Genomic DNA, 57020 nt, shown 5'->3' on the forward strand with positions numbered 1-57020 from the left:
ATTTTCAGTCGTGTTAATACCTCCCCGAGTTTTTAACAAAATGATGTTAGGTTTTTAGACAGTCTGACGGTCACTTGTATGTGGTCGGGCGGGATTTCGAAAAGAAATCCTGTCAGACCCGCAGGAAAGTGGGACGAGGTCTGACTTGTCAGACCGCTAAAACCCCCGCCTGCCATATACAAATTGTTAGCAGCTGCTTTTATTGTTTTGGCATAAAGGCATCAAGATACATTGTCAAAGTTTTAAATTGACTTTCATCCAATGGTTCTTTTTGTTTATTAATAGCTTTTACAGCTCTATACCTAGTATAAACTCCAACGCTGCTAGAAATTTTCCTTATTTTATCTTCTAAACTTTCCAAAGTTTTTGATAAAAACTCTGGCTTTATAAATTCAATTATACTTTGTGTTTGCTTATTTATATCCTCCGTGTCATGTGGAAATTCATTTTTTAAAGAGTTTGAATAGTTTGATAGCATATCAATTATCTTAAAAAATTCATTTTCTCCAAAAAGCTTATACGCTGCAATTGGGTCTACTGATGATAAGTCTTCAAGAGACTTTTTATAATTCGCGTCTAATTCTATTATTCTTTCTGCTGTTTCTTTTTCTCTCAGGTTGCCAATTAGATGTTGGTATAAAGCCGCTAAATACCTTTTTGAATTTTCATCTTGTTCATCTTTTGGAAGTCGTTCCGAAATCTTTCCAGTCACAATGTCAATAAACGGTTTGATATCCAATTGCTTCAAAGTGAAATATAGTTCCAGTAAATAGAAAAGGACTTTCTTTTTTATTTTTTTGTCTTCCTTTCTTCCTCTTAAGAGTTGACTGATTTCATTTAAAAGCCATCCAAATCCAATGCTCAGAATAGCCGTAATGTAAGTCCAAATACCTTGTTCCATTTATTCGTTGTGTGTATTTAAAGTTGCTGCTAACGGTGGTGGTATGAGGTCGTGGCGGTCAGACGAGAGTCTGAGTGTCCGACCGAAACTGAGGTTGGGACGAGATTCGACTTGTCGAATCCGCACAAACCCAGCCATGCCTTATACCACGTGTTAGCAACAGATTTTTTCAAAATATGATTTCATTATATCCTTTACAAAACTTTGCATTTGTATTGTTTTAATATTTAGATGTTTTGTTTCTGTTATTCCATCATGAACAAATTTTGACCTTAAGTCATAGGCTTTGCTAAAGAAGTCAGAAGCTTTAAATCCATTATATTTTTTGTCGTTGTCAATTAAATTATCTACAAGATTCTTTCCACTTCTCTTTATTGATACCTTTTTCAACGAGTTTAAAGAGCCGTCAATTGATTTCTTTTCATCTGGATTTATTTTTAATTTGTTTATTCTTTTAATATAAGAGTCCAATGAGTTTTGTAATCTTTTTGATACTTTGGGTTGTTCGATTAGTGCTTCCAACGCTGACATTTGAAGAATAAATCGACCAGTTTGATTTACAATGGTTAGATAATTAGATGAATTGTATATTTCGATTGCGCGCAAAAGCTTTTCATGGTTTTGATATTTTAAGCCAACATATTTGTTTAGTAGGCTTTCGAATGTTTTAATATTAATGTTTCCATGCAATGTTAATGGATTCATTCTCATAAACTTTGTTCCAGAAGGAACAACTTTAACGCCAATATAATCTTCTTCAATTTTAATTTTTGCTTCTGAACTCAAACTTTCAAGGAAAGACTTTGAAATTCCAAATGATTTTAGCTTTGGATTAATTAGTATGCCAATATCCGATTCTAAACACAAAAGATACAATGCGTCGATTATTTTTTGAACTATTTTATTGTCAATTTGAAAATCAAAATCTTTTGATTTAAATGTGTACGTACGATAAATTGATTCTTCTGAGGTTTCCACATTAAAAATGAGAGAACCTTGTTCAAGTTCTAAAACTAGTTCTTGGTCATTATCCAATTTGAATGAATAATGTTTTGGAATTACAAATCTTATTCTCAGAAAATCCATTTATTCAAATTTGTTGCTAACGGTTGGTACATGTTATCGGGGCGGATTTCGGAGAGCGTTCCTGTCCGCCAGCTGGCGGACATAGAACTGCGAAACGAGAATCCACAGTTGGCGTATCACCGAACCCGCCCTGCAATATGTACCGTGTTAGCTACTGTTTTTTATTCAATTTTTGTTTTGGTTTTATTGATTCCATAAGTTCTTGCTTTTCATACGGCATTCTCATTGTTCTACGATTACTAATAAAACCGTAATCTGTCCACATTAATTCCGCTCCATCTTCAATGTCCTCATAGATTGGTAGTAAATCTCCAATTCCAACAAAAATCCATTCCATTTCAATTTTGTCCGCATTGGTGAATTTGTACTCACTTTCTTTTCCAAGTTTAACTGCTTTGTCAAAAGCTTTTTCTGGAGAATTAGCTTTAATTAAATGGTGATTCCCCCATGTTATAACTCTCCTTAAATCTTGTTTTTCGTCTCTTTCGACAGGTTCACATTTCTCGATAATCTCAACGATATACCAGTTTTTATTTTCGTTCGATATTTTCTCCTGTGATTTCATTTTTTCAAAATTGTAGCTAACTAGTTTATATGTGTAATAAAGTTATCTTATATCGCAACGTAAGCAGTGATATGTGTAACTTCTTTATCTTATATCTCAAGGTCATCAAATGGATTTTTAATGTTTTGTAAACTGCGGCGACTTACATGGGTGTATATCTCCGTTGTTGTAGATGACTTGTGTCCCAAGAGCTCTTGGATATACCTTAAGTCTGTTCCATTCTCTAACAAGTGCGTTGCGAAACTGTGTCGTAAGCAATGAATAGTGTACGGTCTGTTGATTCGGGCCTTTTTCATTGCCTTTTCAAAAACTTTCTGCAAACTGGAAGCTGTTAACGGTGTTCCTGCAAATTGCCCCTCAATCAGGTATTGTTCGGGTTTATGGGTATGGTAATATTCTTTAATTTTGTTTATTATTCTGTCGCTTAAAGGTACAATGCGGTCTTTGTTACCCTTCGAGTTGATTACAGATAGTATCTTCCTTTTCGAATCAAGATGTTCCAACTTTAGGTTGACTAACTCTCCTCTCCTCAGGCCACATGAATAGATCATCATCATGGCCATTTTATGTTTAGGATTAGTAATTGCATGAAAAAATCGCTCCAAATCTGGCTTGTTAAATACTTTCGGTAGCGGCTTCGCTTTCATCGGACGCTCAATGTTCTCAAGCTGCAATTGCTGGCAGTAATGTCTCTCATAGAATAATTTTAAGGCGCTTACAGTTTGGTTCTGAAAGGTCGGGCTCAGTCCGTGTTTCATGATAAATTCGTTATTGAAACTGGTAATGTCTTCATTACTGATCATTTCCGGTGCCTTGGATGCGTAAAATCCAAAAAAGATTTCAAGCTGATGGATGTAGGTTTTAATACTATTTTCGGAATATCGTTTCTGTTCCATCCATTTTTTAAACGATTGGATTTTTTCGTGTACATCATCGGTCAATTGCGCTTTAATGGCTTTTAGGTTATAGCGCGGTCTGTTAGGCACTGATTCTTTACTTATCAGGATATTTCTCTCTTTCTTTAACCCTCCGTAGTCCACCCAGGCCTCCCCCCGAAAAGCTTCAAAAAATGTATGCAAATCAAACGCAACTTCTGGTATATACCAACTTTTCAGTGTTTTACTCCATCGTATTCCTTCGAATTGTTTCAACCTTTCATGAATTTCATGCTGATAATCAAAGCGAATCAAAACCACTGGCTGGTCTCGATGTGAAGAGTAACTTAGATGTATTTTGTTATTCTGGGGCATTAAATCGTTTTCAAAATCGAACGTAAGTTAATAAACGTATTTCAATTATTGTTAATTTAAGTAAAGCTGTTTTACAAAAAAGAAATCCCCGAGGATTTTCCCCGGGGATCTGACACCCTAATTTGATTTATAATTATTTAATGAAATTGTGTGAATCTTAAAGCTTGGTTAAGCTAACATTCATAGTCGTTAGTTCACCTTCGTTTACATAAACCGTCAGGCTTTGTTCGTTGTAGCCTTCTTTTTGCAAATGGGCAAGGTAGGTGCCGGTATCCATGTCTTTTATATTGAAACCTCCCTTTTCAGCAGTTTGTTTAATAACCGAAGCAACTTCTTCACTTGCTTCTGCTTTGCTTAGGTTTCCATCTTTCCAGAAGGTGACCGTTACACCTGGTATCGGTTCCCCGGTTTGCGAATTAAGCACTTTTGCGCGCAAGCTTAATTTACCGGCACCGTAATCAATAATTTTACGTGCAGATCTGTATCCCGCATAAAAAATAGCTTCGCTTAAGCGTATGATTTCTACAACTGCATCCATATTGCCAATCGCTTCATTCCCCTCGGCAAATAACTCCGACAATTCGCGTGTTGCCTGGGTCTTGCTTACTTGCTCCACGCGTGGTTGTGCCATAATAAGCTTGTAAGCATCAATTGCCTGTTGAAGGGCTGTTTGCGTTTCTTCACTAATCTGGTATTCACTAAGCGATGCCAGGTTGCTTTGAGCTCGATCGTAAATAAGTTGACAAGTATCTGCCAAAATCGTATCAGGCAACTGTTTAAGTTCCCATTCCGAAAAGCTAATCTCTTTCAATAACTTCGTATTCTTCGTTAATTTGGCGTAGGCACTTAACTTGCGCGAACTGTCAGCTGCCAGTTGGGATAGCTGGTCGCGTATTTCAATTTTCGAAAGTGTTGTCCCGGTAATGTCCGTTGCCTGCTTTTCCGAAACTGCATGAATCTGTGTGCAGGTTGTTTTTAGAAGATCGAAATTCGAACTAAAAGCGGGTAAAGAACTCGTGACTGTTGTATCTTTTTCACAATAATCTACAACTGACAAAAACATACTAAATCGGTTTTCTTGTTTTCGATTCATAATGATATTTTTTTGTAAATAGGGTGACATATGAAATTAGGAACCAAATTAGGTCAATAAAACATAAAAGACAAGGTGTTTATCAGATTTATTTCTTTAGACGAGTGTAATTTACTGTTTGTATCCCTGTGTTTTTCTTATAAGTAGAACTAAATTGCATGTTTTATTGTGTTTTTAGAAGTCAACCATATGTCTGTCTGAAGCCTCGTGTGACAGATCCGTAGGTGTGCGATGCTGTTATGTATATGTCAAATAGAATTCCGGATGTGTCATTTTCGAATCCGAACGTGCAGGATTGATATCCGCTTAGGTTATATTCCATTCCGTAAAAATCAGATGAAAACCCGATGAAGCCGGAAACGCTTCCGAGCCTGTCAGAAGCGATTAGGTATCAGTCAGGCGATATTACGCAGCAATCAAGCAGTGTTCCGTGTCTGTCAAATGAGAATCCGTACAGGTCAGATGCTATTCCGTTGTTACCAGATAGCTCAACCTTGCTGCAAAACGATTTTCTTTAGTTGCCAAATCGGTAAATCAACGAAAGCTGTTGAGATTGGTCAATGTCGCTTCCATCAACCAGGTGAAACGAAAGATTGAATTTTCCCTGTAAATGGTCAGTGTTCAGGAATTTCCAGTACAAATCGGTGCGAATGTAGCTGTCCAGATCATAAAAACGATCGCCATTGGTAATATGATGGCCTTGTCCCTGATGCCAGGTAGTTCGCAACGCAAAATTTTTGATTTCTCCGTAAAGTTCACCAACAAAGCTCCATGCTTTTAAATAGCCATCCGTAACGCTGCGTTCCCTGAACAGCGAACCCAGTGTACCAGCTTTTACATACGCTTTCTCGATAGGAATGAGCTTCGTTAAATCGGTGCCAAGGTAAAAAGCCATGGCTGCATTGTCCTGAATATGCACCTCTGGGCCATGTTCGAGCGCGTGGGCATAATGATACATGATTAGGTAGTTCTCAAAAAACAAAGGTTCAACGTCCATCCGTCCCAGGAAACCGGCAAAAAATGATTCCCGCACAGTTTCTGTTTGTCGTCCGGTCCAGTCAACAAAACCAGCCTGATAGCCCCAGTCCCACGAATATTTTCCGTACATCCCTTCAATGTTTGGGCGGTAATACTGAATGGTGTCAGTAAGCATCGATAAAGGAAAGTTGAGGATTTCCATGCGTGGAAAAGCCCCAAAGTAAAAATCTGTTTTCGTATCTGTAAAATGATAATAAGCCGTTAGTTGAGGTTTGTTGTAATCCAACTCACTTCCAAATTCAAACAAATGGCTTATTCCAATTCGGAACTGGTGATTTCCATCCAGGGTCGTTCCGAATTCCATACTCGTACGTTCCCCTAAAATGGTTTGCGAGTTTGCGTATCCACTCGAAAATTCCCGGTTATCGCCAATGCCCTGAAACAACACATCGTATTCCAACTTCTGTGAAAATGAAATCAAACTTACAAAAAGCAATAGGGAGAGTAGTATGTAACGCATGTCGTGGTTTTTAGAATACTCAAAAATAGAAAAAAAGCTGGAAGCGTGAGGTAAATTGTCATTTCAATAAACGAGATACCCAAAAAACGATATTTAGGATTAACAACCGTCCTCCCTTCTCCGTTCTCCATCCTCCTAGTTCCCTTCTCCCCAAATCCCTCAGTCCTTCAATCCCTCAGTCCCTCAATCCTTAGTCGCTAGTCGCAAAGAATATACATATCCTTCTTCGGGTTAATACACAGCACTGGCAGATCCCCAGACTTTTTGATAATCTTCGTTTCCGGCAGGCCGATCATCAAATCAATTAGGCTAATGTTTTTGCTGGAAGGAATGATCAACAGGTTTGAATGATTTTGAACGCTTTTATTCAGTGCTTCCCAAGGCAAGCGAAAACTGCCATTGTTTGCTTGTTCAAATGTTACATCCAGATGCAATTTATACAAAAGCTTTTCGATAAACTTCAGGTTCTTTTTGGTCTTTTTCTGATTGTCGGAATCTTTATCGTTCGCGCCCAGCACAACAACCGACGATTTATTGAAACGTCCAAAATAAGAGGCCCAAAGCGAGGTGTCTTTCATTACTTTTCGGAAATCAACGGGAAGCAAAACCTGGTTGTATTGCAAGTATTCCGCGGTATCGGCTTTTACAAACAAAAACGGAATTGGGCTCGATTGCAATGCCTTTATCTTGTGCTTCAGCTTTTCATCGGTAAGAACAAGCAAGATTGCATCGTATTGCTCCGCCACTCGTTCAATGGTATCTTCCAGCTCTCCCTTTAAGGTCAGACTGGAAATCGTCATTCCCGGCAGGTCTTTTTTTAGTTTTCGAATGATCATGGTTAAGCTTTTCTGAACGGCAAGCTTTTCATTCCGATCTTTCTTCCCTAAGGCATGAAAAAGGCAAAGTTCCTTTTTAAAGATGTCTGCCATTCTTGCTCCATGCACAATTCCAATGTTCATCGATTGCGAAAAATCGCAATAGACCATGATCCGTTGTTCCGATTGATTGTTCATTCTGCTCCCAAAACTATTGATTTTTTTAGGAAGTAAAAATTGCGAGTTGTTTTATAATACCTCTAGGGAATGAAAAATATCAGGTGTCTTTGAGAATGGATTCCCTACATTTGAATATCAATAATTGAAAAGGAATGCTAAATAGAGAAATGATCAGTCCCCGAAGTATTGCAGTTATTGGGGCATCCAATAATATTTCGAAACCGGGAGGCAAGCTTCTCAAAAACCTCATTGATAATAATTTTAAAGGTGACTTGTATGTAGTCAACCCGAAATCAACAGAGGTGCAGGGAGTATCGGCTTTCCCTTCGGTTGATGATTTGCCAGCGGTTGAATTAGCAGTGCTGGCCATCCCGGCAGCTGCTTGTCCTTCGGTGGTTGAAATCCTATGTAAGGATAAAACAGTCAAAGCGGTGATTATCATTTCAGCCGGATTTAGTGAAGAAAGTGATGAAGGGAAGAAGCTGGAAGAGCAAATTGTTGCAACTGTTAATAAGTACGGAGCTTCCCTGATCGGCCCTAATTGTATTGGCGTATTGTCTCCCTGGCATGCCAGTGTGTTTACCACGCCTGTTCCAAAGCTCGATCCTCGTGGGTGTGATTTTATTTCCGGCTCGGGGGCTACTGCAGTTTTTATCATGGAGTCCGGAATTCCCAAAGGCCTGCACTTTGCCAGCGTTTTTTCCGTTGGTAATTCTGCTCAAATAGGAGTGGAAGAGGTGCTGGAGTATTTAGATGAAAACTTCGATCCCAAGCATAGCACAAAAGTAAAGTTGTTGTATCTCGAAAGCATTCACAATCCGGATAAATTATTGAAACATGCTTCCTCCCTGATTCGAAAAGGCTGTAAGATTGCAGCGATCAAGGCGGGTTCAAGTGATGCCGGAAGTCGGGCTGCTACTTCCCATACCGGGGCAATGGCTAGTTCCGACCTTGCAGTGGAGGCGCTTTTTCGTAAGGCAGGAATTGTTCGCTGCTACGGTCGCGAAGAGTTAACTACTGTGGCAAGTGTTTTTATGTGTAAAAAGATGAAGGGAAAGCGAATGGCCATCATTACCCATGCCGGTGGGCCTGCCGTTATGCTCACGGATGCATTGGAGGCTGGTGGCTTGCGAATTCCGCACATCGAAGATTCTCCAAAGAAACAGGCGTTGAAAGAGAAGTTGTTTCCCGGTTCATCCGTTGAGAATCCAATCGACTTTCTGGCTACCGGCAATGCTGAGCAGATGGGGGCAATAATTGATGCCTGTGAAAATGATTTTAATGAAGTGGATGGAATGGCAGTTATTTATGGTAGTCCGGGCTTATTCCCTGTGCGGGATGTGTACCAGGTGCTGGACAAAAAGATGCATACCTGCAAAAAACCCATCTACCCAATCTTGCCGTCGGTCATCAATGTTAAATCTGATTTGGCTTATTTCCTTTCTGAAGGAAATGTAAATTTTCCGGATGAAGTTTTATTGGGCAAAGCATTGACGAAGGTGTATCGAACTCCACGGCCTCATGACGATGGTGTTTTCCTCGATGGAGTGGATATTCCTGAAATACGACGAATTATTGATCATGCAAAGGATGGCTATCAACCTCCTGAGATTATCCATCGGTTATTCGATGCTGCCGGAATTCCAAGAGTGAACGAGCAGGTGGCTACGAGTTTGGAAGAAGCTGTCGAAATTGCCGGCGATATTGGTTTTCCATTGGTGATGAAAGTAATTGGTCCTGTGCACAAAACCGATGTTGGTGGGGTTGTTCTGAATATACGTGACATAGATACGGTGAAACATCAATTCAATCGTTTGATGAAAATACCCCATACCCATTCCGTTTTAATGGCCGAAATGGCTTCCGGAATTGAACTGTTTGTTGGTGCAAAATATGAAGATCGTTTCGGGCATGTCATTCTTTGCGGAATGGGTGGTGTTTTGGTGGAGCTTGTAAAAGATGTTACCTCGGGCTTGGCGCCGCTGGGAATGTGTGAGGCTTCATCAATGATTAAGAACCTGAAGTCATACAAAATCATTAAAGGGTATCGGGGGCAGGAGGGAGTTGATCAGCGTAAGTTTGCTGAAATCATTGTTCGACTTTCCAGTTTGCTTCGTTTTGCAGTCGAAATCAAAGAGATGGATATTAATCCGTTATTGGGGAAAGGTGATAGGATTTTAGCAGTGGATGCCCGAATTCGCATAGAAAAGTAGGTGAGCTTTTGGTTGAAATACCGAACTAGTCGTTTTTCTTTAAAAGGCATTCATTATTTGATGTTGTCTCTAGTTGTTTTTGCCTTACGATTCGATGCCATCTTTTTATGTTTATCAGTTAATTTTCAAGGTTTACAAGCAAATCCGCCTTTTTTTATTGATCCCGAAATCAAAACAAAATCTTAGAGAAAAAGAGAAGTTCCGAGTGTTCGAGGAAATCACTCTTTTGAACTTAGGTTTTGTGAAGATAATGGGGAAAATAAAAATCAGCCTTGAATTTTCTGCTTCGTCTTTGCTTCAAGGCAAAGATGAAGGCTTCCGGCAGGAGAAAAAACGCTGTTTAATAACTGTCGATCTTGATGAATTCCACAATGATCTATGAAATGGTATGTTTCCCTCACTTTTTAAAGTGTGATCAACTCATTGATCAACTCTCACAGCTAAAAATAAAGAAACCCCGGATTGGCTGATCCGAGGCTCTTTCATTTTAGTTTAGATAACTATTCTTGGATTAGAATTGGTTCTATTCTTCTTCTTGCTCAGCAGCATATGCAGCAAGCAATTCGTCTTGTACTTCCTGAGGCACTTTTTCGTACTTGTCAAACTTCATACTGAAAATTCCACGTCCTTGAGTTAAGGAACTTAAAGAAGTAATATATTTATTCATTTCTTTTAATGGAACCTTGGCGCTGATTTTTTCATAGCCTTTTTCACTTCCCATTCCCATAATCAGGGCACGACGTCCTTGAAGATCACTCATTACATCACCCATGCGGTCACTTTGCACAAGTACTTCTAAATCGTAAACCGGTTCAAGAATTTTAGGACCAGCGTTTTTAAAGGCCATCGAGAATGCGTTACGACCAGCCAGTTTAAAAGAAATTTCATTGGAGTCAACGGGGTGCATTTTTCCATCGTAAACATAAACCCTGATATCACGGGCATATGAACCGGTTAATGGGCCTTCGTTCATTTTCTCCATAATTCCTTTCAGGATTGCAGGAAGGAAGCGTGCATCAATAGAACCACCAACAATACAGTTGTGGAAAATTAATTTACCGCCCCAGTCCAATTGGTGCTCTTCTGTATTTCTTACAGAAATTTTTTGCTCTTTGCCATTCATGTTGAACATGTTCTTTTCAGGAACGCCTTCAACATAAGGCTCAATAATCATATGAACTTCACCAAACTGACCCGATCCGCCTGATTGCTTTTTGTGGCGATAGTCAGCCTGAGCAGATTTGGTGATGGTTTCACGATATGGGATTTTAGGATCTTTGAATTCAATGTCGATTTTGAAAACATTGGTGTAATACCATTTTAATGTGTTGATGTGGTATTCTCCCTGGCAATGAACCAACATTTGCTTCAATTCTTTCGAATATTCTACGATGTATGTTGGATCTTCATCGTGAAGCTTTTGGAACATTTCACCTACTTTTTCTTCGTCAGATTCGTTAACAGCTTTTAATGCGACTGTGTGACGAGAGCTGGGGAATTTAATTTCAGCAAATTTATATCCGGCTGTTTTTTCACTCAAGGTGTTATTAACATTGACATCTTTCATCTTCACGGTGGCACCAATGTCACCGGCAATCATTTCTGATACTTTTGTTCTGGTCTTACCTGCAGAGACAAAAATTTGAGAGATGCGTTCTTTGTTACCTGTTTTAGCGATGATTAAATCCTGACCTTCTTTTACGGTTCCACTCATCACTTTAAAATAAGTGATTTCTCCAACGTGTTGCTCAATAGTGGTTTTAAACACAATGATGGAAGTAGCTGCTTTTTCACTTTTGTCAACAACCTTTCCATTAATTTCAGGAACTTCCACTGCTTCAGCAGGAGATGGAGTGATATTGCTAATGAATTCCATGAGTCGGCCAACACCTTTATTGTGTTTTGAATCGGCACAGAAAACAGGGAATAAGCTTCGATCTATCATACCCAGTTTAATTCCCTGGCGCATTTCATCCTCGCTTAATGATCCTTTGTCGAAATATAATTCCATTAAAGCCTCATCATTTTCAGCGGCCATTTCTACCAACTCGTTGTGTAGTTCATCGGCACGGTCCTTTTCATCTTCAGGGATATCCAGGATTTCAGGTTTTCCACCATCAGCAGGATATTTGTATAGTTTCATCTTCAATACATCGATGATTGAGTCGAAACCGGGGCCACTATTTACAGGATATTGAACGACAGTTACTTTATTGCCAAAAATGCTTTTTGCTTGGTCAACAGTTTGGTCAAAATTCACATTCTCATGATCCAGTTGGTTCATTAACAAGATCATTGGTTTTCCGGCTTGCTCGGTATATCTGCATACCGCTTCGGTACCTGCTTCAATGCCATGAGGGGTGTTTACAGTTACAACAGCACTTCCTACAACATGCAATGCAGAAATAACACTTCCACGGAAATCGTCCATTCCCGGAGTATCAATGATATTAATTTTTTTGTCGTTGCATTCGGTGTAAAGCACAGAGGAGAAAACGGAGTTGCCATAGTCGTGCTCAATAGGTTGGTAGTCTGAAACGGTGTTTTTGGAAGTTACTTCACCTCTTCTGTTTATCACTCCACCCTCAAACAGCATGGCTTCTGCGAGGGTGGTCTTCCCACTGCCGGCATTACCAATTAAAGCAATGTTCCGGATTTGATCAGTTTTATAGACTTTCATCTCGTTAGTTTATTTATTGGTTAAAATATCGGTTAAATACATCGGTTTTTACGATGGAGGACATCAAAATTAGTAATAATTTATTAACAAACAACGAAGCGCTATTTGAGGAAATATGTTATTAAAATGTTTTTGAAATTAGTCTTTATTGCAGGAATTTATTTTTTGTTTATGGAGAATGATATTTTACAAGTGAAACAGATTGTCTGCGTTAATTAACGGGCGATTGTGAATAAATAATCAACCATCCTTTCATTTGTACAATGATTTCACCTATTTTTATGAGGTAAATAAGCGATATGCCTCGTTTCCCTCATTACAAACAGCCCGATGCGATGGATTGCGGACCTACTTGTCTGCGGATGATTGCAAAATTCTACGGGCGTAATTTTAACCTGAATTTTCTTCGGGAACAATCACATATTTCTCGTGAAGGAGTTTCTCTGTTGGGCATCAGTGATGCGGCTGAGGCAATTGGCATGCGCAGCTTGGGAACTAAGGTTAGCTACGAGCAATTGGAGAAAGATGTTCCTAAGCCCTGCATTGTACATTGGGATCAGAATCACTTTGTGGTTGTTTATCACATTGCAAAGGGGAAGGTGTATGTTGCAGACCCTGCTTTTGGGTTGGTTCGTTATGATGAAGCTGAATTTAAAAAGCACTGGCTGGCAACGGTAGCTAAAGGAGAACAAAAAGGTATTTGTTTGCTGTTGCAGCCTACTCCTGAGTTTTATGAACAGGAAGATGATAAAACAGATAGGTCGGGATTCAACTTTTTGCTAAGATATGTTCGCCCACATCGAAAGCTTGTGGGACAATTAATGCTTGGATTTTTAGCTGCAAGCATCATTCAGTTGATTTTTCCATTCCTTACTCAAAGTATTGTTGATGTTGGAATCAATAATCAGGATTTAGGATTCATTTACCTGGTGTTAATCGCTCAGCTGGTTTTATTTATTGGTGGAACGACGATTCATTTTATTCGATCATGGATTTTGTTGCACATTTCAACTCGAATCAATATTTCTATTATTTCGGATTTTCTCATTAAGTTAATGAAATTGCCAATTGGCTTTTTCGATACTAAAATGACAGGGGATTTGATGCAACGAATTCAGGACCATCGTCGAATTGAACGTTTTCTGACCACTCAAACATTAAATATTCTTTTCTCATTTTTCAGTTTAATTGTATTTGGAATTGTACTTGCATTGTATAGCTGGAAAATTTTATTTGTGTTTTTACTGGGATCGGTTGCGTATATAATTTGGGTTTTTCTTTTTATGAAACGGCGTCGTCAGCTCGATTATAAGAAGTTTGCCCAGTTGTCCGATAATCAAAGTATGTTGATTCAGCTGATTACGGGTATGCAGGAAATTAAGCTGAATAACTACGAAAAGCAAAAGCGTTGGGAGTGGGAGCGTATTCAGGCTCGGTTGTTCCGGGTGAATGTTCAGAATTTGGCGGTTGACCAATATCAGCAGGCAGGTTCTGTTTTTATTAATGAAACAAAGAATATCATTATTATAGTGATAGCTGCTATGGCTGTGTTGAATGGTGATATGACCCTGGGTATGATGATTGCTGTTCAGTATATAATTGGGCAGTTGAATGCACCGCTGACTGAGATGATTAATTTTATGCATCTTGCTCAGGATGCAAAAATCAGTTTGGAGCGTTTGGGTGAAATTCATAAACAGGACGACGAAGAGAAAAAGACGGGCCCTAAATTGACGAGCTTACCTGTCGATAAATCGATTTATATTAAGGAATTGGTTTTTCAGTATGAAGGTCCTCACTCACCAAAAGTTTTAAACAATATTGAATTGACGATTCCCGAGAAAAAGTTGACCGCTATTGTTGGAACTTCGGGAAGTGGAAAAACTACCTTGGTTAAGTTGATTCTGGGGTTTTATCCCCCGGTTAGCGGGAAGATAAAAGTTGGCGATAGTGATCTGCAAAATTTCTCACAAGCGTGGTGGCGAACGAAAGTTGGAGCCGTAATGCAAGATGGGTTTATATTTTCAGATCCTATTGTAAATAATATTGTTGTTGGAGATGAGAATGTGAACAAAGATAAGTTGCTATTTGCTGTTAAAACTGCCAATATTCAGGATTTTATCGAAAGCCTTCCTTTGGGGTATAATACCAAAATAGGACAGGAAGGGCATGGATTAAGTCAGGGACAAAAGCAACGAATATTAATTGCCAGGGTTATTTATAAAAATCCCGATTATTTGTTCTTTGATGAGGCTACAAATGCGCTGGATGCAAACAATGAAAAAGTAATCATGGAAAACCTGGATAAGGTTTATGAGGGAAAAACAGTTGTAGTTGTTGCACACCGTTTGAGTACAGTTAAGAATGCTGATCAGATTGTAGTTTTGGAAAAAGGAGAGATTGTTGAGTTAGGGACTCATGAAGAATTGACAAAAAAGAAAGGTGCGTATTATAATTTAGTGAAGAATCAATTGGAGCTAGGTGGATAATTGATTCAATGATAAATGTCGAAATACAATTTAAATTAGTTAATCATTAATAATAAATTGAAAGTTGCCAGACAAAAGCGAACATATTGAAATAAGAAGTGACGAGGTTCAGGAGATTATCGGGAAATCACCTTCATGGTTATTGAGGAGTGGTTTAACTTTGATTCTCGCTTTTGTGTTGCTACTAATAGCGGCGGGGTGGCTTTTTAAATATCCAGATATCATCCGTGCGAAAATAGTGGTGCTTTCTGAAAATCCACCAGCACACATTGTTGCGCGAACCACTGGTAAGATTGATCAGTTGTTTGTGTCAGATAAAGATACGGTGGAGCGTGATCAGCTGATTGCTATTCTGGAGAATACGGCAAATCATGAAGACATGATTCAGCTGGAGGAAGATTTGAATGAGCTTGATCGTTTCTTCATTACTTTTGATACAACTTATTATAAGGAATTGAGCCTTGATTATAGTTTGGGTGATATTCAGGCAGACTTCTCTTCTTTTTTGCGCCTATATAATAATTATATAAGTTTCATTCGATTAAATTTCTACCCGCAAAAAATAGAATCGCTTAAGGAGCAGGTTCGTATGCAACGGATTTATTACGATCGGCTTTGGTCTCAAAGAAAAATTGTTGAGAATGAGTATGCAATTGCCCAGGAACAGTTCAAAAGGGATTCCGGTTTGTATGTGAGAGATGTAATCTCGTTAGTTGATTTTAAAAACGCCAAAGCTGCTTTGCTTCAGAAAAAATACTCTTTTAATGAGACTCGGACAAATCTGGCCAAGACCGAAAAAGATCGGATTGAAATGGAGCAGCAGGTGATTGGAACTGAAAAGGAATTCGAAGACCAAAAGCGAAAGCTTCAAACTGAATTGATCGAATCATTGAATGTCCTGAAAAGTCGATTGGATTATTGGGATAAGGCATTTGTATTAAAAACTCCGATTCAAGGTCAGGTTACCTTTACTACTTTTTGGAGCAAAAATCAGCAGGTAAAATCTGGGGATATCGTTTTTACTGTAGTTCCGGATAGTGATAGCAAAATAATTGGTAGGGTGACTCTTCCGCTGCGCGGAGCTGGTAAAGTAGAGCCGGGGCAGCGTGTGAATATACGATTTGATAACTTTCCGTATATGGAATATGGGATGGTTCGGGGGACTGTAAAGTCGATTTCATTGGTGCCATCCAATGATAATTATATTGCTGAGATTGATATTCCTCAGGACCTGAAAACAAATTATAATATTCCCTTAACATTTAGTCAGGAGATGAAGGGGGAGGTTGATATTGTGACCGAAGATCTTCGGTTGATTCAGCGTTTCTTCAATCCTATTAAATCCATCTTTAAGGATAAGGTTCTGAATTAAATGATTCTATATTGGCTTTTCTGCTGAAAAAAACAAAAAAACACACTTATTTATTCGCAAACTTATTTGAAAATTAGTACTTTTGCCCACCGTTTTTGGAGTGTTGTACCCAAAACGATTCTGTAAAGTATTGTTTTTTATAGTAATAAGGATATCTTTGCAGGCTGATTTTGAAGAAGTTTAATTGATAATAAAAATAGTTGTATGCCAACGATTCAACAGTTAGTAAGAAAAGGACGTACAGTACAGGTTGAGAAGAGCAAATCACGTGCCCTGGATGCATGTCCTCAAAGACGTGGTGTTTGTGTGCGTGTTTATACCACAACACCTAAAAAACCTAACTCTGCAATGCGTAAAGTAGCAAGGGTAAGGTTGACAAATGGAAAAGAAGTGAATGCTTACATTCCAGGTGAAGGTCATAACCTTCAGGAACACTCAATTGTGCTAGTGCGCGGTGGTAGGGTTAAAGACTTACCAGGTGTGCGTTATCACTTGATTCGTGGAGCACTGGATACCGCAGGGGTAGAAGGTCGCACACAAAGACGTTCTAAATACGGAACTAAAAGGCCGAAGAATTAAACGACATATGATCGTTTAGTGGTTTGGTTGAGTAAAGGAGGTCCAGAGTGGACAACTTGAAGCTCAAATCATTAACAACCAATTTGAATAACACTAAAAAAGAATAAAATGAGGAAATCGAAACCGAAGAAGAGGATCATTTTACCTGATCCAAAATTTAACGACGTTCTTGTTACAAGATTTGTAAACGACTTAATGAGAGACGGAAAAAAAACCGTTGCTTTCCAAATATTTTACGATGCCCTTGAAATCGTTGGCAATCGTATGAAAAACGAAGAAATCTCACCTTTAGATATCTGGAAGAAATCATTAGAGAATATCACTCCCGCTGTTGAGGTGAAAAGCCGCCGTGTAGGTGGTGCTACTTTCCAAGTTCCAATGGAGATTCGTGCGGAACGAAAAACTGCAATCTCAATCAAAAACCTTATACTATTTGCTCGTAAACGTTCGGGTAAATCTATGGCAGACAAACTGGCTGCAGAAATTCAGGCTGCGTTTAATGGTGAAGGTGGCGCCTTCAAGAAAAAAGAAGATACGCACCGTATGGCTGAAGCAAACCGTGCTTTTGCTCATTTCAGGTTTTAATATTGGTTTATTTTAGTTTAATAAGGATTAGATTATTGGTTTTATAACATGGCAAAGAAAGATCTCAGATATACACGAAATATTGGCATCATGGCTCACATTGATGCTGGTAAGACTACGGTGTCGGAAAGGATTCTGTTTTATACAGGATTGACTCACCGTATTGGAGAGGTGCATGACGGTGCAGCTACCATGGACTGGATGGAGCAAGAGCAGGAGAGGGGTATTACCATTACTTCTGCAGCAACTACCACTTTTTGGAAGCATGGAGATAAAGAACACAAAATTAACATCATTGATACTCCCGGACACGTTGACTTTACAGTTGAAGTAGAACGCTCTTTAAGAGTGTTAGATGGTACTGTAGCACTTTTTTGTGCTGTTGGTGGTGTTGAAGCTCAGTCTGAAACTGTATGGCGTCAGGCAGAAAAATATGGTGTCCCTCGTATTGGTTTCGTTAATAAAATGGACCGACAGGGAGCTGATTTCTTTAACGTTGTAAGAGAGGTTAGAGAAAAATTAGGAGCAAATCCAGTTCCAATTCAAATTCCAATTGGTGCAGAAGCTGCATTTGAAGGAGTTATTGACCTGATTGAAATGAAAGCCGTTAGATGGCATGAAGATCAGGAAATGGGAACTAAATATACCCTTGAAGATATTCCTGCCGAATTGGCTGAGCAAGCTGAAGAATATCGCGGACAATTAGTTGAAGCTATTGCCGAGCTGGATGATGAATTATTGGAACGCTACTTTGAGGATCCGGAGTCGATTACCGTAGCCGAAATGAACGCAGTAATTCGCAGAGCAACCATTGAGGGCGTAATTATTCCGATGATGTGTGGTTCTGCATTCAAAAATAAAGGTGTTCAGCGTTTGTTGGATGCTGTTTGTGAATATTTACCTAGTCCACTTGATAAAGGTGATTTGGTTGGTGTAAATCCACAAACTGATGCGGAAGTAATTCGTCATGCAGATGATGAAGAGCCTTTAGCTGCATTGGCATTTAAAATTGCAACTGACCCATTCGTTGGTCGTTTGTGTTTTGTGCGTGTTTATTCTGGTAAATTAGAAGCTGGATCTACCGTTTATAATTCTCGTACCGGGAAAAAAGAACGTATCTCACGCTTGTACCAGATGCACTCCAATAAACAAAATCCAAAAGATGTAATTGAAGCTGGTGATATTTGCGCTGCTGTAGGATTCAAAGATATCCGCACAGGAGATACTTTGTCGGATGCAAAACATCCAATTACATTGGAAAGTATGGACTTCCCCGTACCTGTAATTGGTATTGCTGTTGAACCAAAGACACAAAAAGATATTGATAAGCTTGGTATGGGGCTGGCTAAATTGGCTGAAGAAGATCCAACATTCCAGGTAAACACTGATGAAGAATCTGGTCAAACGATTATTCGTGGTATGGGTGAGCTTCACCTTGAAATTATCATTGATCGTTTGAAACGTGAATTCAAAGTTGAATGTAATCAGGGTAAACCTCAGGTTGCATATAAAGAAGCGATCAGTCAGGAAGTTGAATTGCGTGAAGTATTCAAAAAACAATCTGGTGGTCGTGGTAAATTTGCTGACATTATCGTAAAAGTTGGTCCTGCCGAAGCTGGCAAAGAAGGATTAACGTTTATTGATAGTGTAAAAGGAGGTCGAATTCCAAGAGAATACATTCCTTCTGTACAAAAAGGTTTTGAAACTGCAATGTTGAATGGTCCGTTGGCTGGATTCCAGCTTGACAGCCTTCAGGTTGAGTTGTTGGATGGTTCATTCCACCCTGTTGACTCTGACCAGTTGTCGTTCGAAATTTGTGGTCGTCAGGCATTCAAAAGCGCAGCTTCAAAAGCAGGTCCAAAATTGTTGGAACCTATAATGAAAGCTGAGATTGTTACACCTGAGGAATATATGGGTGATATTATTGGTGACTTGAACCGTCGTCGCGGCCAGGTTAGTGGAATGGAAGATAAAGCAGGAGCCAGAGTTATTAAGGCAACTGTTCCATTGGCTGAAATTTTTGGCTATGTGACAACACTTAGAACACTTTCTTCGGGACGTGCAACTTCATCAATGGAGTTCTCTCACTTCGAGGAAGTACCAAAACAATTGGCTGTGAAAGTACTTGAGGAAATGCAAGGAAAAGTAGAATTATTGTAATATAATTATTTAATCTCACTATGAGTCAAAAGATCAGAATTAAGCTGAAATCGTATGATCACAACTTGGTAGACAAGTCGGCTGAAAAGATCGTTAAGACTGTTAAAACAACAGGTGCAGTAGTAAGTGGTCCTATTCCACTTCCTACTCACAAACGTGTTTTCACTGTTTTGAGATCAACTTTCGTGAACAAGAAATCACGTGAGCAATTTCAGTTGTCTTCATACAAACGTTTGATTGACATTTACAGCTCTACGGCTAAAACAATTGACGCCTTAATGAAGCTTGAATTACCAAGTGGCGTTGAAGTAGAAATTAAAGTGTGATAACCTGTAAAAACAAAGTAAAATGACAGGATTAATCGGTAAAAAAATCGGAATGACATCCGTATTCAGTGTTGAGGGGAAAAATATCCCATGCACTGTGATTGAAGCCGGACCTTGTGTTGTTACACAAGTGAAGACGGTAGAAACCGATGGCTATAACGCGCTGCAAATTGGTTTTTCTGATAAAAAAGAAAAACACACAACAAAAGCAGAATTTGGACATTTCCAGAAAGCTGGAACTGAGCCAAAGCGTAAAGTTATCGAGATTCGTGATTTTGAAGGAGAGTACAAGCCTGGTGATACTATTACTGTGGATGCAATCAACGCTGAAAGTTGGGTTGACATTACTGGAGTAACAAAAGGTAAAGGCTTTCAGGGCGTTGTTAAACGTTACAACTTCGCAGGTGTTGGTGACAGCACTCACGGTCAGCACAATCGTTTGAGAGCACCAGGTTCGCTTGGAGCATCATCTTACCCTTCCCGAGTATTTAAAGGTATGCGTATGGCCGGCCGCAAAGGTGGCGATAACAAAACTGTTCAGAACCTTAAAGTTTTGAAAGTTATTCCTGAAACAAACCTATTAGTTGTAAAAGGATCAGTTCCTGGTGCGAAAGGATCATATGTAATTATTTATCAGTAATGGAAGTACAAGTATTAAATACAACAGGAAAAGAAACCGGAAGATCAGTTGATTTAAACGAACAGATTTTCGGTATTGAGCCTAACGACCATGCCATTTACCTGGATGTAAAACAGTATTTGGCTAACAAGCGTCAAGGAACTCATGCAGCAAAAGAGCGCGCAGATATTGTTGGAAGTACTAAGAAGATTAAAAAGCAAAAAGGTACTGGTACAGCAAGAGCTGGTAGCATTAAGTCTCCAATCTTCCGTGGTGGTGGCCGTGTATTCGGACCTCGTCCAAGAAATTACGGGTTTAAGCTGAACAAAAAAGTAAAAGCTTTAGCTCGTAAATCTGCTTTGACTTATAAAGCACAAGCAAGTGATATTTTGGTTCTCGAGGACTTCAGTATGGAAGCCCCTAAGACAAAGGAAATGGTGGCAATTAGTAATAATCTGAAAATTACTGATAAAAAGTCACTTTTCGTTTTACCGGACGAAAATAAAAATATATATTTGTCCTCCAGAAATTTACAGGGCATATCTATTATAACTGCTTCTGAATTAAATACTTACCAAATCATGAACGCGAAAAAGGTTGTCTTCTTCGAGAGTTCTGTTGGTAAAATTGAGGAACAATTTAAGCAATAAAGGGGGTAAAAAATGAATGTTTTAGTAAAACCCATAGTAACGGAAAAGATGACGGAGCAGGGAGAAAGCCTGAACCGTTATGGCTTTGTCGTGAAAAGAGATGCCGATAAAGAAGAAATCAAGAAAGCAGTTGAAGGCTTATATAATGTAAGCGTAGCTTCTGTAAATACTATGGTATATGGTGGTAAGAGAAAGAGCCGCTTTACCAAGTCAGGAGTTATTAATGGAAAATCATCTGCTTTTAAGAAAGCAATAATAACATTGGTTGAAGGTGATTCAATCGATTTTTATAGTAATATATAATAAATAAAAATGGCAGTAAGAAAATTAAAACCAGTTACACCGGGTCAGAGGCACAAAATCATTGGTGCTTTTGATACAATTACTGCATCTACACCTGAAAAGTCATTGTTGAAGCCCATGTCCAAAACTGGCGGTAGAAACAGCCAGGGACGCATGACAATGAGGTATATAGGTGGGGGGCACAAGAAGAGATATCGTGTGATCGACTTCAAACGCGAGAAAGACGGTATCCCTGCACGTGTTGAGTCTATTCAGTACGATCCAAACCGTACAGCCCGCATTGCACTGTTGGTATATGCCGATGGTGAAAAACGTTACATGCTTGCTCCTAACGGACTGCAAGCTGGACAAAACGTTTTGAGCGGTACAGGGATCGCACCTGAAGTAGGAAACTCGCTTCCACTTGGTGAAATACCTCTTGGTACATTGGTACACAACATAGAACTTCGCCCTGGACAGGGTGGTGTGATGGCACGTAGTGCCGGTACTTATGCGCAATTGACCTCTAGAGAAGGTAAGTATGCTATCGTGAAATTACCTTCCGGCGAATCCAGAATGGTACTCATTTCTTGTAGAGCTACCGTTGGTACTGTTGGAAATACTGAACACAACTTGGAAAGATCAGGTAAAGCTGGTCGTTCACGTTGGTTGGGAAGAAGACCACGCGTACGTGGTGTTGTAATGAATCCGGTTGATCACCCAATGGGTGGTGGAGAAGGCCGTTCTTCAGGAGGACACCCTCGTTCACGCAAAGGCTTGTTAGCTAAAGGTTACAAAACCCGTGCTAAGAAGAAAGCTTCCAATAAGTACATTGTAGAAAAACGCAAGAAATAATAAAAGGAGAAGAATATGAGTCGTTCATTAAAAAAAGGTCCTTTCATTGCATACAAGCTTGAGAAAAAAGTATTGACAATGAATGAAGCAGGTAAAAAGTCTGTGATTAAGACTTGGGCTAGGGCATCAGTAATCTCTCCTGACTTTGTAGGGCATACCATCGCTGTTCATAACGGGAATAAATTCATTCCAGTATATGTAACCGAAAACATGGTTGGCCATAAACTCGGTGAATTTGCACCTACAAGAACATTCAGGGGACATGCCGGAAATAAAAAATAGGCATGAGTTTCTCATTAACTTTTAAATGAATTCACGATGGGTGCTAGAAAAAGAAATAGAGCCAACGAACTAAAAGAAGCTAAAAAGACACAATATTTTGCAGTATTGAAAGACTGCCCAACTTCACCACGTAAAATGAGGCTTGTAGCTGATATGGTACGCGGAATGGAAGTTAACAGGGCTTTAGATGTCTTGAAATTCTCGCCAAAAGAAGCTTCTCGTAAAGTCGAAAAACTTTTGTTGTCAGCTATTGCCAACTGGCAAGCTAAAAACGAAGGTGTTCGCCTGGAAGAAAGTAATTTGTACGTAAAAACGATTGCAGTCGATTCAGGACGTATTTTAAAACGTCTGCGTCCAGCTCCACAAGGGCGTGCGCACAGAATCCGCAAACGTTCCAACCACGTAACTATTTACGTGGATAGTAGAAATGTTGATAACGATAACGAATAAATAGTAATACATGGGACAAAAAGTTAATCCAATCGCTAATCGTTTAGGAATCATCAGAGGATGGGATTCCAACTGGTTCGGTGGAAACGACTATGGTGACAAGCTGGTAGAAGATACCAAGATCCGTGAATACTTGAATGCCCGTTTGGCAAAAGCAAGTATTTCAAGGATTATCATTGAAAGAACATTGAAGCTTATTACCATTACCGTTCACACGTCACGTCCAGGTATTATTATTGGTAAAGGTGGTCAGGAAGTTGATAAGTTGAAAGAAGAATTGAAGAAGATCACCAACAAAGAAGTTCAGATTAATATCTTTGAGATAAAACGTCCAGAACTTGATGCTCGTATCGTTGCCAATAATGTTGCACGTCAAATTGAAGGAAAAATTGCTTATCGTCGTGCTACGAAAATGGCAATTGCCTCTACTATGAGAATGGGTGCGCAAGGAATTAAAATTCAGGTTTCCGGTCGTTTGAACGGAGCTGAAATGGCGCGCTCTGAAATGTATAAAGACGGTCGTACTCCTTTGCACACGCTGAGAGCTGATATTGATTATGCCTTAGCAGAAGCTTTAACAAAAACCGGTTTAATCGGTGTTAAGGTTTGGATTTGTAAAGGTGAAGTATACGGAAAACGCGACCTTTCTCCTAATGTAGGCCAAAAATCCAATCAGGGTGGTGGCCCACGTGGTGGTGGAAGAAGTGGCGGTTTCAGAAAGAAAAGAAAATAATTCGAAAACCTTTTAATTAAAAAAGGATGTTACAGCCGAAAAAGACAAAATTTAGAAGAGTACAAAAAGGACGAATGAAGGGGAATGCCCAACGCGGTAATCAACTTGCATTCGGTTCTTTCGGTATAAAGTCGTTGCAGGAAGCATGGATAACCGGTCGCCAAATTGAAGCGGCGAGGGTTGCGGTTACTCGTTATATGCAACGTCAGGGTCAAATTTGGATCCGAATATTCCCCGATAAACCAATTACCAAAAAACCAGCTGAAGTAAGGATGGGTAAAGGTAAAGGTTCTCCTGAAGCATTTGTAGCTCCGGTTTCACCAGGTCGTATTTTGATCGAAGCCGACGGTGTACCTTTCGAAATGGCTAAAGAAGCCCTTCGATTAGCGGCTCAGAAACTGCCGGTAACTACAAAGTTTGTTGTCAGACGTGATTATGTTGAATCTATTAAAGAAGACTAACGATGAAGACATCTGAAATCAAAGAATTAACAAGCAAGGAAATCCAGGAAAGAATTCAACTGGAAAATGAAACCTTGGTACGTCTGAATATGAACCATGCAGTTTCTCCTTTGGACAACCCTATGAAAATTAAGGAAGTCCGGAAGAATATTGCGCGCCTTAAGACAGAAATACGTCAGAGGGAATTGAATCAAAATCAGAATTAATTTGTAGTAATGGAAGCAAGAAATCTGAGAAAAGAGCGCGTCGGGGTTGTGGTAAGCGACAAAATGGAAAAAAGCATTGTTGTTGCTGTTAAACGAAAAGAAAAACATCCGATTTACGGAAAATTCGTTAACAAGACAACCAAGTTGTACGCCCACGATGAGACAAACACCTGCAACATTGGTGATACTGTAAAGATCATGGAAACAAGACCTTTAAGTAAAAACAAATGTTGGAGATTAGTTGAAATTATTGAAAGAGCTAAGTAATCATGATACAACAGGAATCAAGATGTTCAGTAGCCGATAACAGTGGCGCAAAAGAAGTTCTTTGTATCCGTGTTCTAGGCGGAACAAAGAAACGCTATGCATCACTGGGCGATACTGTGGTAGTAACTGTAAAGAGTGCTATCCCAAGTAGTGACATGAAAAAGGGAACCGTTTCAAAAGCAATTGTTGTTCGCACAAAAAAAGAAGTACGTCGTCAGGATGGATCTTATATCCGCTTCGATGATAATGCTGTTGTTTTGTTGAACAATACTGGTGAAATGCGCGGAACCCGTATTTTCGGCCCTGTTGCAAGGGAGCTTCGTGATAAGAACATGAAGATTATTTCTCTTGCACCTGAAGTACTTTAATGCATAAATCAAACAAAATGCAGAAAAAATTACATATCAAAAAAGGTGACACTGTTATTGTTGTTGCTGGTAACGATAAAGGCCGGCAAGGCAAAGTCCTTGAAGTAATCAGGGACAAAAGCAGAGCCATTGTGGAGGGTGTTAATATGATAAAAAAACATACCAAACCAAACGCGGAAAATCCGCAAGGTGGTATTGTTGAAAAGGAAGCACCAATCCATATTTCCAACCTAATGCAAGCGGATCCAAAAACTGGAGAACGCACTCGCATTGGAAGGAAGCTCGATAGCAACGGTAAATTAGTGCGTTATTCTAAAAAATCTGGAGAGGAGATTAAGTAATGGCTTACGAACCAACACTTAAAAAGAAATACTCGGACGAAATCGTTCCTACATTAAAAAAGGAATTCGATTATAAATCTGTTATGCAGGTACCGAGATTAAAGAAGATTGTCCTTAACCAAGGAGTTGGAGCTGCAATCGCTGACAAGAAAATCATTGAAGTCGCAACTGAAGAGATGACAATGATCGCCGGCCAAAAGGCAGTCCAAACCAAATCGAAAAAGGATATTTCGAACTTTAAACTGAGGAAAAAAATGCCAATTGGGGTACGTGTTACATTGCGCCGCGAGCGCATGTATGAATTCCTTGAGCGTCTAATCAACATCTCGTTGCCACGTATTCGTGACTTCAGGGGTATTGAAGGTAAAATGGACGGACAAGGAAATTACACATTAGGTATTCCAGAGCAGATCATTTTCCCAGAGATCAACATTGATCAGGTTAACCGTATTAACGGTATGAACATTACTTTTGTAACTTCTGCTGATTCTGACGAAGAAGGCTTTGCCTTATTGAAAGAATTAGGTTTACCTTTTAAAAACGTAAAAAAGAACTAAGTTATGGCTAAAGAATCAATGAAAGCCCGTGAGGTTAAAAGGGCAAAGCTTGTTGAAAAATATGCCGAAAAAAGGGCTCAGCTAAAGGCAGAAGGCGATTATGAAGGTTTGCAAAAATTACCTAAGAACTCATCGAAAGTTCGTTTGCATAACCGTTGTAAACTTACCGGAAGACCTAAAGGCTATATGCGCCAATTCGGTATTAGTAGGATTAATTTCCGTGAAATGGCGTCTGCAGGATTAATTCCTGGAGTTAAAAAAGCAAGTTGGTAAACGTTTAATCGAAAAGTAATGAGTAAAATTACAGATCCGATAGCAGACTTCCTTACCCGCGTTCGTAACGCACAAAAAGCGAAGCACCGTGTAGTGGAAATTCCTGCATCAAATATTAAAAAGGAAATTACCAAAATCTTAAAAGATAAAGGGTATATCCTGAATTATAAGTTTGAAGATGATGTAAACTATCAGGGAAATATTAAAATTGCCTTGAAGTATCATCCTGAAACTAAGACACCAGCCATTAAGAAAATCAAAAGGGTAAGTAAGCCTGGTTTGCGACAATATTGCGATAGTGATAATATTCCTCGCGTATTGAATGGATTGGGAATCGCAATCTTATCCACATCTAAAGGTGTAATTTCTGATAAAGAAGCACGCGATTTAGGTGTAGGTGGTGAAGTTTTATGTTACGTATATTAATAAGGAGGAAAAGCAATGTCAAGAATAGGTAAATTACCAATCGCTATACCAGCTGGTGTTACTATTAGTGTTGCCAAAGACAATGTAGTAACAGTCAAAGGCAAACTCGGCGAGCTTTCGCAACAGGTAGATCCCGAAATTGAAGTAGCTGTAGAAGAAAACCAAATTGTTGTTAAAAGACCAAGTGAAACAAAAAAACACCGTGCATTGCATGGGTTATACCGTTCACTAATTAACAACATGGTAGTTGGTGTTTCTGAAGGTTACGAAATTAAACTCGAGCTCGTAGGTGTGGGGTACCGTGCTGAAAACCAGGGACAATTATTGGACCTTGTTTTAGGGTATTCTCACCATACATACCTGGAACTTCCTTCTGAAGTTAAAGTCGAAGCCGTAACAGATAAACGGAGTAATCCAAGTGTAACTCTTAAAAGCTGTGACAAACAGCTTATTGGTCAAGTTGCTGCAAAAATACGTTCACTGCGTAAACCAGAACCTTACAAAGGTAAAGGTGTGAAATTCGCTGGAGAAGTATTGAGGCGTAAAGCCGGAAAATCAGCTGCTGCTAAATAGTAAAAATTGAAATCATGGCTTTAACGAAACAAGAAAGAAGATATAGAATCAAAAAGAGAATCCGGAAAATTATTTCCGGAACTGCTGAAAAACCACGTTTGAGTATTTTCAGAAGTAACAAGCAAGTTTATGCCCAACTGATTAACGATCTTGAAGGTACAACTTTACTTGCAGTCTCTTCATTGGATAAAGAAATCAGCGAAAAAGAAGGCAACAAAAGCGAAAAAGCAGCCCTAGTTGGTAAAGCATTAGCTGAAAAAGCGAAAGCTGCTGGCGTTTCAAATGTTGTATTCGATCGTAACGGTTATTTGTATCACGGTAGAGTTAAACAATTAGCTGATGCTGCCCGTGAAGGTGGCCTTAAATTTTAATGATTATGGCAGAGAATATTAAAAGAGTCAAAACAAGTGACATTGAACTTAAGGACAGACTAGTTGCAATTAACCGTGTAACTAAAGTAACTAAAGGGGGTAGAACTTTCAGCTTTTCAGCAATTGTTGTTGTCGGTGACGAAAACGGTATTGTTGGATGGGGACTGGGTAAAGCCAGCGAAGTTACAACTGCGATAGCTAAAGGTGTTGACGCTGCTAAAAAGAATTTGGTTAAAATTCCTGTTCATAAAGGAACTATTCCTCACGAACAGCTTGCCAAATTTGGTGGTGCCCGCGTATTCTTAAAACCTGCCTCATCAGGTACAGGTGTTAAGGCAGGGGGTGCAATGCGTGCTGTATTGGAGAGTGTTGGTGTTCACGATATCCTTGCGAAATCTAAAGGATCATCAAACCCACACAACCTGGTAAAAGCAACATTCCAAGCTTTGCTTGAATTACGTGATGCACAAACTGTTGCAGAACACAGAGGAGTTTCATTAGAAAAAGTTTTTAAAGGATAGGAACTATGGCTAAGATTAAAATTACTCAAGTAAAAAGCAAAATTGGTTCCAATAAAAAGCAAAAAGCGACGCTTGAAGCTCTTGGAATTAAGAAGATGAACCAAACTGTTGAAAAAGAAGCCACAGAGCAAATTCTTGGCATGGTCAGCAAGGTGAATCATTTGGTGAAAGTCGAAGAAATTTAAAATATTTTAAGATTGTAATTATGGAATTAAGTAATCTTAAACCTGCTGAGGGATCCGTTAAAAAGGACAAACGTATTGGCCGTGGTCAAGGATCAGGACGTGGCGGTACCTCTACAAGAGGTCATAAAGGTGCCCAGTCTCGTTCCGGATACAGCCGTACGCGCGGTTTTGAAGGTGGTCAAATGCCTTTACAGCGTGTTGTGCCTAAATTCGGGTTCAAAAACATTAACAGGGTAGAATATAAAGCCATCAACCTTGATGCATTGCAAGCTTTAGCTGAGAGCAAAAAGTTGTCAGTTATTGATGCGCAAACAATCGTTGATGCCGGTCTTGCTTCAAAAAACGACCGTGTAAAGATTTTAGGAAATGGTGAGTTGAAAGTGAAGTTGGAAGTGAAAGCGCATGCATTTTCTAAATCAGCAAAAGAAGCTATCGAAAAATTAGAAGGAACCACTGAAATACTCTAACCTGATGAAAAAATTTATCGAAACCCTAAAGAACATTTATAAGATCGAAGATTTAAGATCCCGTTTGGGAACAACTTTATTCTTTCTTTTAATTTACCGTTTAGGATCGTACGTAGCCTTACCGGGCATTGATCCGGCACAATTAGGAGAACTTAAAAACCAAACTTCGGATGGGTTGCTGGGGTTACTGGATATGTTCTCGGGTGGTGCGTTCTCAAATGCGTCAATCTTTGCTTTAGGGATCATGCCTTACATTTCTGCTTCTATTGTAATTCAGTTGATGGGAATAGCCGTTCCATATTTTCAGAAATTGCAAAAAGAAGGAGAATCGGGAAGAAGAAAGATCAATCAGATAACTCGTTATTTGACTGTATTTATCTTAATTTTCCAGGCACCTGCGTTCTTAACTAACATCAAAATGAATATGCCTCAGGCAATTGTAATGGATCCGACAATGTTTACCATTTCGTCGACTGTTATTATGTGTGCTGGTTCCATGTTTGTTATGTGGTTGGGTGAACGTATTACCGATAAAGGAATAGGTAATGGTATTTCGTTGATTATCATGATTGGTATTATTGCCCGTCTGCCATTTTCTGTCTTTGCAGAATTTGTTTCTCGCTTGGAACAGCAAGGTGGTGGTATGGTTATGTTCTTGGTTGAGTTTGTAATACTTTTTGTAATATTTATGGGAACAATTATGCTTGTACAAGGTACACGCCGTATTCCTGTTCAATATGCAAAGCGAATAGTAGGTAACAAACAATACGGAGGCGTTCGTCAATATATACCGTTAAAAGTGAATGCTGCCGGGGTAATGCCAATTATTTTTGCCCAGGCTATCATGTTTGTTCCGATGACAATTGCGGGATTTGCTAATTCAGACAGCATGAGTGGTTTTGCGGCTGCCTTTAGCAACCACACCGGTTTTTGGTATAACTTTACGCAATTTGTGCTGGTTGTATTGTTTACGTATTTTTATACGGCAATTACTGTTAATCCAGTTCAAATGGCTGAGGATATGAAAAAGAACGGTGGTTTCATTCCGGGAGTAAAACCAGGAAAGAAAACTGTTGAATTTTTAGATACCGTAATGTCTCGTATTACTTTTCCTGGATCAATTTTTCTGGGTATAGTAACTATCTTGCCAGCTTTTGCTATGTTGGGAGGAGTTAACACTCAATTTGCTTACTTTTACGGTGGCACATCGTTGTTAATTTTGGTTGGTGTTGTACTAGACACCTTGCAACAAATTGAGAGTCATTTGCTAATGCGTCACTATGATGGTCTGATGAAATCAGGTCGTATTAAGGGACGTACCGGCGGTGGCGGTTCAATGATGTAAAATGCTAATAATAAAAGATAAATAGTTTATGGCAAAACAGCCTTCTATAGAACAAGACGGAACAATCATTGAAGCTTTATCAAATGCTATGTTCAGGGTTGAACTTGAAAATGGTCATGTGATAACGGCGCATATCTCTGGTAAAATGCGTATGCATTATATCAAAATTCTTCCGGGAGATAAAGTAAAAGTGGAGATGTCTCCATATGATTTGACAAAAGGAAGAATTACTTTTAGATATAAAAATTAAAGGAAATATAATGAAAATTAGAGTATCCATTAAGAAACGCAGTGCCGACTGCAAAATAGTGCGCAGAAAAGGCCGTTTGTACGTGATTAACAAAAAAAATCCAAAGTTCAAACAGCGTCAGGGATAATTAATTAACTTTGTAAAAATTTTTATTTATGGCTCGTATTGTTGGAGTTGATATTCCTAATAATAAAAGAGGAGAAGTTGCCTTAACATACATTTACGGCATTGGTCGTAGCCGCGCTAATAATATCTTAAGCAACGCTGGTGTTAATCCTGATACAAAAGTACAGGATTGGACCGATGATGAGTTTGCTGCGATTCGTGGTGTGATTAATGAAAACTTTAAAGTTGAAGGTGAACTTCGCTCAGAAAATCAACTAAATATTAAACGTTTGATGGATATCGGTTGTTACCGTGGAATCCGTCATCGTATTGGCCTTCCAGTTCGTGGACAAAGTACTAAAAACAATGCACGTACTCGTAAGGGAAGAAAGAAAACTGTAGCTAATAAGAAAAAAGCCACTAAATAATTAAGTGAATTATGGCAAAAAAGACAAGTTCCAGTAGGAAAAGAGTCGTTAATGTTGAAGCTACCGGTCAGGCGCATATTCATTCCTCATTCAATAATATTATTATCTCATTGACCAATAATAACGGAGAAGTTATCTCTTGGTCATCAGCTGGTAAAAAAGGATTTAGAGGTTCAAAAAAGAATACGCCTTATGCTGCTCAGGTAGCCGCTGAAGAATGTGCAAAAACTGCATATGATCTTGGACTCAGAAAAGTAAAGGTGTTTGTTAAAGGTCCTGGTAACGGCCGGGAATCTGCTATTAGAGCTATTAATAGTGTGGGCATTCAGGTAAATGAAATCGTAGATGTGACTCCATTGCCACATAACGGTTGCCGCCCAGCAAAAAGAAGACGTGTTTAATCTTTAAAATGGTAGAATAATGGCTAGATATAGAGGACCAAAAACAAAAATCGCAAGGAAATTCGGTGAACCAATTTATGGACCGGATAAAGTACTTGAAAAGAAAAATTACCCTCCTGGCATGCATGGTCAGGGAAGCCGTAGAAGAAAGAAATCAGAATACGGTTTACAGCTTCGTGAAAAGCAAAAAGCGAAATATACTTACGGTATCTTAGAAAGACAATTCTCAAACCTTTTCAAAAAAGCTTCGGCTTCAAAAGGTGTTACTGGTGAAGTATTATTGCAATTATTGGAATCAAGATTAGACAACGTTGTTTTCCGTCTTGGTTTAGCTGCATCACGTCCTGCTGCCCGTCAGTTGGTGTCTCACAAACATATTACGGTTAATGGGGAACTCGTGAATATTCCTTCATTCCAGTTGCGTCCAGGTGATGTTGTTGGTGTACGTGAAAAATCAAAATCATTGGAAGTAATTTCTGATGCATTGACTTCTCATCGTTACAACAAATACGCTTGGTTAGAATGGGATGGTGGCCAAATGGTCGGGAAATTCTTGAATCGCCCAGAAAGGGAAGAAATTCCTGAAAATATTAAAGAACAACTTATTGTAGAGTTGTATTCTAAATAATCAATTACTCAGTATTATTATGGCAATATTAGCGTTCCAAAAACCTGACAAAGTTATAATGGTTGAATCCGATGACAAATTCGGTAAATTCGAATTTCGTCCATTGGAGCCTGGTTATGGTATTACAATCGGTAATGCCCTTCGCCGCATCCTGTTATCTTCGTTGGAAGGTTATGCAATCACCACTGTCAAAATCGAAACCGTTGATCATGAATTTGCTACCGTGAAAGGTGTGATGGAAGATGTAACTGAAATCATCCTTAACCTAAAGCAAATCCGTTTCAAACGTGAAGTTGAAGATTTCGACAGTGAGAAAGTTTCTATCACGATTACCGGTCAGGAAGAATTTACTGCTGGCGACATCAACAAATTTATGACTGGATTCCGGGTGTTAAATCCTGAACTGGTTATTTGCCGCATGGAAGCTGATGTTAAATTGCAAATGGAAATTTCCATTAACAAAGGACGCGGCTATGTCCCCAGCGCTGAGAACAAGCCGGTGGATGCTGAGTTTGGGATCATTCCAATTGACTCAATCTTCACTCCAATAAGGAATGTGAAGTATGCTGTTGAGAATTATCGTGTTGAGCAAAAGACTGACTATGAAAAGTTAATTCTGGATATCAGCACTGATGGTTCAATTCATCCAAAAGATGCTTTGAAAGAAGCAGCAAAAATTCTGATTTATCACTTCATGTTGTTCTCTGACGAGAAGATCACTCTTGATTCTGATGAGAAATTTGCAAATGAAGAGTTTGATGAAGAAGTATTGCACATGCGTCAGCTATTGAAAACCAAACTGGTTGATATGGATCTTTCTGTTCGTGCATTGAACTGCTTGAAAGCAGCTGATGTAGAAACATTAGGTGAATTAGTTACCTATAACCGAAACGATCTGTTGAAATTCAGAAACTTTGGTAAGAAATCGTTGACTGAATTGGATGACCTTCTTAATGGCATGAATTTGACATTTGGAATGGATATTAGTAAGTATAAACTAGACAAGGAATAGGCAGAAATGAGACATAATAAAAAATTCAACCATCTTGGAAGAAAGAGTGCTCATAGAAAGGCAATGCTTTCTAATATGGCGAATTCATTGATTTTCCATAAAAGAATTAGCACAACTGTGGCAAAAGCCAAAGCACTTAAGATGTATGTTGAACCGCTTATTACAAAAGCAAAAGACGATACTACTCACTCACGTCGTTTGGTTTTCAGCCAATTAAAAAGCAAAGCTGCGGTATCTGAATTGTTCCGCGATGTTGCAGAAAAAGTTGGTGATCGTCCCGGAGGTTACACACGTATCCTTAAAACCGGAACTCGATTGGGTGATAGTGCTGAAATGTGTATCATTGAGTTAGTAGACTACAATGAAAACATGTTAGCTTCTAAAGATGATAAAAAAGCAAAATCTCGTCGTTCCCGTCGTGGTAGTGCTAAGAAATCAACTCCTGCGACTGAAGCACCAGCTGCTCCAAAAGCAGAAGAGGTAGTTGAAGAGCCGAAAGCTGAAGAAACTGCTGCGGAGGTAGTAGAGGAACCAGCTAAAGAAGAACCTAAAGCAGAAGCTGCAGACGAAGAAAAAAAGGAAGAGAATTAGAAACTCAACCTCTATAAAATTAAAAAGCTGACCATTGGTCAGCTTTTTTTTGTCCTTTTCGAATCAATCAACCATCATAAGCTTATATTTTCAAAATATGTTTGATACGTTTTTGCAAATAACCAGCCTTTAATGGTTTAATTAGATAATCATTTGCCCCATATTGTAAACACTTTCTGCGATCTGATTCCAAATCACTGGTGGTGTAAAATACAATAGGGATGTTTTTATTCAGGTTACTATCTAATTGCCGGATCTTTAATGTTGCTTCAGCACCGTCCATTATTGGCATAAAAAGATCCATCAAGATTAGGTCGTATTTTTTTACCTGAACTTTCTCCAATGCCTCTAAACCATGATCTGCGGTTTCAATATCATAATCATTGTGTAATGATAATGTCGCGAATTTCTGGTTTACAGGGTTGTCATCAACAATAAGTATTTTCAACACTAATAATTTTATTGAATACTATAACAAATTTAAAGATATAAAATGCAAAAAACACCTAATTTTGCTAACCGATAACGCCAGTTGGATAGTTCAATTGGCAGATTTGGATAGTATTAGATAATAATATAGGTATGACAGACGATAAAAAGATTATTTTTTCAATGTACAAGGTGAGTAAAACGTACCCACCGCAAAAGCAGGTTATTAAAGATATTTCGCTTTCCTTTTTTCTGGGAGCTAAAATCGGAATAATCGGGCTTAATGGATCTGGCAAATCGACCTTGCTTAAAATCATCGCAGGGCTTGAGAAGTCTTATCAGGGAGAGGTTGTCTTTTCTCCAGGTTACACAGTAGGATATTTAGAACAAGAGCCAAAGCTCGATCCAACTAAAACCGTTAAGCAAGTGGTTGAAGAAGGTGTTCAGGAGATTGTAGACGTGTTGAAGGCATACGAGGAGATCAATTTGAAATTCTCGGAGCCGGAAGTGCTGGATGATCCTGATAAAATGGAAGCATTAATTAATCAACAGACTCAGCTGCAAGAGAAGATTGATCATTATGATGCGTGGAACCTGGATTCAAAACTTGAACGTGCGATGGATGCATTACGCTGTCCTCAGGGAGATCAGCTTGTGACTGAGCTTTCAGGTGGTGAACAACGCCGCGTTGCCTTATGTCGTTTGTTATTGAAGGAGCCTGATGTGCTACTTCTCGATGAGCCAACGAACCATTTAGATGCTGAGTCAGTTCAATGGCTGGAAATGCATCTTCAACAATATAAGGGGACGGTTATATGTATCACTCACGATCGTTACTTCCTGGATAATGTAGCTGGTTGGATTTTGGAATTGGACAGAGGAGAAGGTATTCCTTGGAAAGGAAACTATTCATCATGGTTGGAACAAAAGTCGAAGCGTTTGGCTCAGGAAGAGAAGCAGCAGTCTAAAAGGCAAAAGACGCTTGAACGAGAATTAGAGTGGATTAAAATGGCTCCGAAGGCCCGCCATGCAAAGGCCAAAGCCCGTTTGAATGCTTATAACCAATTAATGGATGAAGACGTTAAGCAAAAAGAGGAGCGATTAGAGATCTTTATTCCCAATGGACCTCGACTTGGTGATAAAGTCATTAATGCAAATACGCTTGCAAAAGGATATGGCGATAGGCTTCTTTTTGAAGGGCTTGATTTTGTTCTGCCTCCAAATGGAATCGTTGGCGTAATTGGACCCAACGGAGCGGGTAAAACCACTTTGTTTCGTTTAATCATGGGGCAAGAGCAACCAGATAAAGGGAGCTTCGAAGTAGGTGATACCGTCAAAGTTTCTTACGTTGATCAATCACATGGCGATATTGATCCTGAAAAGACCGTTTATCAGGTTATTTCAGGAGGAAATGATTTGATCGCTATGGGTGGTCGCCAGATAAATGCTCGTGCTTACGTGTCTCGCTTTAATTTCGCAGGTTCTGATCAGGAAAAGAAATGTGGCATTTTATCCGGAGGAGAGCGTAACAGATTGCATTTGGCAATGGCGTTGAAAGAAGAAGGAAACGTTTTATTGCTTGACGAACCAACCAATGATATTGATGTAAATACCCTTCGTGCTTTGGAAGAAGGATTGGATCATTTTGCCGGATGTGCGGTCGTTATTTCACACGATCGCTGGTTTCTTGATCGTATTGCAACCCATATCCTTGCTTTTGAAGGTGAATCAAATGTATATTTCTTCGAAGGTTCTTATTCAGAATATGAGGAGAATAAGAAAAAGAGATTGGGCGATGAAGGTCCAAAACGAATAAAATACAAGAAGCTTGTTAAATAAATTACAACAGGGGCGTCAAAATTTTTGATGCCTCTGTTTATTTCAGTTAGACTTGTAGCCGTTAGATTTTTTAAGTTTCGTTTAAAGTTTTTAGCACTAAACCTTATTAATTTTATAGGCTAGTTTAAGGTAGTTTATAATAGTTAGTAATCAATCAAAAACATAAGGTGATGAAGAAGACAGTCTCGTTTTTCATCCTGTTATTCGCCGTCAACTATCTAGTTGCTCAGGAAGTGGAAACAGGAAAATTACCCAATGAGCAATCCAGGGTGAATAAGGAATATGATGAAAATGGAAATTTGATTTGTTTCGATTCTACTTATGTGAAAAGCTGGTCATCTGATTCGACAATGAATCTGATCGATTTTGAATCAATTCAAAAAGAGATGAAGGACTTGCTGGGGAGTAACTTTAATGGATTTTTCTCAGATTCCATTTCTTCTGGAAATGATCCATTTCGCGATCTTCAAAAAGAGTTTTTAGAGCATCGTCAAAGTTTCATGAATGGTTTTTCGTTTGGGAATGATTCAAATAATTGGGATGGATTTTTACCGGATAATCTTGATAGTCTGCATAACGAAATGATGAAGAATTTTGGACGTTTTTTTAAGACAGATACCTTGAAATTTGAAAATGAATCCAATCCAACAGATTTTGAATTTTTCTTTAGCCCGGAAGAAATGGAAAAAATAAGAAAAGAGTTGGAAGAACAGTTTGATCAACCCGTGGAGCAAAAAGAGGAAGTCAAAAGAAATGGGAACTCTTTAGTTCGATAACCGGGCCTTTACCAATAATTCTTCAATTAAATCAATAGCTATAGCCTGACTGCAGGCGAAATTATTCAGCATCACTGTGAATAGCAATTGCTTGCCGGATATTGTAATGATTGAGCCAGCGTAGCACCGCACCCTGGTCATACTGCCGCTTTTTGCCAGCAAGGTACCTTTGGGGAAGTTCTTGTGGTCAAAAACATATAAAGTCCCGTTTGGCACATCCGGGATTGATGAGAAAAATAATTCGCCATATTGACTTTCGTTTTTCATGTAATATAGTATGTCAACCAATTGTTTGGCGGTAACAGCATTGAAATGAGACAACCCAGATCCATCTGCCATAAAGAAACCTTTCATGTCAAGGCCCTTATTTTCCCAAAACTGCTCAACAATTTTTACTCCTTCTTTCGTTGAACCAACACCTGTTTCAAGGAAAGACATATGTTTCAGCAAGTGTTCGGCAAACAAGTTTACACTTTCATGATTCGTCACTCGGATAATATCAATTAATGGGGGAGAAGAAATTTTGTCAATGACTTGGTAGCTTGTTACCTGTGGCTTTGCATATAAAATGTCGATAAAACCACCTACTGTAATTCCCGATTCATTCAATTTATTTTGTAGCTGATATGCTAATAAATATGGTGGATTTGGAATGGATGCTTTGATTTTAAAATCACTTTTCCCTTTTGGGATGGTTCCCCGCAAAATGCGTTTGGTGTCTAAAGGACTACCAAAAACGTAAGCCTCGTCTCGATTGATATTTGACGACAATACATTATTCTCAAATTGAATGTCCGGAATTTCAGGTTCAATTTTTAAGATACTGGTTGGCTGATCTTCTATCGCGGGAGAAAACAAATGGATTTTATACAAATTGTCGTAAACAGAAATTGCAAACACTCCCGCTCCGTAATAATTCCCTAGATCTTCCCAAATCCAGGTATTGGGTATCGTTTGTTTTTCATAAATGGAAACATCCGAAATAATGTTTCCGGTAACGTGCGTAATATTTAGTTCCACCAGCTTTTGCAGCCACTTATCAAGGAAATGTGGAGATTGGTAAAATTCTTTGAAATATTTTGATCCAAGAGCCGGATCACCACCTCCAATGATAATTAGATCTCCAACTAAACTATCGTTTCTAATTTGTCCGGAATAGGCAAGTTGTGTTTCAAATCGAAAATTGGGCCCCAGTTTTTCAAGTGCAGTGGCTGTAGTGGCGAGCTTTAGAATTGAGCCAGGAGCCAAACTATGCTGTGGACTTGTTTCTGCCAGAATTTCGTCAGTGAGTGCATCTTTAAAGCAAATACCAATATTGCTGTGTTCAAGTTCTGCAGATTCCATCCATTCTGCTACTTCATATTGAAAAGCAGTAGGAGATTGTGAATAGCAATACAACGGAAAAATAAGGCAAAGGAAAATGAATGCTTGTTTGAAATTGTCGCTGAACATGGGCAGATTAAATATTTTCGTAAATTTGAAGTTCAAGGTATTCATTTCACTTGAATAATAAAATAATCCATGCTGAAAACAATTTTCATCGTAGGAACAGGAGGCTTTTTGGGAAGCGTTGCTCGTTACCTAACACAAGTTCTGGTCGAGAAGTATTTGCATAGTACCTTCCCTTGGGGAACATTCGCGGCAAACATTGCCGGCTGTTTTATTATTGGACTTGCTTTTGCCATGTCTGAACGGGGAAACCTTTTATCTCCCGAATGGCGGATATTTCTGACCGTTGGATTTTGTGGCGGATTTACCACATTTTCTTCGTTTGCCTATAATAACCTTAATATGCTTGCGGAGAATAATTATCTGCAGTTATTCGGCAATATTGGGTTGAGCCTTTTTTTTGGGATTTTGGCAGTTTACCTTGGCGTAATATCTATTCGGTTGATCTACGGACAATAAAGATCTATTATTCTTTCATTCCACTATTTTCTTTTTGCTTTTTATGAAGTAACTTGTTCGTAAAACAATTTTTAGAAAGGAGCGAGTTATGAAAGGTAAAGCCAGTTTATTGAAAGTTTATATATCGGAAACTGATAAAATAGGATCAACACCATTATACGAAGAGATTGTAAAGGAGGCTCGAGAGTATGGAATGGCAGGAGCAACCGTTCACAGGGGAATTCTATCATTTGGAGCAAGCCACTCGATTCATACGATGAAAATATTTGCCTTATCCGGCAATCTGCCGATTGTTATTGAGATTGTGGATGAAGATGAAAAAGTGAAAAGTTTTGCAAAGGAAGTGCATGAACTAATTGCAAAATCAGAGAAAGGTGCTTTGGTTACCATTCAGCCTTTACAAGTTTTCGAGTACAAACCCGGTGATAAATTCAATCAGTTTAAATCGTTCTAATACCTGAACATAAGGAGCTTAATTCTTTGTAAATTTGATGTAGAATAATTTGCTTAGTCTTTGATTTTGCAGACTAAATGCCAGACAATTTTCTGCAAATAAATTCGTGTGCGGTTTCTTCTTTAAATTTAAGTTATTCGTAACAAGGAAACCTCACTAATTTTCTCATGATTTCGTATATTTGCCTCGGTTTTTTGAAAGTTTTTAAAAATCAATATTTTAGATAAATTACTAAGTTTAATTCAAAACCATAAATCATGTTAATTAGTAACGTAGTTGGTAGAGAAATTTTAGATTCTCGTGGTAATCCTACCGTAGAAGTTGAAATCACATTGGAATGTGGTTCAATCGGTTTAGCTGGCGTTCCATCCGGAGCATCAACTGGCGAAAATGAGGCACTTGAGTTGCGTGATGGCGACAAAGGCCGTTACCTTGGTAAAGGTGTATTGAAAGCTGTTGAAAACGTAAATACTGTTATCGCTCAGGAAATCATCGGAATGGATGCTTCTGAACAGGTAGCTATAGACCAAAAATTACTTGATTTGGACGGAACTAAGACCAAATCAAAATTAGGTGCCAACGCGATGTTGGGTGTTTCTTTGGCTGTTGCGAAAGCTGCTGCTAATGCACTTGACCTTCCATTATACCGTTACATCGGTGGAACAAACGCAAAAACATTGCCAGTTCCTATGATGAACATTATCAATGGCGGATCTCACTCAGATGCTCCTATCGCTTTCCAGGAATTCATGATTCGCCCAATTGGTGCTCCTTCATTCCGTGAAGGTTTACGTATGGGTGCTGAAGTATTCCACAGCTTGAAAAAAGTTCTTTCAAAACGTAACTTAAGCACTGCTGTAGGTGACGAAGGTGGTTTTGCTCCAGCATTGGACGGAACTGAAGATGCATTGAACTCAATCATAGAAGCTATCAAAAACGCTGGATACAAGCCAGGACGTGCAGAAGACGGTGGAGATGTTTCTATCGCTCTTGACTGTGCCGCTTCTGAGTTCTACAGTGATGGTATTTACGATTATAGCAAATTTGAAGGAGAAGGCGGTGCAAAACGTACTTCTGAAGAACAAGCTGCTTATTTAGCTGAATTAGTTGCTAATTTCCCTATCGATTCTATCGAAGACGGTATGGACGAAGGCGACTGGGACGGTTGGGTAAAACTGAATGCTGAATTGGGTGACAAATGTCAGTTGGTTGGTGACGACTTGTTCGTAACTAACGTTGAGTACTTGCAAAAAGGTATCGAATTGAATGCTGCTAACTCAATCCTGATTAAAGTTAACCAAATTGGTACGTTGACAGAAACATTGGATGCAATTGAAATGGCACACCGTGCTGGTTATACTTCAGTAACTTCTCACCGTTCTGGTGAAACTGAAGATTCAACAATTGCTGACATTGCAGTTGCTACTAACTCAGGTCAAATCAAAACTGGTTCATTGAGCCGTTCTGACCGTATGGCTAAGTACAACCAACTACTTCGTATTGAAGAGCAATTGGGTGCTGCTGCTATCTACGGATACAAAAAAATATATAAAAAGTAAGGTATTTCGGTTTTAAACAGAATCAGGAAGTAAATCTTCCTTACCCGAAAAACAAAATACTGAAAGCCACTTTCCGAAAGGAGAGTGGCTTTTTTTATGCTTCATTTTTTTTGCAATTAATTGGATGAAAAACGATATGTCGAGGACGACTATTATACAATTTGGGTGAAATTAAATAACTTAGAGGGAGTAAAAAATTATATCATTAGTGCACAAAAAGATTCGTCAATGTATTTAGATGGAGCAGAAACCGAGCGGCTGCGAATACGAAAACTTGAATTATCGGATATTGCCATTTGGGAGTCCTTTTTTGAAAATAATGATTATCTGCCTTACCTGGGATTGGATTTGAGCTCAGATAAAAAGGCTCAGGCAAAAGAATGGATTGAAATACAGTTGCGTAGATATCAGGAAAAACGATATGGTCACCATGCATTGATTGATAAGCAAACGAATCAATTTATTGGGCAATGTGGACTACTCACTCAGGAAATTGATGGTAAAACAGAAATTGAGATTGGTTACCATATTTTGCCAGCGTATTGGGGGAAGGGATATGCAACGGAGGCAGCAAATAAATTTCGTGATTATGCTTTTCAGAACAACCTGTGTAATTCATTGATTTCTATAATCGATATCAGAAACATAGCCTCGCAGAAGGTGGCTGAAAAAAATGGAATGAGAAAAACCCGACAGATAAAATATCATGGGTTGGATGTTTTTATATATCGGATTGATAAAGGATGATATTTAAAACGAATTTCTTTGCAACCACTCTTTGGCTTTTTCACAGTCTTTAAAAGCCTTCAATTTTATAGAACTCATTTCGCAAATTAGGAAAGCGATGTAATAAAATGATTCAGATGCTACCACTGCTATTTCATTCTTAAAATATTGTTTCAAAAAATTAAGGTGATCTTTTATATGTATTATTTCGTTGTAAGTAGGATGAAAATTAATTTTTCTTAGATCTACAATGAGTTGCATTGAATTAGAAAACTGCGGATCCATAACAATGTCATTCATCTCCATCGTCGTCATTTCAGAGTTTACATTTCCCTGTCCGGTAACTTGACAGATGTTTTTTTCATGTATGAAATTGTGAGAATAGCTTCCCAATGGATATCTTTCTCTCGTCATTTTAAAGACCTTTTACTTTAGTTGAAATGTAAAAATAGTACAACTTATTATTATTTTTGACCTTCAATATTATTTAATGTATACACAAGAAGAAGCGAAGCAGATACGAAAAAAATTCTGGACACTTTTTGGTGATCGTTGCAAGTTAGTGCCTGAACTCAGAGGCCGAAAAAAGAGCTGGATGCTATACGATACTAAAATTTCCGGTGTCGATTTAAAGTTCGAAGCAGGAAGAAATGATGCCTCTGTTATACTGGAAGTTAATCACCGAAGTGAAAACCGCCGACTGGAAGTGTTTGAAGGTATTCAAAAATATAAGGCAATAATTGAAAATGGTTTTGAGGGCGGACTAACCTGGGATTTTTGTTATGTGAGAGATAGTGGGGCTGAAGTATGCAGAATTTATACGTCAATGAAAGGAGTAGACATCCATCGCCAAAACCAGTGGCCCGACATTTATAATTTCTTTATTGAAAATATGATTCGGCTGGAGAATAATTTTCTTGCTATACGCGATGTGCTAAAAGAAGAGATCAGAACATAAATTCATTTCTCATATCATTTCGGATTTAAATATTGACTGATTTTATTTAAATTGGCTGCATTAAGGATAGACTATGTCTGATTTTGATTCCATTTTTAAGAAGTACTATCACGCGCTGGTTTTGTATGCAATTAAATTTGTTGGTGATGAAAATATTGCGGCTGACTTAGTGCAGGATGTATTCGCTTTGGTTTGGGAAAAAAGGAAACTTAACATGGAACAGGAACATCAAAAAGCTTACCTCTTTAATGCCACCAGAAATACTTGCCTCAATTATCTACGACATCAAAAAGTCGTTCATGATCATCAGCAACAACAAATATCCACCTTGGTCGACCTGGAGTTGAAGCATTATGAAAGCGCTGAAAAATCGATGATTGAAAAGGAAAATCTTCAAAAGATCCAAGAGGCAATTAATTCGCTGTCTGATATACACCGGGAGGTGATAGAACTAAGCCGTTTTGAAGGATTGAAAAACAAAGAAATTGCACAAAAATTGAATATTCCGCTCCGTACTGTAGAAACTCGATTATTTCGAGCTTTGGCTTCCTTGAGAAAAAAATTATCCCAAAAGTTAATTCATATCTTCTTTAATTTCTGTCAATTAAAAGGTGAGTTGTAAAAAAAAGCAGATTTTAGTGACGTAGTTTTCATGGATTAGTTGTGTTGTAAATATAATGCCTAAAAAAGGGGATGAATATGGAAAACACAACAAATCATGAACAATTAATTGCCCGGTATTTAAACGGTGATTATTCCAGCGAGGATGAGCAGTATTTAATGGCATGGATAGCAGAGAGTCAGGAGAATAAAAAGCGTTACCTGGAAATCAAGGATACCTGGGATGCCAGCCTGAAAACCTCTCTGATTGAAACTGAACAACTCCTTAAATTTTATAAGCGACAAGCCACCAGAAAAAATTCTCGAATAGTTTCCACCTGGATTTATGGCGCTTCCGCTGCAGCTATTTTGACAATAGGTTTATTAATTGGAGGCCTGATGAACTCGCACATTTCTCCTTCGCCTCAGCGTCAGGTTGAATCGTTTTTCGTTCCACAGGGATCCAGATCGGAGTTGATGCTGGCTGATGGTACCAAAGTTAAGTTGAATTCGGATAGTCGATTGGAGATCAGTCCGGATTTTTCAGCAAAGAATCGGGTGGTATCACTTATCGGAGAAGGTTATTTCGAAGTCCAATCTGATAAGCAGCATCCATTTACAGTGCAAACTGCTAAGTTCGATGTGCTAGTTACCGGAACTAAATTTAATATTAGTAGTTATGCTGATGATCAGAAAATTAGTGCAACGCTCAAAGAAGGACAAATTAAATTAACCACCATCAATAACCAGGCAATCACGCTAAAGCCGGGAGAAAAAATCAGCTTTGATCAGGAATCAATGATCGCTGCAATGGAGGATGCGGCTGTTGAAACAGAATTGGCATGGACGGCTGGAGATTTTGTTTTTCGCGAAATTCCATTTCTGGACTTGGTTAAACGTCTGGAAAGATGGTATGACGTGAAATTAAGCTATAATTCTCCGGAATTAAATGATATGGTTTATTCCGGAAGTTTTAAAAACCAGGAACCCATTTTGCAAGTGTTGGATGCTCTGAAATTAACAAGTCCTATTGATTACCAGCAAATCAATTACCGTGAGTTTAAACTAATTTACAAGCCTATGTAATATAAAAAGAAAAGACGGGATGTCGCCACAACATTCCGCCTTTAAAAACAATCAAATAATTAATTGTCTAAACATTTCAAATTTATGAAAAAAAATCGAACCAAAAGGAATTACGGCCTTTGGGCTGACTTTCCTCAAATTTATCGAATTATGAAACTAATTTGTTTGTTTATGTTAGCGTTGTTTGTGCAGGTTTCAGCTGCCACATACGCTCAAAAAACAAAGCTAAATGTATCCGGACAGAACCTAACTATTGAACAGGTTTTGGGGCAAATTGAAGATCAATCTGAGTTCTCTTTCTTTTACAATAATCATGAAGTGGATTTAAGTAAAGAAGTGAGCTTAGACTTGAAAGATCAAACCGTAGATGCTGTATTAGATTTCCTAATGCAAGAATCAGGATTAAGTTATACGATTAGTAATAAGTTAATCATTATTCATAAGGAACAGGTTTCCAGATTTGCTGATTTATCAAATCAAATTTTAGATGTGTCTGGTAAGGTTACTGATAACTCTGGTCAACCACTTCCAGGCGTCACGATTTTGTTAAAAGGGACCACCAATGGAACAATTACTGATTTTGATGGAAATTTCACTATTAACGATGTTCCTTCCAGTGGTACCTTGGTAATCTCTTTTGTTGGGATGAGAACCCAGGAATTACCAGTTGGCAACCAAGCCTTTTTCGAAGTAACGATGATTGAGGATGCGATCGGTATTGAAGAGGTTGTTGCAATTGGTTATGGATCGGTTAAGAAAAGTGACTTAACGGGTTCTGTTGTTTCGTTAAACAAAGAAGATTTGAATAATGTGAATCCGGTCTCGGTAGATCAACTGCTACAAGGTCGGGCTGCAGGTGTTCAGATTACACAGGCAAGTCATGCTCCGGGAGGTGGTGTTTCTGTTCGGATTCGAGGAACTGGTTCGATAACTGCGGGTCAAGAGCCTCTTTATGTAGTTGATGGATTCCCGATAAACAACGTTGCTACTGCAACAGGAGAATTAAATAGTGGATTTGACGGGCAAATGCCGGCCAATAATCCATTAAATTCAATAAATCCGGCTGATATTAAGTCTGTTGAAATTCTTAAGGATGCTTCTGCTGCAGCCATATACGGATCAAGAGGTTCGAATGGAGTTGTGATTATAACAACAAAAAGCGGAACCAAAGGTAGTACTCCTAAATTGACTTTTAATTCGAGTTACTCGGTTTCAAAGATTAGGAATAAAATAGACGTTTTAAGTACTTCAGAGTACATAGATGTAATGAATGAATTGGAAATTGCCAGAGGAAATTCAGCACCATTTGGTAGCGATGTGATAAATTCTGTTGGAGCTGGAACCGATTGGCAAGATCAGATATTACAAATGGGATTCACTCAATCGAATAATCTATCCTTATCAGGACAATCTGGAGGAACCACCTACTACTCTTCACTCAGTTCCTATGAGGAGGAGGGAATTATAAAAAATACAAATTACAGTCGTTATCAGGCTAGATTGAATATAGAGCAAAAGGTTAGTGAAAAGTTCACCTATGGAATGAAGTTGAACACATCCTTTGAAAAGAATAAGCAAGTTCCGGTAAATGGATTTGCCATAAATGAACAAGGTGATGCCGTTTATCTGGCGCTTAACAATGCTCCAATTAACCCTGTTTTTAATGACGACGGTAGTATTTTTAGACCTGAAACAGATGGGATAATTGCGCTGACTTTAGGTAACCCATACGCTTTAGTAAATGGACAAATACTAAAAGAAGCAATTAACCGTACCCTGGTAAATATTTATGGAGAGTATAGCTTTACACCTGAATTGAAAGCAAAAGTAACACTAGGGTCTGATAGAACCAATAAGCGCAGGGATATCTATTCAAATAGAATATCTAAACAAGGTGAGTCTGCAGGAGGTATTGCCACTGTTGTAGGTGGTGAATTGTCAAATACGCTGTTGGAAGGTATTTTAACCTATACTAAAACCATTGCCGATAAGCATTCATTAACTGCATTGTTAGGTAGCACCTATCAAGCTTTTGAAAACAGAACCTTTTCTGCAGGTACTCAGGGATTTGCTTCGGATATTATAGAGACCAATGACTTAGGAATAGGAACTCAGGCTCAGAATCAAGTGGGTAGTTTTGCTTCTGAACGTAGGTTATTGTCTTATTTAGGTAGGATTAATTATGGTTTTGATGATAAGTACTTGTTAACTACTTCTATCAGAGCGGATGGATCTTCCAATTTTGGAGCAAATAAACGATATGGATATTTCTTGTCTTTTTCTGGAGCATGGAAAATAATAAACGAATCATTTCTGAAGGATTCTAATTTCCTTTCTGACTTAAAATTAAGAGCTGGATGGGGGCAACTTGGAAACGATGATATCGGGATTGCTCGTGCACTTGCCACATATTCAGGAGGTCCTGTAGCCGTTTTTGGTGGACAACAGGTGGCTGGAGTCGCTCCATCAAGGATACCAAACCCCGATTTGAAATGGGAAACTTCAGAACAGCTGAATTTTGGTGTAGATTTTGGATTTTTAAAATCTCGAATACGAGGAAGTATCGATTACTATAAAAAGTCAAATAAAGATTTACTACTTAATCTGCCAATACCAAGTACTTCCGGTTTTTCAATACTTGCTAGTAACGTGGGGCAAGTTGATAATTCAGGAATCGAGGTGATGCTTAGTACTGTTAATTTGACTGGAGCTTTGAAATGGTCAACAGATTTAAATTTTTCCACCTCTAAAAATGAGGTAGTAAGTTTAGGTAATATCCCAGAGATTATACAATCAAATTCGCAAATACTATCTCTTATCAGACCAGGGGAAGCACTGTATTCTTACTATGGTACCAAAGCAATTGGGATCTTTCAAGAAGGTCAAGACCCAATTGCTGCTCAGCCCAATATAGTGCCAGGAAACCCAATATGGTTGGATGTTAATGAGGATGACCAAATTAATGATGAAGACCGTGTTGTACTAGGTAACCCTTATCCAGATTTCACTTTTGGTATAAACAATTCCTTTAGTTATAAAAATTTTAAGTTGAATATTTTTATTGATGGAGCTTTGGGGCAAGAGTTGATGAATTGGGCACTAAATGATGCCCTGTATCCAAACGATACGTATAGAAACCGTTTGGCAGAACCTTTGCTTAATCGTTGGACACCAGATAATCCAACCAATAAATGGCCCTCTGCAGTAGATTTTAGTTTATATGGGGGGGCGCAATCCAACAGCTATTTAATAGCTGATGCTTCTTTTGTTCGTTTAAAGAATGTGCAGTTAACATACACTGTTCCTATGGATAATATATCCTTTTTAAACTCACTCGACATATTTGTTGGCGGGCAGAATCTGTTGATGTTAACAGATTATCCTGGATATGATCCGGATGTTAACTCATTAGGGCAGTCTGGAGCACGTATTGATCGTACTGCTTATCCGTCATCCAGGATATTTCAATTAGGAATTAATGTAGGATTTTAAAATTAAATGAAAATGAAATTACTAAATAGATATTCAGTATTTGCTATAGTTTTACTCGCTCTTTTTATATCGAGCTGTGAAAAACCATTAGAAATTGAACCAAAATCTGAATTTTCGGGAGCTTTTTTGGAGACCCAGGAAGGTATTGAAGCACTTTTAGGTTCTGCATATGCCAATGGTCAATTAAATGGCTGGGGAGGTGCAGCTGATTATATAGCTTTAAATGAGTGCACTACCGATATGTTCAGAGATTACATTGGAGCTTACTTTAACAATACACTTCGGAAGTATCAGGATTTTAGTTTTGATCCGGGGCATACTGCAGTTATTCAGGCTTATTGGCGTCAAAATTATAGAGCTATACGGGATGCCAACATATTGATTACTGCGATTCCAGACCATCCATTATTAAGTCAAGATATTAAGGATAGGTATTTGGGTGAGGCTAAGTTTATCAGGGCAACTGCTTATAACTTCCTTTATGACTGGTTTGGAGGAGTTCCGCTGATTACAGAGACTACAACTGAGCTTTTCCCAACCCGTGCGACAGCTCAGGAAATTGAGGATTTTGTTATTTCAGAACTTAAAGCGGCTGCTCCTTTGCTGCCAATAACTGTTCCGGAAACTGAATTTGGAAGAGCCACCCGTGGTTCAGCTTTAGGCGTATTGGCACAGTTTCAGTTAAATACAAAAAACTGGGCAGATGCAGCACAAACAGCTCAGGATGTAATTAATATGGGGGTCTACCAGCTATTACCAAATTACGAGGATATTTTTGCATTGGACAATGAAGGGAATAATGAAATGATTTATGTTTTTCCGAACATAGACGTTGAACCAGTTGGAAACAATTGGACTCGAAATGTGCTTCCAGGAGATTATCCTACTTCAGTAGTAAATGCTGCAACTCAGTCAACTATTCAAATTGGTTTTTACAATACGTTTGATGAGAACGATAAAAGAGCTGATTTGATTCTTACAGAATATGTGTCAAGTAAAGGAGTGTTTGTAAACTTGCTTGATCCGAACGAAGGACCAACCGGTGATAAATATAATCACCCAAGGAGTTTGAAGTACCCTATTGATGAGAATTCAGCAGATCCGACAATTGGAGGTCAGGATGTACCCTATATACGGTACTCGCAAATATTGTTGACCCGATCAGAGGGATTGGTGATGTCCTCTGGGACTGTTTCACAAGAAGCTTTAGATTTATTAAATGAAGTAAGAAACAGAGCTGGATTACCTGATTATACACTTACAGACATTCCAGACCAGGCGACTTTCATCGATAAAATTCTTGCTGAGAGAGGTTGGGAGTTATACAGTGAAGGAAAAAGAAGGCCAGATTTGATCAGACATGGTCGTTTTATCCAGACTGCTTTGGATAGAGGTATAACATTGGCTAAACCTTTCCATGTGCTATTTCCAATTCCACAGCCTGAAATTGATGCTAATGAAAATCTGGAACAAAATCCGGGTTATTAATTTGGCTAAATATAGAAGAAAGGGACTGTCCAAGAAGTCCCTTTCTTTTTCACTATCAATAAACATTATCTAAAAATATCGTAGGAGTAGATAGTAAACTATTCCTGTGGTATGAACCATTATCATTATGAGAGGAAGCCTAAAATACAGTAAATCGCTTTTGCTTGTTGTAATTTTCACTGCATTCACGTTCATTGCCTTACAAGCACAACAGGCCAGAATTAAGATTGACCTTGACCGGACAATCGGCGAGGTTGATAAAAACATTTACGGCAATTTCATAGAGCACCTTGGAAGATGTGTCTATGAAGGTATATATGACCCGGGAAACCCGTTATCCGATTCAACTGGTTGTAGAAAAGATGTTGTTGAGGCACTTAAAGAATTAAACCCAACAATTGTAAGGTACCCCGGTGGAAACTTCGTTTCGAATTATAATTGGCTGGATGGAGTAGGGCCCAAGTCGGAACGCCCTCCCAGGATGGAACTTGCCTGGGGAACCATTGAAAGTAACCAGTTTGGTACAAATGAATTTGTTGAATATGCCAAGACCATCGGCACCGAACCTTATATTGCTGTCAATCTCGGAACCGGAACCATTGAAGAAGCAAGGCGCTGGGTTGAATACTGCAATGTAGAATCGGGGCCTTACTTTGCTGAACTCCGCAAAAAGCATGGCTATCCGGAACCTCATGGTATAAAATACTGGGGGCTTGGGAATGAAATGGATGGTACCTGGCAAATGGGGCATATGAGCGCAGAAGTGTATGCAGCAAAAGCCCGCGAAGCTGCCAAACTCATGGTCAGGACTTCGCCCGATATAAAATTGATTGCTGCCGGATCTGCAAATTACCGTGAAGGAGCCGATCCGGATCGCTGGAACCAAACAGTCCTTGAAGAACTAAAAGATGTGATTGATTACATTGCCCTGCATATTTATGTGGGCAATCCTGATAACGATTATTACAACTACATTTCAACCCCTTTAATATTGGAGCAGCGCACTAGAATTGCGAAAGGCATGATTGACCGGGTAATGCAAACGGCAAATAGGGGAAACCGTCCACCAATTTACATTGCCTGGGATGAGTACAACGTTTGCTACCGTGGGGTGGAAGGACTGGAGGAAGTTTACAATCTGGAAGATGCCTTGGTTATTGCCGGTTTCTTAAATGCCTTTGTACGAAATGCAGATGTTATTAAAATGGCCAATCTGGCTCAACTCGTAAATGTTATTGCGGCAGTGGTTACCAATGAAAAAGGCTTGTTTAAACAAACCATTTTTTATCCTTTGCAGCTGTTTGCGAACAATATGCGTGGAACCGCACTGGATGTTTTTGTAGATTGTGAAAAATATGATACGGAGAAGTTTTATAGTTCACATGATAAAATGCCTTCTCAGTTTAAAGATGTTCCTTACCTGGATGTTTCCGCAACCTATGAAAATGAAGAAGTTATGATCTGTGTTGTAAATAAGAATAAAGACGAAGCAATAGAGGCTGAAATCATTTCTCAGAATCGTCCTTTTAGTGGCAGTTTTCAGGTTTATGAAGTCAACGGGCCGGATTTAAAATCGGAGAATAATTTTACAAAGTCGGAAGTTCGCACGATTGAGAAAAATCCGCTTAAAACCAAAGGGAATAGATTTGCATACAGTTTTCCTCCTCATTCATTTACCATGCTAAAAGGAAAAATCAGTAGGTAGGTTCGGTTAGTGGAGTTGCAGTTTTATATGAGGAAACAAAGGAAAAACCCGATGAAAAAGAAAATATTAGTAGTTGTAATACTATTTCTAGGTGTTCATTTTAGTTCCTGCTCGAAAGAAGAGTTTTTAAAAAGAAAGCCCAATATTCTAATAATCCTGGCAGATGATTTGGGTTATGCAGATGTTGGGTATAATGGGAGTGATATCAGGACACCGAATATTGACAGAATTGCATTTGAAGGCGTGCGGCTAGAGCAATATTACAGCTGCCCGGTATGTTCGCCATCAAGGGCAGGTTTGATGACTGGTAGATATCCTATTCGATATGGCCTTATGCGTTCAGCAATTTCTCCGCAAGCTGAATTTGGACTCTCTTCCGATGAGGAAACCATTGCAGAAATGCTTTCCAGAGCTGGGTATAATTTCCGGGGCATGGTTGGCAAATGGCATTTAGGTTACCGCAGGCAGGAGTGGCATCCTTACAATCGTGGCTTTACCTATTTTAAAGGAAGTTTGAATGGAGCAGTAAACTATTTTAACAGAAACCTTTCCATCGGACCGCAGCAGGAAGGAAGTTTGGATTGGTATGTGAATGACCAGTTGTCTCATGAGGAGGGATATACTACTGATATTATTGGAGATGCTGCTGTTGAGTTTATTAATTCCGTGCCAGCTGATAAACCATTTTTTTTGTATGTTCCATTTACTGCACCTCATGGCCCTTTTCAAGCTAAGTCTGAAGATATAGAAAAATACTCCAATCGGACTGGAACTAAAAAAATCTACGCAGGAATGGTCGATAACATGGATCAGAATATCGGGAAGATATTAGAATGTTTAGCAGAAAGAGGACAGATGGACAATACTTTCATATTATTTGCCAGTGACAATGGCGGGTTACTCAAAGGTGCAAGCAATGGTGAACTTCGGGGAGGTAAATTAACGCCATACCAGGGAGGTATTCGGGTAGTTGCTGCAGTGAGGTGGCCTTCTGGTGGAATCAGCGGGGGGCAAATAGTTGATAAACGTGTTGGGTACATTGATATTTTTCCAACATTAATGGAGGTTGCGGATTTTAAAGGTTCCCCGAGAAATGACTTAGATGGAAAGAATATTTTGCCTATATTGAAAGGAGCAACCATTGAAGATCGTGAATGGTATAGTTATCTGGATCAGGGGGATGATAAAATTGAAGATCTGGTTGTAAATAAAAATCAGTGGAAACTAATTGTGAAACGTCCCGCTCCGGATAGAATTGAGGAAAAATCAGTTATTTATCAACTATTTAAAATTGCGTCCGATCCTTATGAAAAAAACGATGTATCCGACCAATATCCAGATAAAGTTGATGAACTCAGTAAAGGGACTGATGAGTTTTACGGATTGAAGGCAAGTCGGCAGGTTCCCAGGTATAATGAGAATAGTAATGGTGGAGTAATTCCACCACCTGATTGGCAATCTAAATAGATTAAATAAAAACAAAGAATAGCTAACACATTTTATGAAAGTAGATATCTTATGAAAAAGCAGCAAAACCTTGGTTTGGTAGCGCTAGCATTGGCGATACCTTTTAGTTCTTGTACATCCTCACAGGAAAAAGCTTCAAATCAGCCTGAGCGCCCAAATATCATTCTGATTATGTCGGACGATATGGGCTTCTCAGATATTGGATGTTATGGCGGTGAAATTAATACACCGAATCTGGATAAGTTGGCAAGCAATGGTGTTCGTTTTACTCAATTTTATAACACCGCCCGTTGTTGTCCTACCCGGGCTTCATTAATGACGGGTTTATACCCTCATCAGGCGGGCATTGGTCATATGACTAATCCATCTGAAGATCCACAAGGGCATGATTATAATTTGGAAGGCTATCGAGGGGTGATGAACCGTAATTCTGTTACGCTGGCAGAAGTTCTAAAAGGAGCCGGTTACACAACAATGATGACTGGTAAGTGGCACTTGGGAATGAATGAAAGGGATCAGTGGCCATTGCAACGCGGTTTCGATAAGTATTACGGTATTTTAGACGGTGCCTGTAATTATTTCGTCCCAACATATCCTCGTGGAATTACTCTTGGAAATGACACCATTTCAATTTCAGATCCAGATTATTATTCCACGGATGCATTTACTGATAATGCAATTTCTTTTATTCAGGAAACAAAAGCAGAAACGCCTGAGAAACCATTCTTTTTGTATTTGGCGTATAATGCTCCTCACTGGCCATTACAGGCTCCCAAAGAAGATATAGACAAATATCGTGAGAGATACAGTGAAGGCTGGGGAACACTGAGACAAGAACGCTACAAGCGAATGATTGAAATGGGCATTATTGACAAAGACTGGGGGTTGTCTCCACAGGATTCCCGAGAATGGGATTCCCTATCGAAAGAGAAGAAAGAAGAGATGCAACTTCGCCGTGCAATTTATGCCGCACAGGTCGATCTCATGGATCAAAATATTGGATATTTGGTGGATTATCTTGAAAAGAATGAGCTTATAGACAACACGGTAATCATATTTATTGATGACAATGGTGCTTGTGCCGAAGGGGGTGAACTTGGTGGAGGCCCGGCCAGCCAGCTGGAAACTCTTGAAGGATATTTCCTTTCCTATGGTCGTGCGTGGGCAAATGCTTCGAACACTCCGTTTAAACGTTACAAACATTGGATTCATGAAGGTGGAATTTCTTCCCCGATGATTGTTCACTGGCCAAATGGTATCAAGAAGGAAGATCAAGGGAAATTTGTACGTCAATACGGATTTTTGCCAGACCTCATGGCGACTTTTGTAGACTTAGGGGAAGCTGAATACCCAACTGAATTCAATGGTCACCAAATTCATCCAATGCAAGGGAAAAGTTTAGTCCCATTATTTAAAGGAGTGGATGAACCGGTTCATACCGAACCAATTTTCTGGGAGCATGAAGGTAACAAGGCAGTTCGCCTAGGCAAGTATAAACTGGTGATGGCCTGGAATTATAAACAGGAGGACCAAAAATGGGAATTGTATGATATCGAAAAGGATCGAACTGAAATGAATGACCTTGCAGATACAATGCCAGAAAAGGTTGAGGAGATGTCTGGTATGTGGGAAGAATGGGCTAGTTCCCATTTAGTTGAACCTTGGGATAATATTCTTAAAATATTGAAAGAAAAGCAGGAAAAGTAAGAATAGCCTGAAAATGTCTTTGATTATTCTCCGCGCAGGAGAGAAGAAAAATACTGAAGGATTAGCTGTTTGTAGTTGACCCTTTTTCTTTACATGATATCCTTGTGATAAATCATCATCAAACACAAATATTCATCCTTATAATTGTGTTTGATTATTGCTCTAGCCACTTGTAGGCATTTTCTTCAAGAAAGAATACTTTGATGAGGTAATTGAAGCTAGAAGAGTTTTCCAGAAATAAAAAACTGTAGGCTGTTTCCATTGGACGATCCTGAATGACACCAATTTTTATGGAAGTAAATGCTGCAGCCAGAATGTCAATTAATCTTTTTGCATTTTTCAGGATCTCAGGAGTATTGATGAATTCGGCACCCTTTTCATCCTGTGTCATTTTTAATTTTCCCCAGTGATGATATTCTCTGGAAATCTCCTGGTAAAAATTTTCAATATCTGATAAACTGACAGAGCCGGTATAATTCGCAAAAATTATTTTTTTATCGTTATCTACTCTTAATGAGATCATTTTTTAATTTATTCTTTTGGAAAAGAATTAGTTAAATCGAATGATTATTATTTTTTGATAAACAGATGAACTTTGGCTTTGTTTAAAATGAACGAGGTTTCACTTAGAAACCTCGTTCATTTAGTACTATTTATATTCTACGCAATTTTGGCGTTCGAAGCACACCCATCCTGATATTCTGCAATAATCTTATTGACTTGTTGAGGAGAAACCCGACCATATACGCGTTCTCCAACCAGAACAACAGGAGCTAGTCCGCATGCACCGACACAACGAAGGCAATTGATTGAGAATTTTCCATCAGGAGTTGTTTGTCCAACTTCAATATTGAGTTGCCTTTTAAACTCGGTAAGAACTTGCTCTGCACCTCTTACATAACAAGCTGTTCCCATGCAAATAGAGATAGGGTTTTCTCCCTGAGGCAGCATCGTGAAGAAAGAGTAAAAGGTGACAACACCGTATACTTTTGCAACAGACATATTCAACTCTTTTGCAATTACTTCCTGAACTTCTGCTGGCAAATAACCTAATTGGTGCTGAACTCCATGAAGAACATTAATTAACTCTCCTTCCTTATTGTTGAATTGAGCGCAAATTTCTTTGATCAATTCGATGGTTTTTTCAGCTAATTTTATTTTTGGCATAATGTGGATGTTTTTTAGTTATCATGTTATTCGTTGATTGTCATTAATGACTAAATGTCTATACATGACAAAAAATGACAATTCTCTAGCTTCTGTCGAAGTATTCAGTGTGTAATAAATGATGCGCTTTTTCACTCAATGGTTCTCCCAAAAATTCATCATACAATTTCTTGATGTAGGGATTCTCATGTGATTTGCGCAAGACTTTATTTTTATCTTCAGAATAGAGCGCTTTTTGTCTTTTTTTAAGAATTTCGACATCGCCATGATGGTAAGGTTGCCCCCCTCCACCAATACAGCCGCCAGGGCAGGACATAATCTCAATGGCATGAAACTCGCTTTCACCTTTCTGGATTTCTTCCAGCAATTTACGGGCGTTACCCAAGCCATGAGCGATTCCAATATTAATAGGAATTCCGTCAAAATCAATTGTTGCTTTACGAAGTCCTTCCATTCCCCGAAGTTCTTCAAAATCCAGACGCTCCAATGATTTTCCGGTTTGTACTTCATAGGCAGTTCGTACGGCAGCTTCAATTACTCCACCAGTGGTTCCAAAGATTACACCGGCACCGGTTGATTCTCCCATTGGATTATCAAAATCTTCGTTTGGAAGTGATTTGAAATCGATGTTTGCCAAGTTGATTAGTTGTGCCAACTCACGTGTAGTCAATGCATAATCAACATCCGGATTTCCATCTACCTTAAATTCATCCCGGCTACATTCATACTTTTTAGCAACACAAGGCATGATTGAAACCACAACCAAGTCCTCTCTTTTAGTTTCCATTTTATCTGCAAAATAGGTTTTTGCAATGGAGCCAAACATTTGTTGAGGTGAGCGAGCGGTTGAAGGAATATCTTTTAAATCTGGAAATTGATGCTCGAAGAATTTCACCCAGGCAGGACAGCATGATGTTAAGATTGGAAGTTTTACTTCTTTGTCGCCTGCTAGATATTTATTAAGCCTGCCAAGTAGTTCTGTTCCTTCTTCCATGATGGTAAGGTCAGCAGCAAAATCTGTATCGAACACATAGTCGAAACCTAAACGACGCAAAGCTGCAGCCATTTTTCCAGTCACCAAAGTACCTGCTTCCATTCCAAACTCTTCTCCAAGCGCAGCACGAACAGCAGGTGCCGTTTGTACAATAACTTTTTTAGTAGGATCAGACAATGCACGAATAACAGCACCTGTTTCATCCACTTCTGTCAGTGCTCCGGTTGGACATACTGCCAAACACTGACCGCAATAAGTACAAACAGAATGATCAAGATTCATTTCAAACGCTGGAGAAACAACTGCTTCAAAACCGCGATTGATGGTGGATAAAACGCCAACTGTTTGTACTTCGTTGCACATGGTTTCGCAACGACGGCACAAAATACATTTATCCATTTCACGAATAATCGAAGGAGAAGTATCTTCACGATAACTTGATTGCTCACCCTGGTAATGAATTTCACGAATACCCAAATGATGGGCCATATCCTGTAATTCACAGTTACCGGATTTTGCACAAACCAGACAATCGGAAGGGTGGTCAGAAAGAATTAGTTCAACTACTGTTCTACGAGCGTTCACAACTCTGATTGAGTGTGAACTGACTTCCATTCCTTCTGCAACGTCCGTGCAACAAGCAGGCGCTAAGTTTCTTCGTCCTTTTACTTCCACCACACATACCCGGCAACCACCAGGCTTGTTTTCAATATTCATGTCTTCCAGCTTCATATAGCAAAGTGATGGAATATCAATGCCAATGCTTGCAGCTGCTTTTAAGATGGTAGTGCCTTTTTTGACTACTACCGGTTTATTATCAATGGTTAATTTTATCATATCCATAGTCTTGCTGAATTAGGCGATTTTGATCGCGTCAAACTTACATTTCTGGTAACACACTCCACACTTGATACATAACGATTGATCGATAGAGTGAGGACTTCTTTTGTCACCGGATATTGCACCTACCGGACAATTGCGGAAACACAGGGTGCAGCCGGTACATTTTTCATCTTCAATGACATATTTCAACAGCGATTTACATTGACCGGCCGGACATTTTTGTTCCGTCACGTGTGCTTCGTATTCATCATAGAAGTTGTCGAGTGTCGATAAAATTGGGTTAGGAGATGTTTGCCCAAGTCCACAAAGAGAGGTGTCCTTAATTACTGAACTTAATGCACGCAAACGCATTAAATCTTCAGGAGTTCCTTTTCCTTCCGTAA

General features: G+C 38.9%; 64 protein-coding genes (1 of these 64 running past the window's edge). 49 read left to right on the forward strand and 15 right to left on the reverse strand.

Translation table 11 applies throughout. The features are described from left to right. Nucleotides 1-199: 199 nt before the first annotated feature. From ACUNWD_RS18890 to ACUNWD_RS18920, 7 genes are all read right to left on the reverse strand, one after another. Entirely contained in the window at nt 200-901 is a 702-nt protein-coding gene (locus ACUNWD_RS18890; RefSeq protein ID WP_445589422.1) for a hypothetical protein, read from the reverse strand. 153 nt (nt 902-1054) lie between these two features. Next, on the reverse strand, nt 1055-1987 hold the full coding sequence (locus tag ACUNWD_RS18895; RefSeq protein WP_445589423.1) for a hypothetical protein: 933 nt from the start codon (nt 1985-1987) through the stop codon (nt 1055-1057). Nucleotides 1988-2138: 151 nt separating this feature from the next. Then, nucleotides 2139-2552, reverse strand: a complete 414-nt coding sequence (locus ACUNWD_RS18900; protein WP_445589424.1) for a DUF4288 domain-containing protein — start codon at nt 2550-2552, stop codon at nt 2139-2141. Between the two features lie 89 nt (nt 2553-2641). Further along, nucleotides 2642-3802 carry a tyrosine-type recombinase/integrase gene (locus ACUNWD_RS18905; RefSeq protein WP_445589425.1) on the reverse strand — a complete coding sequence of 387 codons (1161 nt, stop codon included), beginning with the start codon at nt 3800-3802 and terminating at the stop codon, nt 2642-2644. Nucleotides 3803-3959: 157 nt separating this feature from the next. Next, entirely contained in the window at nt 3960-4895 is a 936-nt protein-coding gene (locus ACUNWD_RS18910) for a carboxypeptidase-like regulatory domain-containing protein (RefSeq protein WP_445589426.1), read from the reverse strand. A 514-nt stretch (nt 4896-5409) separates the two neighbouring features. After that, the gene (locus ACUNWD_RS18915; RefSeq protein ID WP_445589427.1) at nt 5410-6393 is read right to left on the reverse strand and encodes a hypothetical protein; all 984 of its coding nucleotides are present in this window, start codon (nt 6391-6393) and stop codon (nt 5410-5412) included. A gap of 197 nt (nt 6394-6590) precedes the next feature. Further along, entirely contained in the window at nt 6591-7406 is an 816-nt protein-coding gene (locus tag ACUNWD_RS18920; protein WP_445589428.1) for a hypothetical protein, read from the reverse strand. A gap of 134 nt (nt 7407-7540) precedes the next feature. Between ACUNWD_RS18920 and ACUNWD_RS18925 the strand changes: the two genes are divergently transcribed. Then, the gene (locus tag ACUNWD_RS18925) at nt 7541-9601 is read left to right on the forward strand and encodes an acetate--CoA ligase family protein (protein WP_445589429.1); all 2061 of its coding nucleotides are present in this window, start codon (nt 7541-7543) and stop codon (nt 9599-9601) included. Between the two features lie 523 nt (nt 9602-10124). Here ACUNWD_RS18925 and ACUNWD_RS18930 read toward each other — a convergent pair. Beyond that, nucleotides 10125-12281 (reverse strand): elongation factor G, encoded by a 2157-nt coding sequence (locus tag ACUNWD_RS18930; RefSeq protein WP_445589430.1) that lies wholly within the window; start codon nt 12279-12281, stop codon nt 10125-10127. Nucleotides 12282-12580: 299 nt separating this feature from the next. On the opposite strand from ACUNWD_RS18930, the gene ACUNWD_RS18935 reads away from it, so the two are divergent. The 34 genes from ACUNWD_RS18935 to rplQ all read left to right on the forward strand — a co-directional run bounded on the left by ACUNWD_RS18935 (nt 12581) and on the right by rplQ (nt 33439). Then, nucleotides 12581-14770: a peptidase domain-containing ABC transporter gene (locus ACUNWD_RS18935; RefSeq protein ID WP_445589431.1), complete on the forward strand. Its 2190-nt coding sequence runs from the start codon at nt 12581-12583 to the stop codon at nt 14768-14770. A gap of 64 nt (nt 14771-14834) precedes the next feature. Then, entirely contained in the window at nt 14835-16142 is a 1308-nt protein-coding gene (locus tag ACUNWD_RS18940; RefSeq protein ID WP_445589432.1) for an HlyD family secretion protein, read from the forward strand. Between the two features lie 204 nt (nt 16143-16346). Continuing rightward, complete coding sequence (gene rpsL / locus ACUNWD_RS18945; protein WP_445589433.1) at nt 16347-16721, forward strand: 30S ribosomal protein S12; 375 nt, start codon at nt 16347-16349, stop codon at nt 16719-16721. 108 nt (nt 16722-16829) lie between these two features. After that, nucleotides 16830-17306, forward strand: coding sequence for a 30S ribosomal protein S7 (rpsG, locus tag ACUNWD_RS18950; protein ID WP_445589434.1), 477 nt, complete (start codon nt 16830-16832; stop codon nt 17304-17306). Nucleotides 17307-17354: 48 nt separating this feature from the next. Beyond that, the gene (gene fusA, locus ACUNWD_RS18955; RefSeq protein WP_445589435.1) at nt 17355-19466 is read left to right on the forward strand and encodes an elongation factor G; all 2112 of its coding nucleotides are present in this window, start codon (nt 17355-17357) and stop codon (nt 19464-19466) included. Nucleotides 19467-19486: 20 nt separating this feature from the next. Beyond that, the gene (gene rpsJ, locus ACUNWD_RS18960) at nt 19487-19792 is read left to right on the forward strand and encodes a 30S ribosomal protein S10 (protein WP_027472457.1); all 306 of its coding nucleotides are present in this window, start codon (nt 19487-19489) and stop codon (nt 19790-19792) included. A 22-nt stretch (nt 19793-19814) separates the two neighbouring features. After that, nucleotides 19815-20432 (forward strand): 50S ribosomal protein L3, encoded by a 618-nt coding sequence (gene rplC, locus ACUNWD_RS18965; RefSeq protein ID WP_445589436.1) that lies wholly within the window; start codon nt 19815-19817, stop codon nt 20430-20432. Next, nucleotides 20432-21061, forward strand: coding sequence for a 50S ribosomal protein L4 (gene rplD / locus ACUNWD_RS18970; RefSeq protein WP_445589437.1), 630 nt, complete (start codon nt 20432-20434; stop codon nt 21059-21061). Before rplC ends, rplD begins: the two co-directional genes overlap by 1 nt. Nucleotides 21062-21073: 12 nt before the next feature. After that, entirely contained in the window at nt 21074-21364 is a 291-nt protein-coding gene (gene rplW / locus ACUNWD_RS18975) for a 50S ribosomal protein L23 (RefSeq protein WP_445589438.1), read from the forward strand. A 9-nt stretch (nt 21365-21373) separates the two neighbouring features. Beyond that, a complete protein-coding gene (gene rplB, locus ACUNWD_RS18980; protein WP_445589439.1) occupies nt 21374-22198 on the forward strand; it encodes a 50S ribosomal protein L2 in 825 nt (274 codons plus the stop codon). Nucleotides 22199-22213: 15 nt separating this feature from the next. Next, complete coding sequence (rpsS, locus tag ACUNWD_RS18985; protein WP_445589440.1) at nt 22214-22480, forward strand: 30S ribosomal protein S19; 267 nt, start codon at nt 22214-22216, stop codon at nt 22478-22480. A gap of 36 nt (nt 22481-22516) precedes the next feature. Then, on the forward strand, nt 22517-22930 hold the full coding sequence (gene rplV / locus ACUNWD_RS18990) for a 50S ribosomal protein L22 (protein ID WP_445589441.1): 414 nt from the start codon (nt 22517-22519) through the stop codon (nt 22928-22930). A gap of 10 nt (nt 22931-22940) precedes the next feature. Beyond that, nucleotides 22941-23663 carry a 30S ribosomal protein S3 gene (gene rpsC, locus ACUNWD_RS18995; RefSeq protein WP_445589442.1) on the forward strand — a complete coding sequence of 241 codons (723 nt, stop codon included), beginning with the start codon at nt 22941-22943 and terminating at the stop codon, nt 23661-23663. Nucleotides 23664-23689: 26 nt separating this feature from the next. After that, nucleotides 23690-24124, forward strand: a complete 435-nt coding sequence (gene rplP / locus ACUNWD_RS19000; RefSeq protein WP_445589443.1) for a 50S ribosomal protein L16 — start codon at nt 23690-23692, stop codon at nt 24122-24124. Nucleotides 24125-24126: 2 nt separating this feature from the next. Further along, complete coding sequence (gene rpmC, locus ACUNWD_RS19005) at nt 24127-24330, forward strand: 50S ribosomal protein L29 (protein ID WP_445589444.1); 204 nt, start codon at nt 24127-24129, stop codon at nt 24328-24330. Nucleotides 24331-24339: 9 nt separating this feature from the next. After that, complete coding sequence (gene rpsQ / locus ACUNWD_RS19010) at nt 24340-24597, forward strand: 30S ribosomal protein S17 (RefSeq protein ID WP_445589445.1); 258 nt, start codon at nt 24340-24342, stop codon at nt 24595-24597. 2 nt (nt 24598-24599) lie between these two features. Then, a complete protein-coding gene (rplN, locus tag ACUNWD_RS19015) occupies nt 24600-24965 on the forward strand; it encodes a 50S ribosomal protein L14 (RefSeq protein WP_445589446.1) in 366 nt (121 codons plus the stop codon). 17 nt (nt 24966-24982) lie between these two features. Beyond that, nucleotides 24983-25306, forward strand: a complete 324-nt coding sequence (gene rplX / locus ACUNWD_RS19020) for a 50S ribosomal protein L24 (RefSeq protein WP_445589447.1) — start codon at nt 24983-24985, stop codon at nt 25304-25306. Beyond that, the gene (gene rplE / locus ACUNWD_RS19025; RefSeq protein ID WP_445589448.1) at nt 25306-25863 is read left to right on the forward strand and encodes a 50S ribosomal protein L5; all 558 of its coding nucleotides are present in this window, start codon (nt 25306-25308) and stop codon (nt 25861-25863) included. Before rplX ends, rplE begins: the two co-directional genes overlap by 1 nt. 3 nt (nt 25864-25866) lie before the next feature. After that, nucleotides 25867-26136, forward strand: coding sequence for a 30S ribosomal protein S14 (rpsN, locus tag ACUNWD_RS19030; RefSeq protein WP_445589449.1), 270 nt, complete (start codon nt 25867-25869; stop codon nt 26134-26136). A 27-nt stretch (nt 26137-26163) separates the two neighbouring features. After that, nucleotides 26164-26562 (forward strand): 30S ribosomal protein S8, encoded by a 399-nt coding sequence (rpsH, locus tag ACUNWD_RS19035; protein ID WP_445589491.1) that lies wholly within the window; start codon nt 26164-26166, stop codon nt 26560-26562. Nucleotides 26563-26577: 15 nt separating this feature from the next. Then, nucleotides 26578-27135 (forward strand): 50S ribosomal protein L6, encoded by a 558-nt coding sequence (rplF, locus tag ACUNWD_RS19040; protein ID WP_445589450.1) that lies wholly within the window; start codon nt 26578-26580, stop codon nt 27133-27135. Nucleotides 27136-27149: 14 nt separating this feature from the next. After that, the gene (gene rplR, locus ACUNWD_RS19045; protein ID WP_445589451.1) at nt 27150-27506 is read left to right on the forward strand and encodes a 50S ribosomal protein L18; all 357 of its coding nucleotides are present in this window, start codon (nt 27150-27152) and stop codon (nt 27504-27506) included. Nucleotides 27507-27511: 5 nt separating this feature from the next. After that, nucleotides 27512-28027, forward strand: a complete 516-nt coding sequence (rpsE, locus tag ACUNWD_RS19050; protein WP_445589452.1) for a 30S ribosomal protein S5 — start codon at nt 27512-27514, stop codon at nt 28025-28027. A 5-nt stretch (nt 28028-28032) separates the two neighbouring features. Continuing rightward, entirely contained in the window at nt 28033-28212 is a 180-nt protein-coding gene (gene rpmD / locus ACUNWD_RS19055) for a 50S ribosomal protein L30 (RefSeq protein WP_445589453.1), read from the forward strand. Between the two features lie 20 nt (nt 28213-28232). After that, nucleotides 28233-28679, forward strand: a complete 447-nt coding sequence (rplO, locus tag ACUNWD_RS19060) for a 50S ribosomal protein L15 (RefSeq protein WP_445589454.1) — start codon at nt 28233-28235, stop codon at nt 28677-28679. 4 nt (nt 28680-28683) lie between these two features. Beyond that, nucleotides 28684-30024 (forward strand): preprotein translocase subunit SecY, encoded by a 1341-nt coding sequence (secY, locus tag ACUNWD_RS19065; RefSeq protein WP_445589455.1) that lies wholly within the window; start codon nt 28684-28686, stop codon nt 30022-30024. A gap of 28 nt (nt 30025-30052) precedes the next feature. After that, nucleotides 30053-30274: a translation initiation factor IF-1 gene (gene infA, locus ACUNWD_RS19070; protein ID WP_053187509.1), complete on the forward strand. Its 222-nt coding sequence runs from the start codon at nt 30053-30055 to the stop codon at nt 30272-30274. A 10-nt stretch (nt 30275-30284) separates the two neighbouring features. Further along, the gene (gene ykgO, locus ACUNWD_RS19075) at nt 30285-30401 is read left to right on the forward strand and encodes a type B 50S ribosomal protein L36 (protein ID WP_445589456.1); all 117 of its coding nucleotides are present in this window, start codon (nt 30285-30287) and stop codon (nt 30399-30401) included. Between the two features lie 28 nt (nt 30402-30429). Then, nucleotides 30430-30807, forward strand: a complete 378-nt coding sequence (gene rpsM, locus ACUNWD_RS19080; RefSeq protein WP_445589457.1) for a 30S ribosomal protein S13 — start codon at nt 30430-30432, stop codon at nt 30805-30807. Nucleotides 30808-30818: 11 nt separating this feature from the next. Then, complete coding sequence (rpsK, locus tag ACUNWD_RS19085; RefSeq protein ID WP_445589458.1) at nt 30819-31208, forward strand: 30S ribosomal protein S11; 390 nt, start codon at nt 30819-30821, stop codon at nt 31206-31208. Nucleotides 31209-31227: 19 nt separating this feature from the next. Continuing rightward, nucleotides 31228-31836 (forward strand): 30S ribosomal protein S4, encoded by a 609-nt coding sequence (rpsD, locus tag ACUNWD_RS19090; protein WP_445589459.1) that lies wholly within the window; start codon nt 31228-31230, stop codon nt 31834-31836. 19 nt (nt 31837-31855) lie between these two features. Further along, the gene (locus ACUNWD_RS19095; protein ID WP_445589460.1) at nt 31856-32848 is read left to right on the forward strand and encodes a DNA-directed RNA polymerase subunit alpha; all 993 of its coding nucleotides are present in this window, start codon (nt 31856-31858) and stop codon (nt 32846-32848) included. Nucleotides 32849-32854: 6 nt separating this feature from the next. Then, a complete protein-coding gene (gene rplQ / locus ACUNWD_RS19100; RefSeq protein WP_445589461.1) occupies nt 32855-33439 on the forward strand; it encodes a 50S ribosomal protein L17 in 585 nt (194 codons plus the stop codon). 82 nt (nt 33440-33521) lie between these two features. On the opposite strand, the gene ACUNWD_RS19105 is transcribed toward rplQ, so the two are convergent. After that, nucleotides 33522-33887, reverse strand: coding sequence for a response regulator (locus ACUNWD_RS19105; protein WP_445589462.1), 366 nt, complete (start codon nt 33885-33887; stop codon nt 33522-33524). A gap of 134 nt (nt 33888-34021) precedes the next feature. Here ACUNWD_RS19105 and ettA point away from each other — a divergent pair, with 134 nt between their 5' ends. Continuing rightward, nucleotides 34022-35707, forward strand: a complete 1686-nt coding sequence (gene ettA, locus ACUNWD_RS19110; RefSeq protein WP_445589463.1) for an energy-dependent translational throttle protein EttA — start codon at nt 34022-34024, stop codon at nt 35705-35707. A 170-nt stretch (nt 35708-35877) separates the two neighbouring features. Next, entirely contained in the window at nt 35878-36483 is a 606-nt protein-coding gene (locus ACUNWD_RS19115; protein ID WP_445589464.1) for a hypothetical protein, read from the forward strand. Here the strand turns inward: ACUNWD_RS19115 and dacB are convergent. Beyond that, entirely contained in the window at nt 36472-37935 is a 1464-nt protein-coding gene (gene dacB / locus ACUNWD_RS19120) for a D-alanyl-D-alanine carboxypeptidase/D-alanyl-D-alanine endopeptidase (protein WP_445589465.1), read from the reverse strand. The two genes, ACUNWD_RS19115 and dacB, sit on opposite strands and share 12 nt — an antisense overlap. Before the next feature lie 69 nt (nt 37936-38004). Between dacB and crcB the strand changes: the two genes are divergently transcribed. The 4 genes from crcB to ACUNWD_RS19140 all read left to right on the forward strand — a co-directional run bounded on the left by crcB (nt 38005) and on the right by ACUNWD_RS19140 (nt 41151). Continuing rightward, nucleotides 38005-38391, forward strand: a complete 387-nt coding sequence (gene crcB, locus ACUNWD_RS19125) for a fluoride efflux transporter CrcB (protein WP_445589466.1) — start codon at nt 38005-38007, stop codon at nt 38389-38391. Nucleotides 38392-38479: 88 nt separating this feature from the next. After that, complete coding sequence (locus ACUNWD_RS19130; RefSeq protein ID WP_445589467.1) at nt 38480-38845, forward strand: DUF190 domain-containing protein; 366 nt, start codon at nt 38480-38482, stop codon at nt 38843-38845. A 257-nt stretch (nt 38846-39102) separates the two neighbouring features. After that, entirely contained in the window at nt 39103-40404 is a 1302-nt protein-coding gene (gene eno, locus ACUNWD_RS19135; protein ID WP_445589468.1) for a phosphopyruvate hydratase, read from the forward strand. A gap of 228 nt (nt 40405-40632) precedes the next feature. Beyond that, nucleotides 40633-41151, forward strand: a complete 519-nt coding sequence (locus tag ACUNWD_RS19140; RefSeq protein ID WP_445589469.1) for a GNAT family N-acetyltransferase — start codon at nt 40633-40635, stop codon at nt 41149-41151. Between the two features lie 3 nt (nt 41152-41154). On the opposite strand, the gene ACUNWD_RS19145 is transcribed toward ACUNWD_RS19140, so the two are convergent. Next, nucleotides 41155-41544 (reverse strand): hypothetical protein, encoded by a 390-nt coding sequence (locus tag ACUNWD_RS19145; RefSeq protein ID WP_445589470.1) that lies wholly within the window; start codon nt 41542-41544, stop codon nt 41155-41157. Between the two features lie 76 nt (nt 41545-41620). Between ACUNWD_RS19145 and ACUNWD_RS19150 the strand changes: the two genes are divergently transcribed. The 8 genes from ACUNWD_RS19150 (at nt 41621) to ACUNWD_RS19185 (ending at nt 53633) form a co-directional block, all read left to right on the forward strand. Further along, nucleotides 41621-42088, forward strand: coding sequence for a DUF4268 domain-containing protein (locus ACUNWD_RS19150; protein ID WP_445589471.1), 468 nt, complete (start codon nt 41621-41623; stop codon nt 42086-42088). 73 nt (nt 42089-42161) lie between these two features. Continuing rightward, complete coding sequence (locus ACUNWD_RS19155; protein WP_445589472.1) at nt 42162-42710, forward strand: RNA polymerase sigma-70 factor; 549 nt, start codon at nt 42162-42164, stop codon at nt 42708-42710. A 77-nt stretch (nt 42711-42787) separates the two neighbouring features. After that, complete coding sequence (locus tag ACUNWD_RS19160) at nt 42788-43774, forward strand: FecR family protein (RefSeq protein WP_445589473.1); 987 nt, start codon at nt 42788-42790, stop codon at nt 43772-43774. Nucleotides 43775-43858: 84 nt separating this feature from the next. Continuing rightward, the gene (locus tag ACUNWD_RS19165; RefSeq protein WP_445589474.1) at nt 43859-47266 is read left to right on the forward strand and encodes a TonB-dependent receptor; all 3408 of its coding nucleotides are present in this window, start codon (nt 43859-43861) and stop codon (nt 47264-47266) included. A 12-nt stretch (nt 47267-47278) separates the two neighbouring features. Beyond that, complete coding sequence (locus ACUNWD_RS19170) at nt 47279-48754, forward strand: RagB/SusD family nutrient uptake outer membrane protein (protein WP_445589475.1); 1476 nt, start codon at nt 47279-47281, stop codon at nt 48752-48754. Between the two features lie 127 nt (nt 48755-48881). Then, a complete protein-coding gene (locus tag ACUNWD_RS19175; protein WP_445589476.1) occupies nt 48882-50459 on the forward strand; it encodes an alpha-N-arabinofuranosidase in 1578 nt (525 codons plus the stop codon). Between the two features lie 51 nt (nt 50460-50510). Beyond that, nucleotides 50511-51926: a sulfatase-like hydrolase/transferase gene (locus tag ACUNWD_RS19180; RefSeq protein ID WP_445589477.1), complete on the forward strand. Its 1416-nt coding sequence runs from the start codon at nt 50511-50513 to the stop codon at nt 51924-51926. A 51-nt stretch (nt 51927-51977) separates the two neighbouring features. Further along, a complete protein-coding gene (locus ACUNWD_RS19185) occupies nt 51978-53633 on the forward strand; it encodes an arylsulfatase (RefSeq protein ID WP_445589478.1) in 1656 nt (551 codons plus the stop codon). Nucleotides 53634-53787: 154 nt separating this feature from the next. Here ACUNWD_RS19185 and ACUNWD_RS19190 read toward each other — a convergent pair whose 3' ends face one another. The 4 genes from ACUNWD_RS19190 to ACUNWD_RS19205 form a co-directional block, all read right to left on the reverse strand. Further along, nucleotides 53788-54156, reverse strand: coding sequence for a hypothetical protein (locus tag ACUNWD_RS19190; RefSeq protein WP_445589479.1), 369 nt, complete (start codon nt 54154-54156; stop codon nt 53788-53790). Nucleotides 54157-54293: 137 nt separating this feature from the next. Beyond that, nucleotides 54294-54800: an NADH-quinone oxidoreductase subunit NuoE gene (nuoE, locus tag ACUNWD_RS19195; RefSeq protein WP_445589480.1), complete on the reverse strand. Its 507-nt coding sequence runs from the start codon at nt 54798-54800 to the stop codon at nt 54294-54296. An 85-nt stretch (nt 54801-54885) separates the two neighbouring features. Continuing rightward, nucleotides 54886-56637 (reverse strand): NADH-dependent [FeFe] hydrogenase, group A6, encoded by a 1752-nt coding sequence (locus ACUNWD_RS19200; protein WP_445589481.1) that lies wholly within the window; start codon nt 56635-56637, stop codon nt 54886-54888. 12 nt (nt 56638-56649) lie between these two features. Further along, nucleotides 56650-57020, reverse strand: partial view of an NADH-ubiquinone oxidoreductase-F iron-sulfur binding region domain-containing protein gene (locus tag ACUNWD_RS19205; RefSeq protein WP_445589482.1) — the end only. Its footprint extends 1423 nt past the window's final position; only the last 371 of its 1794 coding nucleotides appear in the window; its start codon lies off the right edge, out of view — the gene reads right to left on this strand; its stop codon occupies nt 56650-56652.

This window comes from Sunxiuqinia sp. A32 (assembly GCF_052690465.1).

Bases quoted from the DNA above. Each gene is read 5' to 3' on its own strand.
- ACUNWD_RS18890 (WP_445589422.1), bottom strand. From the start codon at position 901: ATGGAACAAGGTATTTGGACTTACATTACGGCTATTCTGAGCATTGGA.
- ACUNWD_RS18895 (WP_445589423.1), bottom strand. From the start codon at position 1,987: ATGGATTTTCTGAGAATAAGATTTGTAATTCCAAAACATTATTCATTC.
- ACUNWD_RS18900 (WP_445589424.1), bottom strand. From the start codon at position 2,552: ATGAAATCACAGGAGAAAATATCGAACGAAAATAAAAACTGGTATATC.
- ACUNWD_RS18905 (WP_445589425.1), bottom strand. From the start codon at position 3,802: ATGCCCCAGAATAACAAAATACATCTAAGTTACTCTTCACATCGAGAC.
- ACUNWD_RS18910 (WP_445589426.1), bottom strand. From the start codon at position 4,895: ATGAATCGAAAACAAGAAAACCGATTTAGTATGTTTTTGTCAGTTGTA.
- ACUNWD_RS18915 (WP_445589427.1), bottom strand. From the start codon at position 6,393: ATGCGTTACATACTACTCTCCCTATTGCTTTTTGTAAGTTTGATTTCA.
- ACUNWD_RS18920 (WP_445589428.1), bottom strand. From the start codon at position 7,406: ATGAACAATCAATCGGAACAACGGATCATGGTCTATTGCGATTTTTCG.
- ACUNWD_RS18925 (WP_445589429.1), top strand. From the start codon at position 7,541: ATGCTAAATAGAGAAATGATCAGTCCCCGAAGTATTGCAGTTATTGGG.
- ACUNWD_RS18930 (WP_445589430.1), bottom strand. From the start codon at position 12,281: ATGAAAGTCTATAAAACTGATCAAATCCGGAACATTGCTTTAATTGGT.
- ACUNWD_RS18935 (WP_445589431.1), top strand. From the start codon at position 12,581: ATGCCTCGTTTCCCTCATTACAAACAGCCCGATGCGATGGATTGCGGA.
- rpsL (WP_445589433.1), top strand. From the start codon at position 16,347: ATGCCAACGATTCAACAGTTAGTAAGAAAAGGACGTACAGTACAGGTT.
- rpsG (WP_445589434.1), top strand. From the start codon at position 16,830: ATGAGGAAATCGAAACCGAAGAAGAGGATCATTTTACCTGATCCAAAA.
- fusA (WP_445589435.1), top strand. From the start codon at position 17,355: ATGGCAAAGAAAGATCTCAGATATACACGAAATATTGGCATCATGGCT.
- rpsJ (WP_027472457.1), top strand. From the start codon at position 19,487: ATGAGTCAAAAGATCAGAATTAAGCTGAAATCGTATGATCACAACTTG.
- rplC (WP_445589436.1), top strand. From the start codon at position 19,815: ATGACAGGATTAATCGGTAAAAAAATCGGAATGACATCCGTATTCAGT.
- rplD (WP_445589437.1), top strand. From the start codon at position 20,432: ATGGAAGTACAAGTATTAAATACAACAGGAAAAGAAACCGGAAGATCA.
- rplW (WP_445589438.1), top strand. From the start codon at position 21,074: ATGAATGTTTTAGTAAAACCCATAGTAACGGAAAAGATGACGGAGCAG.
- rplB (WP_445589439.1), top strand. From the start codon at position 21,374: ATGGCAGTAAGAAAATTAAAACCAGTTACACCGGGTCAGAGGCACAAA.
- rpsS (WP_445589440.1), top strand. From the start codon at position 22,214: ATGAGTCGTTCATTAAAAAAAGGTCCTTTCATTGCATACAAGCTTGAG.
- rplV (WP_445589441.1), top strand. From the start codon at position 22,517: ATGGGTGCTAGAAAAAGAAATAGAGCCAACGAACTAAAAGAAGCTAAA.
- rpsC (WP_445589442.1), top strand. From the start codon at position 22,941: ATGGGACAAAAAGTTAATCCAATCGCTAATCGTTTAGGAATCATCAGA.
- rplP (WP_445589443.1), top strand. From the start codon at position 23,690: ATGTTACAGCCGAAAAAGACAAAATTTAGAAGAGTACAAAAAGGACGA.
- rpmC (WP_445589444.1), top strand. From the start codon at position 24,127: ATGAAGACATCTGAAATCAAAGAATTAACAAGCAAGGAAATCCAGGAA.
- rpsQ (WP_445589445.1), top strand. From the start codon at position 24,340: ATGGAAGCAAGAAATCTGAGAAAAGAGCGCGTCGGGGTTGTGGTAAGC.
- rplN (WP_445589446.1), top strand. From the start codon at position 24,600: ATGATACAACAGGAATCAAGATGTTCAGTAGCCGATAACAGTGGCGCA.
- rplX (WP_445589447.1), top strand. From the start codon at position 24,983: ATGCAGAAAAAATTACATATCAAAAAAGGTGACACTGTTATTGTTGTT.
- rplE (WP_445589448.1), top strand. From the start codon at position 25,306: ATGGCTTACGAACCAACACTTAAAAAGAAATACTCGGACGAAATCGTT.
- rpsN (WP_445589449.1), top strand. From the start codon at position 25,867: ATGGCTAAAGAATCAATGAAAGCCCGTGAGGTTAAAAGGGCAAAGCTT.
- rplF (WP_445589450.1), top strand. From the start codon at position 26,578: ATGTCAAGAATAGGTAAATTACCAATCGCTATACCAGCTGGTGTTACT.
- rplR (WP_445589451.1), top strand. From the start codon at position 27,150: ATGGCTTTAACGAAACAAGAAAGAAGATATAGAATCAAAAAGAGAATC.
- rpsE (WP_445589452.1), top strand. From the start codon at position 27,512: ATGGCAGAGAATATTAAAAGAGTCAAAACAAGTGACATTGAACTTAAG.
- rpmD (WP_445589453.1), top strand. From the start codon at position 28,033: ATGGCTAAGATTAAAATTACTCAAGTAAAAAGCAAAATTGGTTCCAAT.
- rplO (WP_445589454.1), top strand. From the start codon at position 28,233: ATGGAATTAAGTAATCTTAAACCTGCTGAGGGATCCGTTAAAAAGGAC.
- secY (WP_445589455.1), top strand. From the start codon at position 28,684: ATGAAAAAATTTATCGAAACCCTAAAGAACATTTATAAGATCGAAGAT.
- infA (WP_053187509.1), top strand. From the start codon at position 30,053: ATGGCAAAACAGCCTTCTATAGAACAAGACGGAACAATCATTGAAGCT.
- ykgO (WP_445589456.1), top strand. From the start codon at position 30,285: ATGAAAATTAGAGTATCCATTAAGAAACGCAGTGCCGACTGCAAAATA.
- rpsM (WP_445589457.1), top strand. From the start codon at position 30,430: ATGGCTCGTATTGTTGGAGTTGATATTCCTAATAATAAAAGAGGAGAA.
- rpsK (WP_445589458.1), top strand. From the start codon at position 30,819: ATGGCAAAAAAGACAAGTTCCAGTAGGAAAAGAGTCGTTAATGTTGAA.
- rpsD (WP_445589459.1), top strand. From the start codon at position 31,228: ATGGCTAGATATAGAGGACCAAAAACAAAAATCGCAAGGAAATTCGGT.
- ACUNWD_RS19095 (WP_445589460.1), top strand. From the start codon at position 31,856: ATGGCAATATTAGCGTTCCAAAAACCTGACAAAGTTATAATGGTTGAA.
- rplQ (WP_445589461.1), top strand. From the start codon at position 32,855: ATGAGACATAATAAAAAATTCAACCATCTTGGAAGAAAGAGTGCTCAT.
- ettA (WP_445589463.1), top strand. From the start codon at position 34,022: ATGACAGACGATAAAAAGATTATTTTTTCAATGTACAAGGTGAGTAAA.
- ACUNWD_RS19115 (WP_445589464.1), top strand. From the start codon at position 35,878: ATGAAGAAGACAGTCTCGTTTTTCATCCTGTTATTCGCCGTCAACTAT.
- dacB (WP_445589465.1), bottom strand. From the start codon at position 37,935: ATGTTCAGCGACAATTTCAAACAAGCATTCATTTTCCTTTGCCTTATT.
- crcB (WP_445589466.1), top strand. From the start codon at position 38,005: ATGCTGAAAACAATTTTCATCGTAGGAACAGGAGGCTTTTTGGGAAGC.
- ACUNWD_RS19130 (WP_445589467.1), top strand. From the start codon at position 38,480: ATGAAAGGTAAAGCCAGTTTATTGAAAGTTTATATATCGGAAACTGAT.
- eno (WP_445589468.1), top strand. From the start codon at position 39,103: ATGTTAATTAGTAACGTAGTTGGTAGAGAAATTTTAGATTCTCGTGGT.
- ACUNWD_RS19140 (WP_445589469.1), top strand. From the start codon at position 40,633: ATGTATTTAGATGGAGCAGAAACCGAGCGGCTGCGAATACGAAAACTT.
- ACUNWD_RS19145 (WP_445589470.1), bottom strand. From the start codon at position 41,544: ATGACGAGAGAAAGATATCCATTGGGAAGCTATTCTCACAATTTCATA.
- ACUNWD_RS19150 (WP_445589471.1), top strand. From the start codon at position 41,621: ATGTATACACAAGAAGAAGCGAAGCAGATACGAAAAAAATTCTGGACA.
- ACUNWD_RS19155 (WP_445589472.1), top strand. From the start codon at position 42,162: ATGTCTGATTTTGATTCCATTTTTAAGAAGTACTATCACGCGCTGGTT.
- ACUNWD_RS19160 (WP_445589473.1), top strand. From the start codon at position 42,788: ATGGAAAACACAACAAATCATGAACAATTAATTGCCCGGTATTTAAAC.
- ACUNWD_RS19165 (WP_445589474.1), top strand. From the start codon at position 43,859: ATGAAAAAAAATCGAACCAAAAGGAATTACGGCCTTTGGGCTGACTTT.
- ACUNWD_RS19170 (WP_445589475.1), top strand. From the start codon at position 47,279: ATGAAATTACTAAATAGATATTCAGTATTTGCTATAGTTTTACTCGCT.
- ACUNWD_RS19175 (WP_445589476.1), top strand. From the start codon at position 48,882: ATGAGAGGAAGCCTAAAATACAGTAAATCGCTTTTGCTTGTTGTAATT.
- ACUNWD_RS19180 (WP_445589477.1), top strand. From the start codon at position 50,511: ATGAAAAAGAAAATATTAGTAGTTGTAATACTATTTCTAGGTGTTCAT.
- ACUNWD_RS19185 (WP_445589478.1), top strand. From the start codon at position 51,978: ATGAAAAAGCAGCAAAACCTTGGTTTGGTAGCGCTAGCATTGGCGATA.
- ACUNWD_RS19190 (WP_445589479.1), bottom strand. From the start codon at position 54,156: ATGATCTCATTAAGAGTAGATAACGATAAAAAAATAATTTTTGCGAAT.
- nuoE (WP_445589480.1), bottom strand. From the start codon at position 54,800: ATGCCAAAAATAAAATTAGCTGAAAAAACCATCGAATTGATCAAAGAA.
- ACUNWD_RS19200 (WP_445589481.1), bottom strand. From the start codon at position 56,637: ATGGATATGATAAAATTAACCATTGATAATAAACCGGTAGTAGTCAAA.